The 54,490-nt window shown below is 70.0% G+C and carries 56 protein-coding genes and 1 tRNA gene (1 of these 57 cut by a window edge); 30 read left to right on the top strand and 27 right to left on the bottom strand.

Features of this window, described 5'->3' with window-relative positions:
* On the bottom strand, window positions 1-940 hold the 5' portion of the coding sequence (betA, locus tag ACUN0C_RS16590) for a choline dehydrogenase (protein ID WP_445467513.1). The gene continues 782 nt to the left of window position 1, outside the view; only the first 940 of its 1,722 coding nucleotides appear in the window; the start codon lies at window positions 938-940; its stop codon lies off the left edge, out of view.
* Entirely contained in the window at window positions 937-1,518 is a 582-nt protein-coding gene (gene betI, locus ACUN0C_RS16585; protein ID WP_445467512.1) for a choline-binding transcriptional repressor BetI, read from the bottom strand. The genes betA and betI overlap by 4 nt, the downstream gene beginning before the upstream one ends.
* A 152-nt stretch (window positions 1,519-1,670) precedes the next feature.
* Here betI and ACUN0C_RS16580 point away from each other — a divergent pair, with 152 nt between their 5' ends.
* From ACUN0C_RS16580 to ACUN0C_RS16565, 4 genes are all read left to right on the top strand, one after another.
* Window positions 1,671-2,618, top strand: coding sequence for a choline ABC transporter substrate-binding protein (locus ACUN0C_RS16580; protein WP_445467511.1), 948 nt, complete (start codon window positions 1,671-1,673; stop codon window positions 2,616-2,618).
* Between the two features lie 26 nt (window positions 2,619-2,644).
* Complete coding sequence (choW, locus tag ACUN0C_RS16575; protein WP_445467510.1) at window positions 2,645-3,487, top strand: choline ABC transporter permease subunit; 843 nt, start codon at window positions 2,645-2,647, stop codon at window positions 3,485-3,487.
* Entirely contained in the window at window positions 3,484-4,671 is a 1,188-nt protein-coding gene (choV, locus tag ACUN0C_RS16570; protein WP_445467509.1) for a choline ABC transporter ATP-binding protein, read from the top strand. The genes choW and choV overlap by 4 nt, the downstream gene beginning before the upstream one ends.
* 61 nt (window positions 4,672-4,732) lie before the next feature.
* Window positions 4,733-5,140 (top strand): YbaN family protein, encoded by a 408-nt coding sequence (locus ACUN0C_RS16565; protein ID WP_445467508.1) that lies wholly within the window; start codon window positions 4,733-4,735, stop codon window positions 5,138-5,140.
* A 3-nt stretch (window positions 5,141-5,143) separates the two neighbouring features.
* Here ACUN0C_RS16565 and ACUN0C_RS16560 read toward each other — a convergent pair whose 3' ends face one another.
* The gene (locus ACUN0C_RS16560) at window positions 5,144-5,767 is read right to left on the bottom strand and encodes a LysE family translocator (RefSeq protein WP_445467507.1); all 624 of its coding nucleotides are present in this window, start codon (window positions 5,765-5,767) and stop codon (window positions 5,144-5,146) included.
* Between the two features lie 176 nt (window positions 5,768-5,943).
* On the opposite strand from ACUN0C_RS16560, the gene ykgO reads away from it, so the two are divergent.
* Both ykgO and ACUN0C_RS16550 read left to right on the top strand, forming a co-directional pair.
* A complete protein-coding gene (gene ykgO, locus ACUN0C_RS16555) occupies window positions 5,944-6,069 on the top strand; it encodes a type B 50S ribosomal protein L36 (protein WP_445467506.1) in 126 nt (41 codons plus the stop codon).
* 59 nt (window positions 6,070-6,128) lie between these two features.
* Window positions 6,129-6,713, top strand: coding sequence for a tetratricopeptide repeat protein (locus tag ACUN0C_RS16550; protein ID WP_445467505.1), 585 nt, complete (start codon window positions 6,129-6,131; stop codon window positions 6,711-6,713).
* 184 nt (window positions 6,714-6,897) lie between these two features.
* Here ACUN0C_RS16550 and ACUN0C_RS16545 read toward each other — a convergent pair whose 3' ends face one another.
* The 5 genes from ACUN0C_RS16545 to ACUN0C_RS16525 all read right to left on the bottom strand — a co-directional run bounded on the left by ACUN0C_RS16545 (window position 6,898) and on the right by ACUN0C_RS16525 (window position 12,447).
* Window positions 6,898-8,043: an alpha/beta hydrolase family protein gene (locus ACUN0C_RS16545; RefSeq protein WP_445467529.1), complete on the bottom strand. Its 1,146-nt coding sequence runs from the start codon at window positions 8,041-8,043 to the stop codon at window positions 6,898-6,900.
* 251 nt (window positions 8,044-8,294) lie between these two features.
* Window positions 8,295-9,731, bottom strand: a complete 1,437-nt coding sequence (pyk, locus tag ACUN0C_RS16540; protein ID WP_445467504.1) for a pyruvate kinase — start codon at window positions 9,729-9,731, stop codon at window positions 8,295-8,297.
* Window positions 9,728-10,174 carry a DUF1036 domain-containing protein gene (locus tag ACUN0C_RS16535; RefSeq protein WP_445467503.1) on the bottom strand — a complete coding sequence of 149 codons (447 nt, stop codon included), beginning with the start codon at window positions 10,172-10,174 and terminating at the stop codon, window positions 9,728-9,730. Before ACUN0C_RS16535 ends, pyk begins: the two co-directional genes overlap by 4 nt.
* A gap of 48 nt (window positions 10,175-10,222) precedes the next feature.
* A complete protein-coding gene (locus ACUN0C_RS16530; protein WP_445467502.1) occupies window positions 10,223-11,524 on the bottom strand; it encodes a glycerate kinase type-2 family protein in 1,302 nt (433 codons plus the stop codon).
* Window positions 11,525-11,535: 11 nt separating this feature from the next.
* The gene (locus ACUN0C_RS16525) at window positions 11,536-12,447 is read right to left on the bottom strand and encodes a DMT family transporter (RefSeq protein ID WP_445467501.1); all 912 of its coding nucleotides are present in this window, start codon (window positions 12,445-12,447) and stop codon (window positions 11,536-11,538) included.
* Window positions 12,448-12,541: 94 nt separating this feature from the next.
* Here ACUN0C_RS16525 and ACUN0C_RS16520 point away from each other — a divergent pair, with 94 nt between their 5' ends.
* From ACUN0C_RS16520 to ACUN0C_RS16480, 9 genes are all read left to right on the top strand, one after another.
* Window positions 12,542-13,387 carry an N-formylglutamate amidohydrolase gene (locus ACUN0C_RS16520; protein ID WP_445467500.1) on the top strand — a complete coding sequence of 282 codons (846 nt, stop codon included), beginning with the start codon at window positions 12,542-12,544 and terminating at the stop codon, window positions 13,385-13,387.
* On the top strand, window positions 13,371-13,679 hold the full coding sequence (locus ACUN0C_RS16515) for a DUF1244 domain-containing protein (protein WP_445467499.1): 309 nt from the start codon (window positions 13,371-13,373) through the stop codon (window positions 13,677-13,679). Before ACUN0C_RS16520 ends, ACUN0C_RS16515 begins: the two co-directional genes overlap by 17 nt.
* 118 nt (window positions 13,680-13,797) lie before the next feature.
* Window positions 13,798-14,079, top strand: coding sequence for a DUF2312 domain-containing protein (locus ACUN0C_RS16510; protein ID WP_445467498.1), 282 nt, complete (start codon window positions 13,798-13,800; stop codon window positions 14,077-14,079).
* A 157-nt stretch (window positions 14,080-14,236) separates the two neighbouring features.
* Window positions 14,237-15,499 carry an alpha/beta hydrolase family protein gene (locus ACUN0C_RS16505; RefSeq protein ID WP_445467497.1) on the top strand — a complete coding sequence of 421 codons (1,263 nt, stop codon included), beginning with the start codon at window positions 14,237-14,239 and terminating at the stop codon, window positions 15,497-15,499.
* 138 nt (window positions 15,500-15,637) lie between these two features.
* A complete protein-coding gene (locus ACUN0C_RS16500) occupies window positions 15,638-16,177 on the top strand; it encodes a cytochrome b (protein ID WP_445467496.1) in 540 nt (179 codons plus the stop codon).
* A complete protein-coding gene (locus ACUN0C_RS16495) occupies window positions 16,174-17,160 on the top strand; it encodes a zinc-dependent alcohol dehydrogenase (RefSeq protein ID WP_445467495.1) in 987 nt (328 codons plus the stop codon). The genes ACUN0C_RS16500 and ACUN0C_RS16495 overlap by 4 nt, the downstream gene beginning before the upstream one ends.
* A 19-nt stretch (window positions 17,161-17,179) precedes the next feature.
* Window positions 17,180-17,578, top strand: a complete 399-nt coding sequence (locus ACUN0C_RS16490; RefSeq protein WP_445467494.1) for a 6-pyruvoyl trahydropterin synthase family protein — start codon at window positions 17,180-17,182, stop codon at window positions 17,576-17,578.
* Window positions 17,575-18,624, top strand: coding sequence for a glycosyltransferase family 4 protein (locus tag ACUN0C_RS16485; RefSeq protein WP_445467493.1), 1,050 nt, complete (start codon window positions 17,575-17,577; stop codon window positions 18,622-18,624). Before ACUN0C_RS16490 ends, ACUN0C_RS16485 begins: the two co-directional genes overlap by 4 nt.
* Window positions 18,621-19,412 carry a hypothetical protein gene (locus ACUN0C_RS16480; RefSeq protein WP_445467492.1) on the top strand — a complete coding sequence of 264 codons (792 nt, stop codon included), beginning with the start codon at window positions 18,621-18,623 and terminating at the stop codon, window positions 19,410-19,412. The genes ACUN0C_RS16485 and ACUN0C_RS16480 overlap by 4 nt, the downstream gene beginning before the upstream one ends.
* Here the strand turns inward: ACUN0C_RS16480 and ACUN0C_RS16475 are convergent.
* Entirely contained in the window at window positions 19,353-20,216 is an 864-nt protein-coding gene (locus tag ACUN0C_RS16475) for a RibD family protein (RefSeq protein WP_445467491.1), read from the bottom strand. The genes ACUN0C_RS16480 and ACUN0C_RS16475 overlap by 60 nt on opposite strands.
* Window positions 20,217-20,313: 97 nt before the next feature.
* On the opposite strand from ACUN0C_RS16475, the gene ribA reads away from it, so the two are divergent.
* The gene (gene ribA, locus ACUN0C_RS16470) at window positions 20,314-21,435 is read left to right on the top strand and encodes a GTP cyclohydrolase II RibA (RefSeq protein WP_445467490.1); all 1,122 of its coding nucleotides are present in this window, start codon (window positions 20,314-20,316) and stop codon (window positions 21,433-21,435) included.
* Here ribA and ACUN0C_RS16465 read toward each other — a convergent pair.
* From ACUN0C_RS16465 to ACUN0C_RS16440, 6 genes are all read right to left on the bottom strand, one after another.
* Entirely contained in the window at window positions 21,387-23,051 is a 1,665-nt protein-coding gene (locus tag ACUN0C_RS16465) for a sulfatase (RefSeq protein WP_445467489.1), read from the bottom strand. The genes ribA and ACUN0C_RS16465 overlap by 49 nt on opposite strands.
* 79 nt (window positions 23,052-23,130) lie before the next feature.
* Window positions 23,131-23,883 carry an FkbM family methyltransferase gene (locus ACUN0C_RS16460; protein ID WP_445467488.1) on the bottom strand — a complete coding sequence of 251 codons (753 nt, stop codon included), beginning with the start codon at window positions 23,881-23,883 and terminating at the stop codon, window positions 23,131-23,133.
* Window positions 23,884-23,915: 32 nt separating this feature from the next.
* Entirely contained in the window at window positions 23,916-24,698 is a 783-nt protein-coding gene (locus ACUN0C_RS16455) for a CDP-alcohol phosphatidyltransferase family protein (protein ID WP_445467487.1), read from the bottom strand.
* A 138-nt stretch (window positions 24,699-24,836) separates the two neighbouring features.
* Window positions 24,837-26,723 carry a DUF882 domain-containing protein gene (locus tag ACUN0C_RS16450; RefSeq protein WP_445467486.1) on the bottom strand — a complete coding sequence of 629 codons (1,887 nt, stop codon included), beginning with the start codon at window positions 26,721-26,723 and terminating at the stop codon, window positions 24,837-24,839.
* Window positions 26,724-26,841: 118 nt separating this feature from the next.
* A complete protein-coding gene (locus ACUN0C_RS16445) occupies window positions 26,842-28,506 on the bottom strand; it encodes a L,D-transpeptidase family protein (protein WP_445467485.1) in 1,665 nt (554 codons plus the stop codon).
* Between the two features lie 7 nt (window positions 28,507-28,513).
* Complete coding sequence (locus ACUN0C_RS16440) at window positions 28,514-30,082, bottom strand: sigma-54-dependent transcriptional regulator (RefSeq protein WP_445467484.1); 1,569 nt, start codon at window positions 30,080-30,082, stop codon at window positions 28,514-28,516.
* A 179-nt stretch (window positions 30,083-30,261) separates the two neighbouring features.
* Here ACUN0C_RS16440 and ACUN0C_RS16435 point away from each other — a divergent pair, with 179 nt between their 5' ends.
* From ACUN0C_RS16435 to ACUN0C_RS16425, 3 genes are all read left to right on the top strand, one after another.
* Complete coding sequence (locus ACUN0C_RS16435) at window positions 30,262-32,088, top strand: M3 family oligoendopeptidase (RefSeq protein ID WP_445467483.1); 1,827 nt, start codon at window positions 30,262-30,264, stop codon at window positions 32,086-32,088.
* Between the two features lie 130 nt (window positions 32,089-32,218).
* Window positions 32,219-33,865 (top strand): pilus assembly protein TadG-related protein, encoded by a 1,647-nt coding sequence (locus ACUN0C_RS16430; protein ID WP_445467482.1) that lies wholly within the window; start codon window positions 32,219-32,221, stop codon window positions 33,863-33,865.
* A gap of 287 nt (window positions 33,866-34,152) precedes the next feature.
* Window positions 34,153-34,443 carry a hypothetical protein gene (locus ACUN0C_RS16425; protein ID WP_445467481.1) on the top strand — a complete coding sequence of 97 codons (291 nt, stop codon included), beginning with the start codon at window positions 34,153-34,155 and terminating at the stop codon, window positions 34,441-34,443.
* Between the two features lie 37 nt (window positions 34,444-34,480).
* On the opposite strand, the gene argB is transcribed toward ACUN0C_RS16425, so the two are convergent.
* Window positions 34,481-35,386, bottom strand: a complete 906-nt coding sequence (gene argB, locus ACUN0C_RS16420; RefSeq protein WP_445467480.1) for an acetylglutamate kinase — start codon at window positions 35,384-35,386, stop codon at window positions 34,481-34,483.
* An 83-nt stretch (window positions 35,387-35,469) separates the two neighbouring features.
* Complete coding sequence (locus ACUN0C_RS16415) at window positions 35,470-35,835, bottom strand: winged helix-turn-helix transcriptional regulator (protein WP_445467479.1); 366 nt, start codon at window positions 35,833-35,835, stop codon at window positions 35,470-35,472.
* A 95-nt stretch (window positions 35,836-35,930) separates the two neighbouring features.
* Here ACUN0C_RS16415 and ACUN0C_RS16410 point away from each other — a divergent pair, with 95 nt between their 5' ends.
* Window positions 35,931-36,506 carry an NADPH-dependent FMN reductase gene (locus tag ACUN0C_RS16410; RefSeq protein WP_445467478.1) on the top strand — a complete coding sequence of 192 codons (576 nt, stop codon included), beginning with the start codon at window positions 35,931-35,933 and terminating at the stop codon, window positions 36,504-36,506.
* Between the two features lie 340 nt (window positions 36,507-36,846).
* On the top strand, window positions 36,847-37,146 hold the full coding sequence (locus tag ACUN0C_RS16405) for a GIY-YIG nuclease family protein (protein ID WP_445467477.1): 300 nt from the start codon (window positions 36,847-36,849) through the stop codon (window positions 37,144-37,146).
* Window positions 37,147-37,361: 215 nt separating this feature from the next.
* Here ACUN0C_RS16405 and ACUN0C_RS16400 read toward each other — a convergent pair whose 3' ends face one another.
* The 7 genes from ACUN0C_RS16400 to ACUN0C_RS16370 form a co-directional block, all read right to left on the bottom strand.
* Window positions 37,362-37,838 (bottom strand): GNAT family N-acetyltransferase, encoded by a 477-nt coding sequence (locus ACUN0C_RS16400; RefSeq protein WP_445467476.1) that lies wholly within the window; start codon window positions 37,836-37,838, stop codon window positions 37,362-37,364.
* The gene (yihA, locus tag ACUN0C_RS16395; RefSeq protein ID WP_445467475.1) at window positions 37,835-38,494 is read right to left on the bottom strand and encodes a ribosome biogenesis GTP-binding protein YihA/YsxC; all 660 of its coding nucleotides are present in this window, start codon (window positions 38,492-38,494) and stop codon (window positions 37,835-37,837) included. Before yihA ends, ACUN0C_RS16400 begins: the two co-directional genes overlap by 4 nt.
* A gap of 29 nt (window positions 38,495-38,523) precedes the next feature.
* A complete protein-coding gene (locus tag ACUN0C_RS16390) occupies window positions 38,524-39,189 on the bottom strand; it encodes a CatB-related O-acetyltransferase (protein ID WP_445467474.1) in 666 nt (221 codons plus the stop codon).
* Between the two features lie 143 nt (window positions 39,190-39,332).
* On the bottom strand, window positions 39,333-41,201 hold the full coding sequence (yidC, locus tag ACUN0C_RS16385) for a membrane protein insertase YidC (protein WP_445467473.1): 1,869 nt from the start codon (window positions 41,199-41,201) through the stop codon (window positions 39,333-39,335).
* A complete protein-coding gene (gene rnpA, locus ACUN0C_RS16380) occupies window positions 41,198-41,563 on the bottom strand; it encodes a ribonuclease P protein component (protein WP_445467472.1) in 366 nt (121 codons plus the stop codon). Before rnpA ends, yidC begins: the two co-directional genes overlap by 4 nt.
* 15 nt (window positions 41,564-41,578) lie before the next feature.
* Window positions 41,579-41,713, bottom strand: coding sequence for a 50S ribosomal protein L34 (rpmH, locus tag ACUN0C_RS16375; protein ID WP_445467471.1), 135 nt, complete (start codon window positions 41,711-41,713; stop codon window positions 41,579-41,581).
* A gap of 303 nt (window positions 41,714-42,016) precedes the next feature.
* On the bottom strand, window positions 42,017-42,226 hold the full coding sequence (locus ACUN0C_RS16370) for a hypothetical protein (RefSeq protein ID WP_445467470.1): 210 nt from the start codon (window positions 42,224-42,226) through the stop codon (window positions 42,017-42,019).
* A gap of 264 nt (window positions 42,227-42,490) precedes the next feature.
* On the opposite strand from ACUN0C_RS16370, the gene ACUN0C_RS16365 reads away from it, so the two are divergent.
* The gene (locus ACUN0C_RS16365; protein WP_445467469.1) at window positions 42,491-43,411 is read left to right on the top strand and encodes a LysR family transcriptional regulator; all 921 of its coding nucleotides are present in this window, start codon (window positions 42,491-42,493) and stop codon (window positions 43,409-43,411) included.
* On the opposite strand, the gene ACUN0C_RS16360 is transcribed toward ACUN0C_RS16365, so the two are convergent.
* The 3 genes from ACUN0C_RS16360 to ACUN0C_RS16350 all read right to left on the bottom strand — a co-directional run bounded on the left by ACUN0C_RS16360 (window position 43,408) and on the right by ACUN0C_RS16350 (window position 46,804).
* Window positions 43,408-45,573 carry a histidine kinase dimerization/phosphoacceptor domain -containing protein gene (locus tag ACUN0C_RS16360; protein ID WP_445467468.1) on the bottom strand — a complete coding sequence of 722 codons (2,166 nt, stop codon included), beginning with the start codon at window positions 45,571-45,573 and terminating at the stop codon, window positions 43,408-43,410. The two genes, ACUN0C_RS16365 and ACUN0C_RS16360, sit on opposite strands and share 4 nt — an antisense overlap.
* Window positions 45,570-46,157, bottom strand: coding sequence for a biliverdin-producing heme oxygenase (locus ACUN0C_RS16355; protein ID WP_445467467.1), 588 nt, complete (start codon window positions 46,155-46,157; stop codon window positions 45,570-45,572). Before ACUN0C_RS16355 ends, ACUN0C_RS16360 begins: the two co-directional genes overlap by 4 nt.
* A 113-nt stretch (window positions 46,158-46,270) precedes the next feature.
* Window positions 46,271-46,804, bottom strand: a complete 534-nt coding sequence (locus ACUN0C_RS16350) for an ankyrin repeat domain-containing protein (RefSeq protein ID WP_445467466.1) — start codon at window positions 46,802-46,804, stop codon at window positions 46,271-46,273.
* Window positions 46,805-46,964: 160 nt separating this feature from the next.
* On the opposite strand from ACUN0C_RS16350, the gene ACUN0C_RS16345 reads away from it, so the two are divergent.
* The 8 genes from ACUN0C_RS16345 to ACUN0C_RS16310 form a co-directional block, all read left to right on the top strand.
* A complete protein-coding gene (locus tag ACUN0C_RS16345; protein ID WP_445467465.1) occupies window positions 46,965-48,113 on the top strand; it encodes an alpha/beta hydrolase family protein in 1,149 nt (382 codons plus the stop codon).
* Between the two features lie 106 nt (window positions 48,114-48,219).
* Window positions 48,220-48,873 carry a DUF6064 family protein gene (locus ACUN0C_RS16340; RefSeq protein ID WP_445467464.1) on the top strand — a complete coding sequence of 218 codons (654 nt, stop codon included), beginning with the start codon at window positions 48,220-48,222 and terminating at the stop codon, window positions 48,871-48,873.
* Window positions 48,874-49,199: 326 nt separating this feature from the next.
* Window positions 49,200-49,385: a hypothetical protein gene (locus ACUN0C_RS16335; protein WP_445467463.1), complete on the top strand. Its 186-nt coding sequence runs from the start codon at window positions 49,200-49,202 to the stop codon at window positions 49,383-49,385.
* Between the two features lie 147 nt (window positions 49,386-49,532).
* Window positions 49,533-50,276 carry a TVP38/TMEM64 family protein gene (locus ACUN0C_RS16330; protein WP_445467462.1) on the top strand — a complete coding sequence of 248 codons (744 nt, stop codon included), beginning with the start codon at window positions 49,533-49,535 and terminating at the stop codon, window positions 50,274-50,276.
* Complete coding sequence (locus ACUN0C_RS16325) at window positions 50,269-51,717, top strand: dihydrolipoyl dehydrogenase family protein (protein WP_445467461.1); 1,449 nt, start codon at window positions 50,269-50,271, stop codon at window positions 51,715-51,717. The genes ACUN0C_RS16330 and ACUN0C_RS16325 overlap by 8 nt, the downstream gene beginning before the upstream one ends.
* A 43-nt stretch (window positions 51,718-51,760) precedes the next feature.
* Entirely contained in the window at window positions 51,761-53,290 is a 1,530-nt protein-coding gene (locus ACUN0C_RS16320) for a sensor histidine kinase (protein ID WP_445467460.1), read from the top strand.
* A 235-nt stretch (window positions 53,291-53,525) separates the two neighbouring features.
* A tRNA-Arg gene (locus tag ACUN0C_RS16315) sits at window positions 53,526-53,602 on the top strand.
* Window positions 53,603-53,680: 78 nt separating this feature from the next.
* The coding region (locus tag ACUN0C_RS16310) for a tyrosine-type recombinase/integrase (RefSeq protein WP_445467459.1) at window positions 53,681-54,490 on the top strand (810 nt) is incomplete at its 3' end.

Raw genomic sequence — 54,490 nt, 5'->3', positions numbered from 1 at the left:
GATGGGCGTTGAGGGTGATCGGCTGGCTGCAATGCTGCTGGACATATACCTCAAGATGATCCTGCAGATTGCCGCCGACGCCGGGCCGGTCAACCAGCACGTCGATGCCGGCGGCGCGCAGGTGCCCGGCCGGGCCGATGCCCGACAGCATCAGGATCTTGGGCGAATTGATTGCGGAGGCGGCGAGGATCACCTCCTTGCGGGCGCGGACGGACTGCAGGCGGCCGCAGCGGCGGACGGAGACGCCCGTGGCGCGCCGCCCCTCGAACGTCACCCGCTCGACATGGGCACCGGTCACGATCGCGACGTTGGGGCGGCGGAGCGCGGGCCGGAGATACGCATTGGCGGCCGACCAGCGGCGACCCTGCCACACGGTCATCTCCATCGGGCCGAAGCCCTCCTGGCGGTGGCCGTTGTAATCCTCCGTCGCGCCGTACCCGGCCTCGACCCCTGCCTGGACGAAGGCGCTGTAGAGCGGATTGAGGCCGCCGCCGCGGGTGACGTGCAGCGGGCCTTCGCGGCCGCGCCAGCCGTCCTCGCCGCCGTGGCTCGTCTCCATCCGCTTGAAGTAGGGCAGGACGTCGCGATAGGCCCAGCCTTTCGCGCCGGCCTCTTCCCAGCGCGCGAAATCGAGCGCGTGGCCGCGCACGAAGACCATGCCGTTCACCGAGGACGAGCCGCCGATCACCTTGCCGCGCGGGCAGACGAGGCGGCGCCCCCCGAGATGGGGCTCGGGTTCGGTGCGGAAGCCCCAATCGTAGCGCCGCGTGTTCATCGGGATCGAGAAGGCGGCCGGCATCTGGATGAAGGGGCCTGCGTCGGTCCCGCCATACTCCAGCACGAGCACGCTGTGCTGGCCGTCTTCGGAGAGGCGATGGGCGAGGGCGCAGCCGGCGGAGCCAGCCCCGACGATGACGTAATCGGCCTCCGGCGCGCTCATGCCCGCCTCAAGGCCCGCCAGACGGCGGACTCGACCAGCGCGACGGCACCCTCGTGATCCGGACCCGCCTCGGCGAGCGACCGCCTGATCCAGAGCCCGTCGATCAGGGCAGCGGCCATTTCGGCGATCCCGACGGCGTGCTCGCGCGTCGTCAGCTCCCGCAGCGCGTGCAGGAGATTGCTCTCGAGGCGCTTGGTGTAGACCCTCAGGAGCCGTCTCGCCTCGGGATCCGTCTGCGCCTGGACGTAGAAGGCGAGCCAGGCGGAGATCACCGCGGGCCGGAACTGGCACGGCGCGAAGTTGCCCCGCACGATGGCCGAGATCCGCTCTTCCGGAGACCGGGCCCCCGACAGGCGGGCCTGGATCTCCTCGCCGAGCTCGGAGAGGAGATGGCGCATGGTCGCGAGGAGGAGGTCGTCCTTGCCGCCGAAATAGTGATGGGCGAGCGCCGCCGACACGCCGGCGCGCCGGGCGATCTCGCCCATCGTGACCTGGGCCATGCCCCGCTCGTGGATCGTGTCGATCGCCGCCGATATCAGCGCCTTGCGGCGGATCGGCTCCATGCCTGTGCGCGGCAAGACAAGCTCCTGCAGATGCGAACGCGACCGGACGCGCCACATGCAGCGACCCTAGCTTTTCTTGATTGATCGATCAATCAAGGCTTCCTTGCCTCCCGCGGCAAAGGATGGTTCGATGCGGCGCTTCGAACGTGTTCTTCCGGGAGGGATCCATGGCACGCCGCAACTGCGCGCTCGCAGGCGCTCTGCTCGTGCTCGGCCTTTCGGCGGCACCCGCGCTCGCCCAGGACCCGGACAGTTGCCGGACCGTGCGCTTCTCGGACGTCGGCTGGACGGACATCACGGCGACGACGGGTGTCGCCTCCGTGGTGCTGGAAGCGCTCGGATACAGTGCGGACGTGAAGGTGCTGTCGGTGCCGGTGACGTACGCTTCCCTCAAGAACAACGACATCGACGTCTTCCTCGGAAACTGGATGCCGACGATGGAGGCCGACATCGCCCCATACCGCGATGACGGGTCGGTGGAGACGCTGGGCGCGAATCTCGAGGGGGCGAAGTACACGCTGGCCGTCCCGCGCTACACGTTCGAGGCGGGCCTGAAGAGCTTCGAGGACATCGCGAAGTTCAAGGACGACCTGCAGGGCAAGATATACGGCATCGAGCCGGGCAATGACGGCAACCGGCTGATCCTCGACATGATCGAGAAGGACCAGTTCGGGTTGAACGGGTTCGAGCTGGTGGAATCCTCCGAGCAGGGCATGCTCGCGCAGGTGAAGCGCGCCGTGCAGCGCAAGCAGCCGATCGTTTTTCTCGGCTGGGCGCCGCACCCGATGAACGCCTCCCTGGAGCTCGAGTATCTCGCCGGCGGCGACGACGTGTTCGGCCCGGATTACGGCGGCGCGACGGTCTACACCAACGTCCGCAAGGGCTTCGTGAACGAGTGCCCGAACGTCGGCCGCCTGCTCGACCAGCTGAGCTTCACGCTGCCGATGGAGAACGAGATCATGGGCGCCATCCTCGACGACGGGAAGGACGCCGAGATCGCCGCGAAGGAATGGCTGGCTGCGCATCCGGACGTCCTCGCGCCCTGGCTGGAGGGGGTGAAGACCATCGACGGGAAGGATGGCCTGGAGGCGGTGAGGGCCAGCCTCGGCTCATGATCCGGAGCCGGTGAGCGCAGGGCGGCATGGACTGGCTGACCGGCCATAAAGTTCCGATCGGCCGGTGGGCGCAGTCCGGAGTGGATTGGCTGACCGCCAACGGCGCCGCCTTCTTCGACGCGGTCGCGGACGTGCTGCGGACCATGATCGACGCCATCCTGTGGCTGCTGAAGACGCCGCATCCCTTCGTGATCGTCGGCCTCGCCGTCGCGCTCGCCTTCGCCCTTCGCCGCTCGCTCGGCTTTCCCGTCTTCGTCGGGGCCGGCCTGCTCCTCATCATCAACCAGGGCTACTGGAAGGAGACGACGGAGACGCTGGCGCTCGTCCTCTCCTCCGCAATCATCTGCATGGCGGTCGGGGTGCCGATCGGGATCCTGGCCGCGCGCCGGCCGTGGCTGATGACCGCGATCCGGCCCGTGCTCGATCTGATGCAGACGATCCCGACCTTCGTCTATCTCATCCCGGCGCTCATCCTCTTCGGCCTCGGCATGGTGCCGGGCCTCATCGCGACGGTGATCTTCGCGCTGCCCGCGCCGATCCGCCTGACGCAGCTCGGCGTGAGCTCCACCCCGAGGCATCTCGTCGAGGCCGCGGACGCGTTCGGCGCCACGTCCTGGCAGCGGCTCTGGAAGGTGGAGCTGCCCTGGGCCATGCCGCAGATCATGGCGGGGCTCACGCAGACGATCATGCTGTCGCTCTCCATGGTAGTCATCGCGGCGCTGGTCGGCGCCGACGGGCTCGGCGTCCCGACGCTGCGCGCCCTCAACCAGGTGAACATCGCCCGCGGCTTCGAGGTGGGCGTCGCGATCGTGCTGATCGCCATCATCCTCGACCGCTTCTTCAGGCGATCGGGCGAGGCGTCGCGATGAACGGGGACGCGCGACAGCCGCTCGTCTCGTTCCGCGCGGTCGACATCGTGTTCGGCGACGAGCCGCAGCGCGCGCTGCCGCTCATCGACGCCGGGCGGACGCGGAGCGAGATCCATGCGCAGACCGGTCAGATCGTCGGGGTGAAGCAGGCGAGCCTCGACGTGTTCGAGGGCGAGATCGTCGTCCTGATGGGACTGTCGGGATCCGGAAAGTCGACGCTGGTGCGGGCGGTGAACGGCCTCAACGCCGTCACCCGCGGGCAGGTCCTCGTCCGCGACGGCGCGGAGACCGTCGACGTCCACGGCTGCGGCGCGCGGCGCCTGCGCGCACTCAGGCGGCGGCGGATCGCCATGGTGTTCCAGCAATTCGCGCTGCTGCCGTGGCGCTCGGTTTCGGACAACGTGGCGCTCGGTCTCGAGCTCGACGGTATGGCGCGCTCGAGGCGCGGCGAACGGGTGGCGCGGCAGCTCGACCTGGTCGGCCTTTCCGGCTGGGGCGACAAGAAGGTCAACGAGCTCTCCGGCGGCATGCAGCAGCGCGTCGGCCTCGCCCGGGCGTTTGCGACCGAGGCACCGCTCCTCCTGATGGACGAGCCGTTCTCGGCGCTCGACCCGCTCATCCGCGTGCGCCTGCAGGACGAACTGCTCGCGCTTCAGCGCCAGCTCGACCGCACGATGATCTTCGTGAGCCACGACCTGGACGAAGCGTTGAAGATCGGGACCCGGATCGCGATCATGGAGGGCGGATCGATCGTGCAGGTGGGAAGCCCGCAGGAGATCGTGCTGCGGCCCTCCTGCGACTACGTCCGCGAGTTCGTCGCGCACATGAACCCGCTGAACGTGCTCCGCGCCCGCGAGGTCATGACGCCGCTCGCCAGCCCGCCGGCGGAGGTGGACGGGCGCGTGCGGGTGAGCGAGGAACTGGCCGCGAGCCGACAGGGGCAGGCATGGCGCGACGGCGAAGAGGCCGTCTGCATTCCGCTCGACCGGATCGGATCGGCCCCGCCGGGCGCATTCGTCAGCGTCGGGTGCGCGACGCCGCTCCGTGCCCTCATCGAGGCCCGCCTGAAGCATGCCGGTCCGTTCCTCGTCGAGGAGGACGGCCGCATCACCGGACGCATCAGCGACGAGGACCTGTTCGGCTGCCTGACCGGGCGTGAGACGCGCAAGGGTGCGATCATCTGAACCGGGCCGTTCGGCCCGAACCATGCTATTGTCGAATGCACCATTCAACTTCAGCAGGAGCATGGGCGGCCGCGCCCCGGACGACGTGAAGAAGCCGATCCTCGCCTCAGTCGGCATCGCAGCCAGCGCGCTCGGCATTCTCGGTGTCTGGCTGCCCGGCCTGCCGACGACGCCCTTCGTGCTGGTCGCACTCTGGGCGTTCTCGCGCTCCAGCCCGCGCCTTCACGCCTGGCTGACCCGCATGCCGCTCCTCAGCGCCGCGCTCGCCGAGGCCCATCGCTTCGAGCAGGAAAGGACCATGCGCCGAGGCGTCAAGCTGATCGCGCTTTCCTCCGCCTGGGGCTCGTTCGCCCTGGTCCTCGCGCTCACCGGCGGGTCGAGCCCTATCCTGCTCGGGGCAGTCGGGCTGGCCGCGATCTCGTGCTCGGTCTTCCTCTGGTACGTTCCGACCAGCAAGGAACAGGCGTGATGCTCAGCTCCGGCCGGCGGTGGCGATCATGCCGCCGATGCCGACGAAGGTCGCGCCCGTCACCCGGTTGAACCAGCGCCCGTGGCGGCCGAGCCAGGGCGCGACGCGGACGGCCATGCCGGCGAGCACCAGCTCGTAGGCGAATTCCACCGCCGCGAACGTGCCGGCAAAGATCGCGAGCTGGGTGAAATAGCCGAGGCCGGGCTGCATGAACTGGGGCAGGAAGGCCGCGAAGAAGATCAGCGCCTTGGGGTTCGAGACGGCCACCAGGAAGCCCTGCGTGAAGAGGCGGTGCCCGCGCCGCTCCCGTCCGGCGTCGCCCGCTCCTGCATCCACGGCCGGCGGCGGCGCCCGCCACGTCCGCACGCCGAGATAGACGAGATAGCCGGCACCGACCCACTTCGCGACGGTGAAGGCCTGCTCGGACGCCGCGAGGATCGCGCCGAGCCCGGCGAGGGAGGCGGCGATCAGGAGCGAGAAGCCGGCGACGCCGCCGAGCACCGTCCAGACCGTCCGGCGGAAGCCGTAGCGGATGCCGTGGGTGAGCGAGAGAAGCCCGTTCGGGCCGGGCGTGAGCGAGAGCCCGACCGCGGCCACGAAGTAGACCAGCCAATGCTCGACGCTCATGGTCGCCCCACCTGCACCCCCGCCATCGGTAATCCGGCCGGCGGCAAACCGCCAGAGCTTCCCCGACGAATGCCTGGATGCGGCAGCCCGGCCATTGACAAGCTCCCTCCCGGCCCCCTATTTCCCGCTCGAACCATTCAGGGCGTGCGGATTGCCGTACGCGGGACGACGGACCGATGAAGATCAAGAACTCTCTGCGCGCCCTCAAGGGCCGCCACCGCGACAACCAGCTCGTGCGCCGCAAGGGCCGCATCTACGTCATCAACAAGACGCAGAAGCGGTACAAGGCCCGCCAGGGCTGAGCCCGGGCTTCCATCACTGGCTTTGACGGCATGGCCGGAGGACGCTAGGTTCTCCGGCCATGCTTCGTCTTGTCCTGTTGCTCGCCCTCGCCCTCGCCATTGCGCCGCCCGCCTCGGCGCAGGACAGGCCGCGGGCCGAGCCGTCCTTGCGCGAGCGCATCTCCCAGATGTCGCTCGACGATCTCTATGACCGCCTCGCCGTTAGCCCGGAGCAACGCTCCGCGAAGGCGCTCGAGCACGAGATCGTGAAGCGCCTCCACGAATCCGGCAGCCCGACGATCGACCTCCTGTTCGGGCGCGCGCTGCAGGCGATCAAGGACAAGGACGAAGCGCTTGCGCTCGACCTGCTCGACCATGTGGTGACCCTGCGGCCGAACTTTCCGGAAGGCTGGAACAAGCGCGCCACTGTCCACTTCGCGCGCAAGCAGTTCGGCATGGCGATGGCCGATCTCGAACGCGTGCTCGCCCTGGAGCCCCGGCATTTCGGCGCGCTCGCCGGGCTCGGCATCATCCTGCGCGAGTTCGACCGCAAGGAAGCGGCGCTGACCGTGTTCGACCGGGCGCTGGCCATCCATCCCCAGATGGAGGAGGCGAAGAAGGTCCGCGACGAGCTCAAGCAGGAGGTCGACGGCCGCTCGCTCTGAGCGTAGCGGCCGCAGTCCCGTCAGAGCGGGGGGACCCGCTCCAGCCGGGGATCAGACTGCACCGCCGCGAGGAGAAGCGCGACGCTGCCATTTCCGAGAAACCGCCCGGCGGCGGCGGGCGGGTGCCGGCTCCTGCATCCTTCCGCACGGTCGTCGCGCGACCGAACCCGGCTTCATGGAGCGGTCAGGGACCGTCGAACCAGGTCTTCCATTGCGGCACCGCCGTCGCGAAGGTTCCCCGGTGGGTGGTCTCCCCGGTCGACACGGCCTCCACCTGCGGGTTCCCGTTGCCCATTGCCTGCTGGTAGGTCATGGCGAGCCGGCCCAGGCCGGTGCTGATCGCCTCGTCGCTCTCGCCGTAATAGTTGCGAACCGGCGACTTGATCACCCAGCGGTAGGCGTGGGCTTCGGCGACCAGCTTCCCGTACGCCGATGCGGCGAAGAACTGCGGATCGAAATAGTCCGGGCGGACCAGCTTGCGCAGATCCGTCGGGACATCTGCCGGATCGATCGGCTGCCGCTCATAGGCCTTCTTGGAGACGTCGTACTCCTCGTCGGTGATCAAGGAGCGCGCGAGGCCCGGCACGCCGTAATAGTTCTCGAAGGCGAAGGACGACAGGATGAACAGGGTCGGGACCCAGGTCGCGTCATTCTTGCGGGGGAAGTTCAGGAAGCCGTTCAGTGCCATGGAGACGTCGACCGGGGCGCTTGCCGTCGCGGCCTTCTCCACCGCCACGCCAGCGCTCTCGAGCTTCTCCAGGAAGGCCATCGTGACGAAGCCGCCTTGCGACCAGCCGGCCAGAAACAGCTTGGTGCTCTCGATCTTCAGATGGTCGAGCACCGCGCGGCTCGCCATCAGCATGTCGTAGGTCGCCTGCTGATGGCTGGCCTTCACCATGTAGCCTTCGGGTTCCTCCGAAAGGCCGAGGCCGAAATAGTCGGCGCCGATGAGGAGGTAACCCTGGCCCGCGAACTGCGCGATCATGAGCGCCGTCTCCGGCGACTGCTCCGGGAACGAGGGAACCTGCTGTTTCCCGTACACCGTCCCGTGCTGGTATGAGACCGTGGGGAAACTCGTCTCCTCCGTGTCCGGGACAGCGATCAGTCCGGTCGCGACGGTCGGCTTGTTGCCGCGCTCCGGTATCACCGAGGAATAGGTGACGCGATAGAGGCGGACGGCATTGCGCGCCGGGCTGTAGGTGACGGGAATGCCGGAGAAGGCAGGGGTATCGGTTTCCAGGACCTTGTTCAGGCGATCGACGTCCCAGCGCTCCAGGAACTCGTACTTCACGCCGGAGACGACCTGAACGGGGCCGGTGTCCTCAGCCATCGACGGTGCAGACGCCGCCCCGACACCGACGAGCAACACGAGAACTGAAAGCGTGCGAACAACGATCGGCATGTTTCCTCCCCCAAACAAGCGTGAATGTCCGCCGCCCGGCCGCATCCCGGACGAAGTGGCGGATGTCGGCGGGACTGTGCCGATCGCCCGTAAAAATTGCGTTCCAGGAGCGTGAGGTTCGCGGAGCGCGCGACCCCCCGGGCGGACCGTCGACGGTCGCCCCGGCTCGGCCCGACCTGTCAGATCCCCGACAGACCGTCGGAGCCCACGAAGGCGAGGCGCAGGAGGTTCGTCGCGCCGGGCGTTCCGAACGGCACGCCGGCCGTGATGATGATGCGCTGGCCGGGAGTGGCGAAGCCTTCCTCGACAGCGATCCGCGAGGCCCGGTCGACCATCTCGTCGACGTCATGCACGTCGGCGCTGACGACGCAATGGAGGCCCCAGGTGAGCGCAAGTCGGCGGGCCGTCTGCGGCACGGGCGAGAGCGCGATCACCGGCACGTGGGGCCGCTCGCGCGCGGCGCGAAGGCCGGTGGAGCCCGACGAGGTGAAGCAGACGATCGCCGCCAGATGCAGCGTCTCCGCGATCTGCCGCGCCGCCGCGGTGATCGTGTCGGCGCCGGTCGATTCGGGCTCGTTGCGCTGCGAATGGATGATCTGCTGATAGAGCTGGTCCTGCTCGATCTGCTCGGCGATGCGGCTCATGGTTTCGACCGCGAGGACCGGATACTCGCCGGCGGCCGATTCCGCCGAGAGCATGACCGCGTCGGCGCCCTCGAAGACCGCAGTCGCCACGTCGGACACCTCGGCGCGGGTCGGCACCGGTGCGGTGATCATGCTCTCCAGCATCTGGGTCGCGACGACCACCGGCTTGCCGGCGCGCCGCGCGGCGCGGGTGATGCGCTTCTGCGCGCCCGGCACCAGCTCGATCGGCATCTCAACGCCGAGATCGCCGCGCGCGATCATGATCGAATCGGAGATCTCGATGATCTCCTCGATCCGCTCCACGGCCTGCGGCTTCTCGATCTTGGACATGATCCCGACCTTGCCGCGCGCGATCTTGCGCGCCTCGGCAACGTCCTCCGGCCGCTGGATGAAGGAGAGGGCGATCCAGTCGATCTCCTCGCGGAGAGCGGCCTCGAGATCCTTGCGGTCCTTCTCGGTCAACGCGCCGACGCGCAGCACGGTGTTGGGCAGGCTGACGCCCTTCCGGTTGGAGAGGCGGCGGCCGGCCAGCACGGTCGTCTCCGCGCGGTCCGGCTCGGCCTTCGTGACCTCGAGGCGGACCTTGCCGTCGTCGAGCAGGATGTGGTGCCCCGCCTCGAGCGCCTCCAGAATCTCGGGATGGGGCAGGTAGACCCGATCGGGTCCGCCAGGCGCGGGATCGCTGTCGAGCACGAAGCTCTGCCCCGGCGCGATTTCGACCGAGCCCGATTCGAAGCTGCCGAGCCGGAGCTTCGGCCCCTGCAGGTCCACCAGGATGCCGATCGGCCTGCCGTAGCGGAGCTCCACCTCGCGGATCGTGCGCACGAGCGCCCGCATGCCCTCATGCGTGGCGTGGCTCATGTTGATCCGGAAGACGTCGACGCCGGCGCGGAAGAGCTCGTCGATCTTTTCGGGGCTGCTCGACGCTGGGCCGAGCGTGGCGACGATCTTCGCCTTGCGGTTTCGCCTCATCGGCCCCCGACGCCTCCGCGCGCGGTCGGTTCGGTGAGTTGCACCGTCCAGTTGGTCTGGTCGCCGGTGTCGACCTCGAAGAACCCCGTGCGCTGGAAGCCGCGGGCAACGCAATCGTTCACGCCCTCGATCGTGAACTCCTTGTCACGCGTGCACATGAAGGCCGCGCCGCCCCATTCCCCGCCGTGATCGTAGTCAACCGCGTAGATGTAATAGTAGCGGGAGGACAGATCCCCGCCGAGCAGCGTCTCGCAGCTCTTGGCCTGAATGTTCCACCAGCCTTCGGTGGTCCACTGCTTCTCGTTCACGTAGCCAATGGCAACGCCGACGCGGCTCGGCGTCTTGTTGCAGAGCCTGAGATCCGCCAGAGCGCCGGAAGGGGAGAAAAGGTAGGGGACCACGCTGGTCAGGAGGGCTGCGATAGCGCTTGTACGGACAAGCATCATGGCTCCGCCCATGCCGTCTTTTTCGTGTCTGGAACCCCGCCGCGCTTATGGCCCCGGCTCGCCGGCATTGTCAACGACGACGCAGCGGAAGTCGTTGACATTGGTGCCGGTCGGCCCGGTCGCGACGAGGTCTTCGAGCCGTTCGAAGAACGTCGTGGCATCGTTGTTCTCCAGGAAATGGGCAGGGTTGAGGCCGTGGCTGCGGGCGCGCGCCGCGGTGCCGGAATCGAACAGGGCTCCGGCCGGGTCGCCGGGGTCGCCGCCGCCGCCGTCCGTGCCGTCGGTGTCGGCCGCCAGCCCGGCGATGCGATTCGTGCCTTCGAGCGCCTGGGCGAACGCCAAAGCGTATTCCTGATTCGGCCCGCCGCGGCCCTCGCCCCTGACCGTGACGGTGAGCTCTCCGCCCGACAGGAGGACGCAGCGCCGGTTCGCGTCGCGGAAGGACAGTGCGAGCGTCGCATGCTCGGCGGCCACAATGCGCGCCTCGCCTTCGAGCGCGTCGCCCATGGCGACGACCTCGTAGCCGGCCTGCTCCGCGACGGCCGCGGCCGCGGCGAGCGAATCGGCGGGACGCGCGACGATCCGGTACTCGGCGAGCGCGAAGGCCGGATCGTCCGGGGACGGCGTCTCGCCCGCCTCCGAGCGGATCACGGCCCTCACCGGGGCCGGCACCGGGATCGCCCACTTCTCCAGAATGGCGAGCGCGTCCTCCGCACTGGTCCGGTCGGGGACCGTGGGGCCGGAGGCGATGAAGCTCGGGTCGTCGCCGGGGACGTCGGAAATGACGAGGGACAGAGAGCGGGCCGGCGCCAAAGCGGCCGCGAGCCGGCCGCCCTTGATCCGCGAGAGGTGCTTGCGGACCGTATTGATGTCGCCGATCGGCGCGCCCGATTTCAGGAGCGCCCGCGTGAGCGCCTGCTTGTCCTCGATCGAGAGGCCCGGCGCCGGCGCCGTCCAGTTGGCCGACCCGCCGCCGGAGATGAGGACGAGGGCAAGATCTTCGGCCGTCGCCGAGCGGGCGAGCGCGAGGGTCTCCGCCGTCGCCCGCAGGCCTGCGTCGTCCGGCACGGGGTGCCCCGCCTCGACGCAGCGGATGCGGCGCAGCGGACGGCCATAGCCGTGGCGCGTGACGCAGATGCCGACGAGGCGCTCCGGCGCGATGCGGCCGGCGTCGAGGTAGTGGCGCTCGACCGCCTCCGCCATGGTGGCGCCGGCCTTGCCGCAGGCGAGCACCAGGAGCCGGCCTGCGCCGGGCGGCTCCGGCAGGTGCGGCGGCAGGCAGACGGAGGGCTGGGCTCGGGAGACGGCGGCGTCGAACATCGCCAGCCGAAGGGCACGCAGGTCCATCGAGGCTCCTTTCATTTGGCCCGCCGCATCCGCGCGAAGGCGATGCCGGCGAAGATCGCGGCGGCGCCGGCGAACTGATACGCGCCGACCGCCTCCGACAGGATGGCCCAGCCGAAGAAGGCGCCGGCGACCGCCTCCAGGAAGATGACGAGCGAGGAGAACGCGGCGGGGAGGTGCCCGAGCGCATAGGCGAGCAGGCCCTGGCCGCCGGCATGGCTGACCAGGGCGAGCGCGACGAGCGCACCGATCCCGCCCATTGTCGCCGGCCATAGCTGCGGTTCCACGGCCACGGCCTGGACGCCCAGCGCGGCGGCGGTCACGAGCGACGACCCGAAGAACGCGCGCCCGGAGCCGTAGGCGCGCCGCGCCAGCCGCATCGCGATGAAGTACGCCCCGAAGAAGACCGAGGTGATGACGCCGTAGATGTCGCCGAGCACCTGCTCGGGACGGAACGCCAGCGAGTTCCCGATGAGGGCCGCGGCGCCGACCAGGCAGAGGGCGAGCCCGACGAGGACGCGCCGCTCGACCCGCTCGCCCAGAAACAGTCCGGAGCCGAGCACGACCCAGACCGGCGCGAGCACCGCCAGGAAGGTGGCGTTGGCGACGGTCGTGTTCATGATCGACAGGTGCCAGAAGGTCAGGTCGCCGGCGAACAGCAAGCCCGCGGCGATCACAGACACGACGCCCGCCCACGTGGCCGGCGTGGCTGCGCGCGGTACGCCGCGACCCTCCAGGCGCATCCAGATCCAGAGCGCGGGAAGCGCCAGCGCGACGCGCCAGAATGCGCTCGCAAACGGCCCCACTTCGGCGAAACGCACGAAGATCGGCGATATGCCCATGCCGATCGCGCCCGCGACCAGCGCCATGAAGGCGAGCGGGGCGTCGTCTCGTGCGGCCAGAGACTGTCCGGCGGGTGCGACCATGGCGGGTTTATGAGGTCTTTCGAGCGGCGGCGACAGCCCCTATCATGCCCATCTTCCCACCGCGAGGCATTTCCGCATTTTGAGAATGTTTTCCATGGAGACTGCTGCCTGCGCGGGAACACCGGCCGAAGCCGTCGAGCATCTGGACGGCGACGTGGACGCAGGCCTGCTGGTTCTGTGCGACCATGCCTCGAACGCCGTGCCGGAGCGGTATCGGGACCTCGGCCTGCCGCGGAGCGAGCTCGAGCGCCACATCGGCTACGATATCGGGGCGGCGGCGCTCACGCGCGAGCTCGCCGCCCGCTTTCGCGCGCCGGCGCTGCTCACGCGCGTGTCGCGGCTCCTCATTGATCCCAACCGGGGCGAGGACGACCCCACCCTTATCATGCGGCTCTCAGACGGCGCCGTTGTGCCCGGCAATGCGCATGTGGACGCCGGCGAGCGGGAGCGTCGGCTCGATCTCTATCATCGGCCCTACCACCGGGCGATCGAGGTCCAGCTCGACAGGATGATCGCAGCCGGCCGGCCGCCGGCGATCCTCTCGGTCCATTCCTACACGCCGATCTGGAAGGGCTTCGCCCGGCCGTGGCACGCCGGGGTGCTCTGGGACCGCGACATGCGCCTGGCGCGTCCGCTCATCGACATGCTGCGCGAGGACCAGGGCCTCCGCGTCGGCAGCAACGAGCCGTATTCGGGCGCGCTGAAAAACGACACCATGTATCGGCATGGGACCGGGCGCGGGCTCGCGCATGCATTGCTCGAGGTCCGCAACGACCTGATCGCCACGCCGGCCGGCGTACTGGAATGGGCGGACAGGCTGGAGCCGATCCTGCGCCGGGTCCTCGCGACGGAGGGCGTACACGAGATCCGCCATGCCGGCTCCAACGCCGACGGCGGGCCGACACGGACAGAAGGAGATGACGATGCCGCAACCCGATGACCCGGTTCGAACCGAGCTGGAGGCGGCCGCCTTCCGCAGGCTCGTCCAGCACCTGCGCGAGCGCGCCGACGTGCAGAACATCGACCTCATGAACCTCGCCGGCTTCTGCCGGAACTGCCTGTCGAACTGGTATCTCGACGCCGCGAAAGAGCGCGGGCTGCCGATGACGAAGGAGGAGAGCCGCGAGATCGTCTACGGAATGCCGTACGAGATCTGGAAGGAGAAGAACCAGGCGGCCGCGTCGGCCGACAGCCTCGCCGCCTTCGAAGTCAACCGTCCGCGGCACGACTGACACAGCTTTCTTGCAAAGATGAGGATGGCGGAAAGGTCCCGTTGACGACGCGGCCGGCTTTCGGCACGCGGGTGGTTCAAGGCCATGCGCGGGCGAACCGCGCCGAGAGGATGATGGCATGGACTCACTGAACCCGAATGAATCCGCAGCCAACCAGCTCCGCTCCTTCGTAGAGCGCATCGAGCGGCTCTCCGAGGAGCTGAAGGGCATCCAGGACGACATCAAGGACGTCTATGCCGAGGCCAAGGGCAACGGCTTCGACACCAAGGCGCTCAGGAAGATCATCGCGCTGCGCAAGAAGGATGCGGCCGAGCGCGAGGAGGAGGAGGCGATCCTCGAACTCTACATGCAGGCGCTCGGCATGATACCCGGCAGCGGCGTGCGCGAGGCTGCCGAATAGCGGGCGACCCCCGAGGCGCGATCCGCCTGCCGAACCGGGGCGTTCCGCGCACCGGCCTCCCGTTTCTCCCGTTCCGGTGCCGGATCCGGGCTTGCGCTTGCCGGCCCGGCGGCGGCAGGGATATCCGGACAAGGGGACAGAAACCGGGAGGGAAGCAGTGAACGACATCGCGCAGGGTGGGCGTGCCGGGCTGAAGGCCGCGCCGTCGAGGCCGCACACGCGACGCTGGGCGGCGCAGCGCTGGCTCGTCGACAACGTCATCGAGGCGAACGGGATCGACTGGGACCAGCCGCGCTCGACCTATCTCAATGCGCCCTGCGGGATGGAGGCCGCGCCGGACTTCGCGACGATCCGGCAGCAGGTGAAGAAGTACGCCGACTGCGCGCCGGCCTTCGAGGCGATGGCGAAGAAGCGGGAGGCGAAGGCCGTCGCGGCCGAGGAAGCCCGGCAGACGGTCACAGCCCGCAACAACTATTTCATCGCGGCGGTCCACTGGGGCGCTGCGCAGTGGCCGCTCGAAGAGAACAACGCCACGAACCTTCGCTACAACGAGCGCAAGCGGGCCTGCTACACGGCCTATGCCAGGCTCGCGGACCATCATGTCGAGGCGGTCTCCATCCCGCTCGGCGACAAGCAGCTGCCGGCCTGGCTGCACCTGCCGCCGGGCCACCGCGAGGGACGCCTGCCGCTGGTGGTGGCGATCCCCGGCATGGATTCCTTCAAGGAAGGCATCGTCCAGCTCTACGGCGACCCGATGCTGCAGCGGGGCATGGCGGTGCTCGCGCTCGACGGGCCGGGGCAATACGAGAGCCCCGTCCTCGGCATCCATGTGAGCCTCGAGAACTGGCGCGCCACGGGACCGGCCGTGTTCGACTGGCTGTCGGCCCGGCCGGAGATCGATCCCGAGCGGGTGGGGATCACGGGACGGAGCTTCGGATCGTTCTTCGGGACGATCCTCGCCGCCTCGCACCCCGGGTTCCGCTCCTGTGCGGTGAGCGCGACGTGCCACGAGCCGGGCTTCCACACGATCTTCGAGGAGGCTTCGCCCACCTTCAAGATGCGCTTCATGTACATGGCAGGCTTCACCGACGAGGACGCCTTCGACGATTTCATCAGGACGCTCACCTGGGAGCACGACGTCGGCCGGGTGGCCTGCCCCTATCTGTGCCTTGCCGGGGAGGCGGACGAGCTCAGCCCTTTCGAGCACACAGAGCGCCTCTTCGAACGTCTTTCCGGGCCGAAGCAGCTCGTCGTCTACGAGGGCTCGCGCCATTCGATCCGGGGACCCGCCGCCAATAACGGCCCCCACCCGCAGACGCTGATGGCGGACTGGACCGAGGCGCGGCTGCGCGGCGAGCCGATGCCGAGCGAGCGCTGGTTCGTCGAATCGAGCGGGAAAATCACGAAGACGCCATTCTGACACGGCTGCCCCGGCACCCTTGCGTGCGGCGCCGGGAGCGTCCTCGCGCGCATTGCCCTTGACGGGCGCACGGCGCAGGGGGAACCCTGAGCGCGCCCGGCGCCAGCGAACGTCCCGAGCCGGGCAGGGAGGCGCCCGATGAGCCGGACCGCCGTGCCGGAGGTCACGCCCCGCTATTCCGCTGCGGCGCGCGCGCTGCACTGGACGATCGCGCTCCTCGTGCTCGTCGTGCTGCCGTTCGGCGCCGTCATCAAGTTCGTGAAGGAGGACGTGAAGCTCACCTTCTACATGATCCACGAATCGCTGGGCTTCCTGGTGATCTGGCTGATGCTGGCGCGCTGGGCGGTGCGCCTCGTGCACCGGCCGCCGCCGCCGCTGCCGATGCCCGCCTGGGAACACCGGCTCGCGACCACCGTTCACTGGTCGCTCTATGTCGTGCTTCTCCTCATGCCGATCACCGGATTCCTCGCCACCAACGCGCACGGCTTCCCGCTCGAATGGTTCTGGCTGGTGCCGATCCCGAGCCCGATCGGGAAGTCGCCGGAGATCGCGCCGTACTTCTCGGTCGTGCACGCCGTGCTCGGCTACATGATCCTGGCGCTTGTGGCGTTGCATCTCGGCGGCGTGCTGAAGCATCACGTGCTTCGCCGCGACGCCACGCTCCACAGGATGCTGTGACGGGCGCCCGAACGCGTGGGCGCGACGCGACCGCGCTCTGGGTGGTCGGGCCGGAGCGGGCGGAGCTTCGCGGCGAGGCGCTGAGGCCGCCGGGCGAAGGCGAACTCCTCGTGGAGACGCTCGTCTCCGCGATCAGCCGCGGGACGGAGCGGCTCGTCTACGAGGGCAGGGTGCCCGAGACGGAGCGGGACCGGATGCGCTGCCCGTTCCAGGGCGGCACGTTCCCGTTTCCGGTGAAGTACGGCTATGCCGCCGTCGGCCGCGTCGTAGACGGCGCGGCGGACCTCCGCGACCGCACCGTCTTCGCGCTCCATCCGCACCAGGATCGCTTCGTGATCCCGGCGGAGGCCGCGATCGCCGTCCCGGCCGATGTGCCGGTCGAGCGCGCGGTGCTCGGCGCGAACATGGAGACCGCGCTCAATATCGTGTGGGATGCCGGGATCGCACCGGGAGACCGGGTCGCCATCATCGGCGGCGGGCTCGTCGGCCTGCTGACGGCGCGGCTCTCCGCCCGCATCCCTGGAACCGACGTGACGGTGGCGGACGTCGACGCCGCGCGGGCGGGGCCGGCGCGGACGCTCGGGGCGGGCTTCGCCGCGCCAGCCGAGCTCGGCGACGATTTCGACGTGGTCGTCCATGCCAGCGCGAGCGAGGCCGGGCTCCGCAGCGCGCTCGGCGCGGCCGGCTTCGAGGCGCGTGTGGTCGAGGCGAGCTGGTTCGGCGACGCGGCCCCGGCGCTGCCGCTCGGCCAGGCCTTCCATGCGCGGCGGCTCTCGCTCGTCACGTCGCAGGTCGGCTCCGTTCCGCCGGCGCGGCGGGCGCGCTGGACGAACCGGCGCCGGCTGGAAACGGCCATGCGGCTCCTTGCGGACGAGGCGCTCGACGTGCTCGTCAGCGGCGAGACGCGCTTCGCCGACCTGCCGTCCGACTATGGCGGCATCCTGGCCGCGCCGGACACGCTGCTCCACCGCATCCGCTACTGACATCCGCCGAGGAACCGCCATGTTCGCCGTCGAAGTCCGCGACCACGTGATGATCGCCCACAGCCTGCCGCGGCCGGTCTTCGGGCCCGCGCAGGCGATGCACGGCGCGACCTTCGTGGTGGACGCCGCCTTCTTCACCGCCGAGCTCGACGAGGATGGGCTCGCCGTCGACATCGGCCTCGCCACCAAGGCGCTCGCCGACGCGCTGGCGCCGCTGCGCTACCGCAATCTCGACGCGGAGCCCACCTTCGCCGGCAAGGTGACGACGACCGAGGTGCTGGCGAAGCACGTGTTCGACCGGCTGGCGCAGGCGATCCGGGCGGGCGATCTCGGCGCGGGCGGCGGGCGGATCCGGCGGCTCAGGGTGACGCTCCACGAGAGCCATGTCGCGCGCGGCTGGTACGAGGCCGATCTTTGAGCGGAGGCCGGGTCATCTTCGCCGTTCCCGGGGACATCGCGCAGCTGACCGGAGGCTACGGCTACGACAGGAGGCTGCTGGCCGAATTGCGCCTGATCGGTCTGCCGGTCGATCATCTCCGGCTGCCGGCCGGCTATCCGCGGCCGAGCCAAGCGGACGAGGCGGAGGCGCGTGGCGCGCTCGCGAACCGGCCGGACGGCTCGGTCGTGCTTGTCGACGGCCTCGCCTTCGGCGCCATGGACCACATCGCCGTGGCCGAAGGCGAGCGGCTGGCGCTCGTCGCGCTGGTCCATCATCCGCTCGCATTGGAGACCGGTCTCGGCGCCGGGGAACAGGAGCGGTTCGCCGCGTCGGAGCGCCGGGCGCTGGCCGCCGCCCGGCGGGTGATCGCCACGTCCCGGACGACGGCGGAGCTTCTGGTCTCCGGCTACGCGGTGCCGGCCGGCAAGATCGCCGTCGCGCCGCCCGGAACCGATCCCGGCCCTCGGGCGGAGGGCGGGAACGAGCCGCCGGTGCTCATCGCCGTCGGATCGCTCATTCCGCGCAAGGGGCACGACGTCCTCCTCGACGCCCTGGCGCGGATCGCCGACCTTCACTGGACCTGCAGGATCGTCGGGAGCCCGGAAGCCGATCCCGACTGGGCGGGCGGCCTCGTCCGCCGGTCCGAACGGCTCGGCCTGTCCGGCCGCGTCGCGTTCCTGGGCGTCGAGGACGACCCCCGCCAGCGCATGGCGGAGGCCGATCTCTTCGTGCTGCCGAGCCGCTACGAGGGCTACGGCATGGTCTTCGCCGAGGCGCTGTCGCAGGGCCTGCCGGTGATCGGCTGCCAGGCCGGCGCGGTTCCGGAGGTCGTGCCGGAAGGCGCCGGCATCCTCGTTCCCGTCGACGACGTCGACGCGCTCGCCGCCGCGATGCGGCGCCTCATCGCCGATCCGGTCGAGCGGCGTGCCCATGCGGCGCGGGCGTGTTCGGCCGGAGCAAGGCTTCCCACCTGGACGGAGACGGCGGCGATCGTCGGCCAGGTGCTGCGGTCGATGCTGCAATGAGCGGGTTCTCGAGGCAGTGGCTCGATCTCCGCGAGCCGGCGGATCGCGCCGCGCGCGACGAGGGCCTGCTTCGGGCGGCGGCCGCGCTGGTTGCGCGCGCGGACGATGCGGTGGTCCTCGATCTCGGCAGCGGGACGGGCGCCACCGCGCGCGCCCTCGGCCCCTATTGCGGCGCCGGCATCACCTGGCGCTTCGTCGACCACGACCCGGATCTCCTGCGGGAGGCGGGGCGGCGGACGCCGGGCGCCGCGACGTTCGCGCGTGATCTCGCCCGCCTCGCCCCCGATGGCGGCGCCGGCCTCCCGCTCGACGGCGTCGCGCTCGTGACGGCCTCGGCGCTGTTCGACCTCGTGTCGGACGCGTGGGTGGAGGCTCTCGTCTCCATCCTCGCAGCGCATCGGCTGCCGCTCTATGCCGCGCTCACCTACACCGGCGCGATGGCCTTAGACCCCGGCCATCCCCTTGACGAGCGGGTCGGCACGGCCTTCAACGCCGATCAGCGGGAGGACAAGGGGTTCGGCCCGGCCCTCGGTCCGGAAGCGGCCGACGTGCTCGCCCGCGCCCTCCGCCGCTCCGGGTATTCCGTCCGGGTGGCTGCGAGCCCCTGGATCCTGGGGGCGGGCGACCTCGCGCTTACGACGGACCTCCTGCGCGGCGTCGCGGGTGCGGCGCGCAGTCACCTCGATGCCGCCGGCGACGCCGAGCTGTGGCTTTCGGCGCGCCTCGCCTCAGCGCCGCACGGCACGATCCGCATCGGGCACCAGGACCTTCTCGCCGTTCCGCGCTAGCGGTCGGCCGCGGCGGTCGTCGGCGCATCGCGCGAAGGTGCAGTCGAACAGGATGTCGCTGCCGAGCGCATAGACGGTCGCCTCCGGCGTTATCGCGTCCGCGAGCGCATTGATCGGCGCGCGGGCAAGGCCGGACGGGCCGGAGCCGATGATCTTCGCGGAGACTGCCACGTGGAGGCGGTCGACGAGGCCCGCGTCGATGAAGGCGGCGATCGTCCGCGCCCCGCCCTCGATCAGGATCCGGCCGAGCCCGCGCCCGCGAAGCGCTTCCAGGATCTCGCCCGGATCGATCCTGCCGCTGCCGTTGGGACGAAGCCTGACGACCTCGACGCCCTCCGGTCGCGCGGCGTCGACGGTCTGGATCGCAATCCGGCGCGGGCCGGGTGCCCAGATCCGGGCATCGCCCGGGACACGCCCGCTCGGGTCGAGAACGACGCGGCTCGGATCGGGGCCCGCGGCGAGCCGCACGGTCAGCCGCGGATCGTCCGAGAGCACCGTGTCGGCGCCGACGATCACCGCATCGGCGAGCGCCCGCAGCCGGTGCAGATGGGCGAGGCCGTCGGGGCCGGAGACGTCGCGGCAATCGCCCGACGGCGTTCCGATCCGGCCGTCGAGCGACTGCCCGACCTGGGCCAGAACGAAGGGCGTTCCGGCCGGCCCGGCCAGCGGGCCGTACAAGGCTGCGGCCATGCGTTCGCCGACGGTCCAGGATGCCGGCGGCTCGTCCGGATTGCGCCCGCGCCGGTCCAGGAGCCAGGCCCAGACCCTCGTCGTGACGGCGACGGGCTCTCTCGCAAGATGCATGCGCGGTCAGCTTCCTCGCGGAATTGAGACTTGTCAAAGCGCCTCTTCCCGCAAATGTAGCGCAGGAGCGAAACGGCACGAGTGCAGGTGAGCGCACATGACGAGTTGCGAGGGGTTTGGCGACCGCCCCGAAGTCCGGGTGGAGCGCGCCGTTGCCGAGCTGAGGGCCGGGCGCCCCGTCCTCCTCACCGGCGAATCCGGCCCGCTTGCGATCCTCCCGCTCGATTCGACGACGCCGGCGTCCTATGAGCGCTTCGCGCGCCTGGCGGGTGACGCGCATGCCGTCCACCTGACGCCGGCGCGCGCCAACCTGCTCGGGCTGGCGCGCCCGGAAGGCGCGCTCGTGCCGCTTGCGGGGCTCGATCGCGAGGCGGCCGTCCTCATTGGCTACGGCCTGGTAGCCGACGTGCCGCGCGAGCCGCTCGAACGGGCGCGAGAGGCCAGCGCGACGAGCGCGGCGGCGAGCGAGCTCGCCCGCCTCGCGCTCCTCCTGCCGGCCGTGATCGTCGCGCCGGTTGAAACGCGGGCCGCGGTCGGAAGCGGGATGCTGACGCTCGGCAACGGCGACCTGGAGGCCGCACGCGCCGGCGCAGGCCGGCTCTTCGAAGAGGTGAGCCGCGCCCGGGTTCCGCTCGCGGCGGCAGGCGATACGACCTTCGTTGTGTTCCGCGGCGGACTTGCCCAGCGCGACCAGCTCGCGGTGATCGTGGGCGATCCCGACCTTGCCGGGACGGTGCCTGTGCGGCTTCACTCCTCCTGCATCACCGGCGACCTGTTCGGGTCCCTCAAATGCGATTGCGGCGATCAACTCCGGGAGGGGCTCCGGGCACTCGCCGAGCGCGGCGGCGGCGTCCTCCTCTATCTCGACCAGGAAGGCCGCGGCACCGGCATTGCCGCCAAGATGCACGCCTATTTCCACCAGGACCTCGGCCTCGACACGATCGACGCCGACGCCATGCTCGGCTTCGAAGCTGATGCGCGCCGCTACGAGGCCGCGGTGGCGATGCTCCGGGGCCTCGGCGTCGAACGCGTCGACCTCCTCACGAACAACCCCGCCAAAGTCGCCTTCCTGCGCGACGCCGGCATCGAGGTGGTCAGCCGCACGCCGATCCTCGGCGCCGTGACCGCCGAGAACCGCGGCTACCTCCGGACCAAGTCGGAGCGCGCGGGTCACCTCATCGCGCTCGGGGACGACCCGGACCTTGCGGCGGCGGAATAATCGGCGGGACCCGCCGAGCCCGGCGATCCCTCGGGTGTGAAGGTCTCGAGGATTCGGCCGCGCATCGCCTCCATCGGGAGGGTCGCGGCGTCGCTTGCCGGGATGAGCCCCGGCGCGAAGCCCCAGGCTTCCGCAGCGCGCACGATCTCGGGATCCTTCGCGATGACATGGACGGGCACGTCCCGCCCGGCATCCCTGCCGGTGACGAGCGGCGCGGGCTGGTGATCCCCGAGCACGATCAGGACGAGGTTCGGATCGCCGTGGCGGGCCACGAAGCTCGCGAGCGTATCGAGCACGTACCGGATGGAAAGGCGGTACTGCGCGCGAACGCGCTCGGGATCGCGCCAGACGACCTCTGGCGGGTCGCCCGAGCCGGCCCAGCGATTGAACACGCTGCCGTCGCCGACCGCCTCCCAGTCGATGACGGGCGGGATGGGCGTCCACGGCGCGTGGCTCGAGATGAGGGCGAGGACCGCCATCAGCGGCTTATGGCCGGGGCCGGCCAGTTCACGTTCCTGGAACGCCTTCAGCGTGTACTGGTCCGGCATCGTGACCCAGTTGAACGGCTCGCCTGCGTAGCCGAGCCCGTGGGCGTCGTAGATCGCGTCGTAGCCGAAGAAGGCCGCCTCGGGCCACGCCATGCGGATGGCCGGGACCGCGGCCGCCGTACGCCAGCCCGCCCGGCGGAAGTCCGAGACGAGCGTCGCGCGCGCGCTCGTCACCAAATGCAGGTAGCGGCGCTGGTTGTCGATCCTGAGGCCGGACAGGAACGTGCCATGGGCGAGCCAGGACTGGCCGCCGACGGTCGGCGAAGCGAGCCAGCCGGACGCCGACGCGAAACCGGCGCGCGCCATCGTGTCCTCGGCCGATGCGAGGGTGGCGCGCACGGGCGCAGCATGATCGCTGCCCTCGAGCGCGCTGCGGCCATAGGATTCCACGAACACGAACAGCACGTCCTTGCCGTCGAGCCTGCCGAGGAGCCCTGCGTCGGGGACGTCGCCGAAGGGTTCGTCGGCCGCTTCGGCGCGGAACGCCGCGAGGTCGTGCAGGCTCGCCCAAGCGGTTGCGGCGTGGCGGGCGACAAGGCGGCTGGCGTCCGCCGATGAGAACGGTGCGAACGCTGTCACGGCGAGCACGGCCACGGCGAACGGCGCGACCACGCGGCGTGACCCGGAGAGGTCTGCATTCAGCCGGCCCGCCGCGACGACCAGGAGGGCGCCGCCGATCGCGGCGAGGAGGACGGAGCCAGCAAGGACGACGGCCGCGGCAGGCACTCCGATCGCGCCCGATGCGAGATTCCACGCCGCCGGCAGGAGATGGACATCGAAGACCGGCTCGAAGGGGCGGCCATAGGCAGCGTGGCTCGCCATGTCTGCAAGCTTGATGAGCACCATTGCAGTCAGCGCCAGCCCGGCCACGCGCGCCGCGACGCGTCCCCCGCGCCCCGGCAGGATGGCAAGCAGCAGCACGAGCAGCGGGAACTCCAGGGGGAAAGCCGTCGTACCGGGCTCCAGGAGGCGCGCGGCGTCGTTGGGCAGACCAAGGGCGGCAAGGACGGCAAGGGCCGCCGCGAGCGTGAGGGCCGCACCGCGCAGGCGCGCCGGACCGTTGGTCATGCCGGCCCCTCCCGATGCCTTGCCGGGATGAGCCACGACGATCTCCGCGCCGACGGCGCCGCCCAAGGGGCACGAGCCCTCATTGGACGAGCCGCGCATAGAGATCGCCCGAACGGCCGGAGCGGCACAAAGCCGGCATGCGTGCCGCGGCCTCGGCCGGATCGACCCAATCCGGCCAGACGAAGCGGTGGTCCTCGCCGACGACGGCGTTCAGCCGGTAGGCGCCGAGGCTCCCCAGACGATCGAGGCAGGCCGCCGTGACCTCGGGCGCGGCGGGAAGATATTCGAAGGCGAGGAGCGGTACGGGCGCGGAGAGCGCGCCGAGAATGTCCGCCTCGAGCCCTTCCACGTCGATCTTCACGAAGGCCGGGCGCCCATAGGTTGCGACGAGCCGGTCGAGCGTGGTCATCGGGACCGTGACGCTGCGATCCCAGCGGACCTTCTCGAAGCCGGCCGTCGTCCCGACAGCGTCCGGGAAGGCGGGATCGGCCGTGGAGACGGTCGGGTGGCGCCGGGAGATCAGCAAGGTCGCTTCGCCCTCGCAGCCACCAACCGCGTGCTCGACGAGGACGATCCGATTGCCCGGCAAGGTGCGCCGCAGGCATCCAGCGAGGAGCGGCTGGGGCTCGACGGCAATGACGGTCGCCCCGACCGCGTGAAGCGCGCGCGTCCGGTTGCCGACATGCGCGCCGATGTCGAAGACGAGGTCACCCGGCCGAACGAGCCCGGCATAGAACGCGCGCAGCCGGCGGTTCCTGCCGGGAACGCCGTAATAGAGGGCGAGCGAGCGCAGCAGGCCGGCGAAAGCCATCGCGTCGAAGCCTGCGGCCACGCCCGGGGCCCGTGCATGACGGTGCAGCGGGCTCACCCGGCCTCGCGGGGTACGGCCCGCCCGTGCCGCCATCCCCAGCCGACGTCGATGGCGAACGACCAGGCGAGAAGCAAGAGCCCGATACCCGCGATCACGGCCGCCGCGCCGGCGGGAACTGCGGGGGCAAGAACGGCGAGAAGGACGAAGAACTGCAGCACGCACACCGCCTTTCGCCGGAACGACGGCGGCAGGGGGCGCGCGATCCATGGGCGCACCGCGCCCGCAGCGACGAAGGCATACCGCATCAGGCCGATGGCGAGGACCCAGGGGCCGACTTTCTCCGTCTCCGCCGCCCATCCGGTGAGGACGAGCACGAGAAAGGCATCCACTTCCATGTCGAAGCGCGCGCCGAACGCGCTGGCGAGGCCGAAGCGGCGCGCGATCGGACCGTCGATGGCGTCGAGCGAGAAGGCAATGGCGGCGAGGGCGAAGACCGTCCAAAGCGTGGACGGGGGGATGCTCCCTTTGCCGAATGCATGGTCGGAAAGCGCGCCGGCGAGGAACAGGGCGACGGCCGCCCGCACCAGAGTGATCGCGTTCGGGGTGCCGAAGGTCTGATGCCGATGGTGCTCCGGCAGTCGCGGCGCCATGAGCGCGGCGAGCAGGGCGAAGCCCACGACCGGGGTGAGGAAGAATGCCGGCCCGCTCCGCTGCGAGAGGCCGACCACGATCACCGCGGTGCCGAGTGCGGCGCCGACTGCGACCAGCGCCGGCACGGTTCCGGTGGGGAGGCCGCGGCGCGGCAGATGCTGGTAGGGGCTGTCGACGCTCGACATGGCTGCGCCGAAAGGAGGAATGGCGTTGCGGGGACTATTACCCCTGTGGCCCAGCAAGCGCCAGCGGCACACGCAAACGTGCGCCGCGGTGACAGCGAGCACCGGCCGGATGCACGGCCGGTGCTCGAACGCCCTGCGTCAGCGCAGGCTGGCGAAGTGGGCGGTCGACGAGGCGGAGCCCGATTCCGACGTGTCGAGGCTCGCGCCGGAGAAGCGGTCGGTGCGCAGGGATCCCGCCGATGCGCCTCCGAGGACGCCCGAAGCCGACGCGGGGACCGCGAAGAGGCCGGAGCGGGCGACGGGCTTCGGCATGGCGAACTGGGCGAATGCCCTGGTGCGCGTGGTCGCGCTCGCCATCAGGCTGCGCACCGCGCTCACATGCTCGGGCGCGGCGTCGGCCGCAGGGGAGCGGACCGGCGCAGGATCGGCCAGATGCGCGACCGTCTGCGCACGACCCGCGTTGGTCGGCTCGGCGGCGACCGTCACTGCAAGGACGGGCGAGACGGCCCCGGTGGTGCTCGGTTCTTTCAGAGCCGGGCGCATACGCGGGGTGGGATGGGCCACCTGATCCGCCTCCAGCTCCACCGCCGCGGCGTAAGCGAGCTGATAGCCGGGGTGGGCGACCGGCATCTGGAAGGGTGAGCGGCCACCGAGCGCGCTCGCGGCGGCGACGGCGGAGCTCGCCTCGATCACGGGCCTGTCCGGCGCACCGGTGCGGAGTCCCTGGGCCGCCTTCAGGACTGCGTCCAGTGCGGCGCTGTCGTCAGCACTTGGAAGGGACGCCACTTCGAAGCGCTCGGAGGCAGGTACCGCGTTCCCGATCAGGGCCGCCACCTGGTTCGCCTCCGCCGCCGGGATAGGCGCGGGCTGGCCGGCGCTCACGCCGGGCCGGCCCTTCGGGGTGGGAGCGTAGGCAAGGACGGCGGCTGCATCCGGCGCCTCTGCCGGCGCGGCTGCTGCGAGCGCGGCGGGTTGCTGCGGGAGATCCGCCGGAACCGGTGCCGCCGCCGGGGTGAGCGAGGCGAGCACGATGTCGCGCGTCTTGACCGGCACGGCCTTCGGCAGCGGTGCGGTCGCGGCTTCGGCGACCGCAACTTGCGGCACCTGCGCCGTCGGCTGCTGCACGCGGGCTGCGGCCGGCGCCTGCTGCCGGGCGGGCGCCGATGCGACCAGGACTCTTGGCTCCTCGGACGGAGCCGTGCGGACCGGCACGCCGCGGCTCGGCTGCCGGGAGATCTCGGTGTCCTCCTCCTCGTCGGCGCCGCCGCTGAACACGCGTCCGAGCCAGCCGGCGAGCGTACCGCCTGAGGAGCCGCCGCTCGCCTTGGCATCGAGATAGGCGAGGGCGGTCGACTTCGACTTGCCGTACTTGGCGAGCGCCCGCTCGAAGCCGGGCAGCGGCTTGCCGTCGCTCGGGATGTACATCGTCTCGCCGGTCGGGAAGAGGGCGAGGAGCTGCTGCCGCGTCATGCGCGGCCAATGCCGGACGCTGCCGGTGTCGAGATGGACGAACTTGGATGCGGAGGTGGGGTAGTAGCCGACGCCGCCGACCTGCATGCGCAGCGCGAGTTCCCGGATCTTCGAGGAGGGCACGCCGGGAATGAAGAAGTCCATCGCCCGGCCCTGGGTGTGCTGGCTGTTCTTGGCAACGCCCCGGCTGCGCGAGCGCAGCATGCTGTTGGTGGCGGGGGAGCGGTAGGCGGAGACGACGTGGATGTACTGGTTCGTGCCGAGGCGCTGGTAGACCGACCAGATCAGGTCGAAGAGCTGCGGATCCATCCGCGTCGGCTCGCCGCGGCGCCAGTCGCGCAGGAAGCGGTTCAGCCGCTCGAGCTCGGCACGGTCGTAACGGCCGTTTCGCTTGAACGTGAATTCGCCCTTCTCGCCCGTGTGGGTATAGTAGAGCTTGATCGTGCGATCTCCCTCCCGGGCAGCCGCGTAGCCGGAGAGGCTGGCGAGGATCAGCACGCAGAGTGTGCCGACCGCGATGCGGGCGCGCAGGCCCGCCGATGGTCTAGAGGCCATGTGTTCCAACCGCGGAATGCCCTTGTTTTGGGATCGCCCCGTTCCCCCCGGTAAGGTGACTTCCCCTGCGTCGCTTACGCACCCTAAGTGTCAGCTCGTGGCGGAAATTGGACGAAGATCACCATTCCGTCGAATTTCCCAGTGCCTTCTGCATCCTCGCGTCGATTCCGTACAGATCGCTGTAGCGATGTAACACGCCCTCGCCGTCCACGGCCATTGTGAAGTAGGCGAGATGCACCGGAATCGACCGGGAAAGATTGATGCGCCGCTCGGGTCCGCCGTAGAGCTTCTGCAGCCGGTCCGAGTTCCATTCCGCCTCGTCGACCAGGACGGCGTCGGCGAAGGCGAGCGGGTTGTCGACGCGCACGCAGCCATGGCTGAAGGCGCGGGCGTCGCGCTCGAACAGCTTCTTCAGCGGCGTGTCGTGCAGGTAGACCGCGTGCTCGTTCGGGAACATGAACTTGATCCGGCCGAGCGCGTTCGCTTCGCCCGGCGGCTGCCGGACCCGGAGGCTGCGCACGTCGATGGCAGTCCAATCGATCGTGTCCGGCCTGACGACGCGCATCTGGCCGCCGGCGCGGGCCAGCACCTGATAGCCGCGCCGCGAGAAGTAGCCGCCGGGATCGGCCTGGATGTCCGGCAGCATCTCCTTGCTGAGGATGGAGGTCGGAACGTTCCAGTACGGGTTGACCACCAGATGGTCGATGGCGTTGGAGAAGAGCGGAGTCTGGTTCGTCGGGGTGCCGACGACGACGCGGGTGCGGAACGCGGTCTCCCCGTCTTTGCGGACGCGCGCGACGAATTCGGGCACGTTCACGAAGACGTGGAAGCTGCCGAGGTCGCGCGGCATCCAGCGCCAGCGCTCCATGTTGACGATGAGCGCACCGATCTCGGCATCGCGGCTGACCGAATTGAGCCTTGCGAGGGTCGCGGCGCCGACCACGCCGTCGGCGTTGAGGCCGTGCCGCGCCTGAAACGTCTTCACCGCCGCGAGTAGGGCGTCGTCGAAAACGGCTTCGTCCGACGGTTGGGCGCCCGGCAAAGCCAGCCGCGCGCGCAGCAGCGCCACGCGCTCCCCGCGGCCGCCGAGCTTCAAGGCCGGCCCGGGCGGGATCTCGACGGTCTCCGCCTCTGCCGGGGCCGCGCGCAACCGCGCGAGTTCCGCCTTGAGCGCCCTGTATTCCGGATGCGGCGGCTCCAATGCCTCGACCGCCAGGGCGGCATCGTCCGCCGCCACGAGCCGCGCCAGCGCAGCCGCGAGGTCGGGCCGCTCGGGCTTCTGGCTCAAGCCCTCGCCGAGGCTCGACGGAACGAGCTGACCGGCGGCGAGATGCGCGACGAAGCGGGCGGCGGCCAGGGTGATCGCGATGTCGGCCTGGGCGGCGACCTGCGGATCCTTCAGCGCGAAGAAGTGGACCGGCGGCGTCGCGTAGGCGCTCGGGTCGAGGCCGTCTTCGGCCGCCCGGGACATCCGGGCGACCAGCGCCTTCGCGTTCCGCGTCGCCTTGCGGTCCACGATCCAGGCGGGCTCGAAGCGCCTGGCCTTGTAGAACGCGCGCACGTTCGCGAGGATTTCGCGCTCGATGCGGTCGCGCGGTTCCGTGCGGCCTTCGAGCAGCGACCAGACCAGTTCGGCCTGCTCCGACATCGCAGTCCCGTCGAGGACCGGCGCCTCGGCCGGCGCATTCGGAACGGCGAGAGCAACGTCCGTCGGCTTGGCGAAGCCAGCGCTGGTCAACGCCAGGAGGGCGGCGCTTGCGGCCAAGAGGGCAGACTGTCTCATTGCCATCCTACTGCTCGACCACTGCGAGCTCGGGGGCGGTTCGCCCATCCGGCGCCACAGAAGCCTCGGTGTCGATCCCGTAGTCCTTCAACTTCCGATAGAGCGTCGAGCGGCCGATGCCGAGCCGGCGCGCGACTTCGCTCATGCGTCCGCGATAATGACCGAGCGCGAAACGGATCACCTCCTCCTCCAGCGCATCGAAGCGGCGGATCTCGCCGCGCTCGTCCAGGAGCCGGGCAAGACCATAACGCTGTGCCGGACCGGCGTCAGCCTGGACGAGCGCCGGCCGGAGGCCGCGATGCGAATGGGGCCCGTGCTGTCGCCTCTCGGCAACAGAGGCGGACGAAGCGCTGGAAAAGGCGGGCGGCCGCGGGGCGACTTCGTCGTGCGCGCTGCTGCCTTGATGCTCCGCGACCTGCGGAAAGTCGTCCGGGCGGAGCATGCCGCCTTCGCTGAGCAGGACGGCGCGGAACACGGCGTTCTGCAACTGGCGGATGTTGCCCGGCCAATCGTAGGCGACGAGCGCGTCCATCGTCTCGTCGGCGAAGCCGGCGATCCCGCGCTTGCCCTCCTCGGCTGCGAAGCGGGCGAGGAAATCCTCGGCGAGCGCGGGAATGTCCTCGCGCCGCTCCCGAAGCGGCGGAAGCCTGATCGGCAGGATGTTCAGGCGGTAGAAGAGGTCTTCCCGGAACGCGCCATGCGAAACGAGATCGAGCAGGCGCCGGCTGGTGGCCGCGATGAGGCGGACATCCACCTTCAACGGCCCGGGACCGTCGATCTCGCCGTCCTGCAACAGGCGGAGCAGTCGCGCCTGTCCTTCGGTGCCGAGATCGGCGACCTCTTCGAGGAAGAGCGTGCCGCCCTGCGCTTCCCTGAACTTTCCGAGCCTGCGCTCCGGCATCCCGGCCGGTGCGCTCGTTTCCCCGTCGAAGAGCATGCTCTCCAGGAGAGCTTCCGAGACGCCGCCGCAGCTCACGCGGACGAAGGGCCGCGAGCGGCGGTTGGAACTGCCCTGGATCGCCCGCGCAAGCGTCTCCTTCCCGACGCCTGCCTCGCCTTCGATGAGCACCGGGATCGAGGAGCGGGCGGCGCGTTCGCCGAGATCGACAATGCGCTCCATAGCGGGCGCGCGGCAGATCAGGTCGCACAAGGTGAGGGTGCCGGTGCGCGTACAGCGCGTGCGGGCGAGTTCGTCGGTGAGCGCGGCCAGCCGCAGGGCGTTCGCGAGCGAGGTGCGCACGCGGGCCGGGGAGGACGGCTTGACGAGGACGTCGAACGCGCCGGCGCGCATGGCGGCGAGCGCCGATTCGCCGCCCGGCTGATCGGCCCGCACGATCACGGCCGGATTGGCAGGGCTCGCCCCGAGCCTCGGCAGGATGCCGAATCCATCGGGCTCTAGCGCCGAAGGGCTCAGCACGACCACCGAAACGGCCGGTGCGTCGGGGCGCCGGACGCGGGCGAGCGCCGCCTCGCCGGAACTCGCGGTCTCGACCCGGGAGCCCAGCATGCGCGCCGTCTCCTCGATCAGCCGACATTCGGCCGGATCGTCGTCGAGAACCAGGATGCGGCTAGGCATTGGACCGGGTGCCGATCTTCTTGAGGCGTGGCGGATTCGGCGTTGTCATGGCCGTGCACTGTGGTGCGGCTTGGTTAAGGGTGTCTTACCGCCCGGTCCAAAGTGGCCCGGGGCGGTTGCGGCGGAACGGCTGGCGGGCGATGTATGGCCCTTTGCACGGCACGGCGAAGGGCGTTCACATGGCGGCAACGGACAGCGCGGCGCAGGCGAGGGAAAGCCAGGAACTCGGCGACCTCCCGGTCTGGAACCTGACCGATCTCTATCCGGGGATGGATTCGCCCGAGGTCGCCGCCGATCTCGAGAAGGCGGACCAGGACGCCTCCGCCTTCGCCGCCGACTACAAGGGAAAGCTGAGCGAGCTCGCGACCGGTGCCGACGGCGGCAAGGCGCTCGCTTGCGCAATCCGGCGCTACGAGGCCGTGGAGGAGGTCATCGGCAAGCTCATGAGCTATGCGAGCCTCACCTATGCGGGCGACACCAGCGATCCGGCCAGGGCCAAGTTCTACGGCGACTTGCAGGACAAGCTGAACACCGTCGGCACCCGCCTCCTGTTCTTCGAGCTGGAGCTCAACCGGCTGGACGATGCCGTGGTGGAAAGGGCTATGGGGGAGCCCGAGCTCGCCCGCTACCGCCCCTGGATAGAGGACATCCGGCTGGAGCGCCCGTACCAGCTGTCCGACGAGATCGAGCGCCTGTTCCACGAAAAGTCGGTGACCGGCCGCGGCGCCTGGAACAGGCTGTTCGATGAGACGATGGCGGCGCTGCGGTTCCAGGTCGGCGGGGAATCGCTGACCCTCGAGCGCACCCTCAACATGCTCGTCGACCGGGACGAGGCGAAGCGGAAGAGCGCCGCGGATGCGCTCGCCGAGACGTTCCGCGCCAATCTCAGGCTGTTCACGCTGATCACGAACGTGCTGGCGAAGGACAAGTCGATCTCAGACGGCTGGCGCGGCTTCACGGACGTCGCCGCCGCGCGCCATCTTGCCAACAGGGTCGAGCCGGAAGTGGTGGACGCGCTCGTGTCGGCCGTGCAGGGGGCCTATCCGCGGCTCTCGCACAGGTACTACGCGATCAAGGCGCGGTGGCTCGGCAAGGACAAGCTCGAGCACTGGGACCGCAACGCACCCTTGCCCGAAACGCTCGAGCGCCGGGTGCCATGGGGCGAGGCACGCGAAACCGTGCTGTCGGCCTATGGCGGCTTCGCGCCGGAAATGGCCGAGATCGCCGCCCGCTTCTTCGACGGAAGCTGGATCGACGCGCCGACGCGGCCGGGCAAGGCGCCGGGCGCCTTCGCGCATTCGACGGTGCCTTCGGTGCACCCTTACGTGCTGCTCAACTACCAGGGCAAGACGCGGGACGTCATGACGCTCGCGCACGAGCTCGGCCACGGCGTCCACCAGGTGCTCGCCGCGAACCAGGGGCTGCTGATGGCGCAGACGCCGCTCACCCTGGCAGAGACGGCCAGCGTCTTCGGCGAGATGCTGACCTTCCGCTCGATGCTCTCGAAGGCCGCTTCCGACCGCGAGCGCAAGATCATGCTCGCCGGCAAGGTCGAGGACATGCTGAACACGGTCGTGCGGCAGATCGCGTTCTACACGTTCGAGCGCCGCGTCCACCTGGAGCGCCGCGAGGGCGAGCTCACCGCCGAACGGCTCGGCGAGATCTGGCTGGAGATCCAGGGCGAGAGCCTCGGGCCGGCCATCCGGCTGGGAGACGGTTACGAGACGTTCTGGACCTACATCCCGCACTTCGTCCATTCGCCGTTCTACGTCTACGCCTACGCCTTCGGCGATTGCCTGGTGAACTCCCTGTTCGCGGTCTACCAGCGCGCCGAGCCCGGGTTCCAGGACAAGTACTTCGCCTTGCTGAAGGCAGGCGGGACGAAGCGGCACAAGGAGCTGCTCGCGCCCTTCGGGCTCGATGCCTCCGACCCCGGCTTCTGGACGATGGGGCTGTCGGTGATCGAGGGCTTCATCGACGAGCTGGAGGCGCTCGACCGCAGGTGACGGGCGCCAGCCGCCGCGCCGCGATCCGTTTACCCTGAACGCGACTTCGCAGCGGCCCGGCCGGGCGTTTCCCTGCCGGCAACCTTTCCCGCCTAGACGTGCAGGACCAGTCAGGCCAGCAGGCGATCTCATGTTCAGCTCGGCGCGCCGCCGCTTCGGTGCCTACGGCCGCTCCTCGGACGGCAACGTCGCGATCATCTTCGCCCTCAGCATGATCCCGATCCTGCTCTTGATGGGGGGCGGCATCGATCTCGCGCGCCATTCCGACTATCACGGCCGGCTTGCCAACGCGACGGACGCGGCTGCGCTCGCTTTGGCACGCCATGGCGCCGGCCTCAGCGACGCCGAGATGGCCGATTTCATCCGCGACCGCATATCCGCCATGGATGTCGGGGCCGATCCGGACCGGCTGGTCATCAAGGGCTATTCGGTCGTCCGAACGAAGAACGGCTACGTGGTCGACGTGGATGCCGAGGTGAAGACGACCTTCCTGGCGATCGCCTCCCTGACCGGCTACGACCTCTCCAGCCTGAATGCCGGCGTCCATGTCGAGGTGGTTTCCTCCTCCAATCGCGTCGAGCTCGCCCTGGTGCTCGACAACACCGGGTCGATGGATCAGCGCGACACCGGCAGGGGCACGCGCATGGACGGCGTCAAGGCGGCGGCGAAGAGCCTCGTCGAGACGCTGATGAAGCCGGGCCTCGAGGACCCGGAGTTCATCAAGATCGCCCTCGTGCCGTTCGAGGGCTCGGTCAACATCCAGAACGCCGCCTTCAAGTGGGACTGGATCGACAAGGGATCGTACGAGACGGCGACCGGCCGCTGGTACGGCCGCGCCAAGTACAACGGCATCAATTTCGACAAGACGAACAACAAGGCCATCAGCCATTTCTGGCTGCACGAACAATTGCGGAAGGCGATCGGCGTGGACTGGGCGGGCTGCGTGGAAGCGCGCGCGGAGCCGCACGACCTGCTCGACACCCCGCCCAGCCAGGGCAACCCGGACACGCTCTTCGTGCAGTCGTTCTGGCCGGACGAGCCGGACGGCGGGGGCACGTCCGGAGGCGTGCAGCAGCACGACGGCTACTGGAACAACTATCTCAAGGACCAGAGCACCGCGACCAGCGACCTGGCGCGGCAGAAGAGCCTCGCCAAGTACCAGACGGTGTCGGCCTGGCGGAAGGCCACGGTTCGGCCGATCATGTCGGGACCGAACCGCGGCTGTCCGCAGCCGATCGTGCCTCTGACCACGGACAAGGCCGGGCTGCTCGCCGCCATCAACACCATGGTGCCGACGCCGGCGATGGGTACGTTCATCCCGACGGGACTGGTCTGGGGCTGGCACGTCGTGTCGCCCGGCGAGCCGTTCACCGAAGGGGTCGCGCAGGGCCAGAAGCACTTCGAGGACACCGTGAAGGCCGTCGTGCTCCTGACCGACGGCGAGAACTCCTCGACCGCCGACGGCCGCACCATCAACCAGTCGACCTACAGCGCGTACAATTATGTCTCGAACGGCAGGCTCGGCAGCTACCGCAACGCCAATGCGACGCTGGACACGAAGACGGCGACGCTCTGCGGCAACGTGAAGGCCGACGGGGTGCGCGTCTACACGATCACCTTCGGCAACATCGCGGAAGCGACGAAGACCCTGATGCGCAATTGCGCCTCGGTCGACAAGGGCCAGCAGCTCTACTACCACGCGCCGAGCGACGCCGACCTCGCCGATGCCTTTGCCGCAATCGGCGACGACCTCGCGGAGATCCGGATCGCGCGATAGGGCGTTCGGTCACGCGAAGGGCCGGAGCCGAGATTGCCCCACCTCGGCGCGTGCCGGTCACGAATCCGTGAGGTCGGCCGGGGCGGCGAACCAATGCAACCCCGACAGGGTTCATCAATGCGGCCGCCGACCCGAAGCGCCTCGGACGAACGACCGAGCAGGGGGAGGTGAGAGAGACCTGCAGAAGCCCGATCGGGCTTCGTGCAACGCGTCATCGGCGGCCCGGAAGCCCGTCCCGCGGCGACACCGTCGGGACGATCCGTGTCTCTCGCACCTCTGGAGCGCCCATGATCGCTCGCGCCCTGATTGCCGCCACCCTGCTGACAATCCCGCATGCGCCCATCGCCGCGCACGACTGGTACCCGAAATCGTGTTGCGGCGGCGAGGATTGCGAACCCGTCGCCAAGGAGACGATCGCGCTGACGAGCGGTGGCTGGCTCGTCAAGAACACCGGAGAGGTGATCCCGTTCTCCACCGCCAAGGCGAGCCCGGACGGGCAATATCACCGCTGCCGCATGCGGGTCTCGCAGCCGAACAGCAGCACGCGCTGCCTGTTCGTGCCCGACATGGGATACTGAGCGGGCCCCGGACCGCGGCCTCGGCGCCGGGCCTGCCTCAGGGCTTCATCAGCGTGCCGGCGCCGTGCTCGGTGAAGAGCTCGAGCAGCACGACGTGCGGCGTCTTGCCGTTGAGGATGACGACGCCCTCCACGCCGCGCTCGATCGCCTCGATGCAGGTTTCGACCTTCGGGATCATGCCGCCGGAGATGGTGCCGTCGGCGATCAGCGCGTGCGCCTCCGCGACGGTCAACTCGTCGATGAGCTGACCCGACTTGTCGAGCACGCCCGGCACGTCGGTCAGGAACAGGAGGCGCTTCGCGGTGAGCGCCCCGGCGATCGCGCCGGCGAAGGTGTCGGCGTTGATGTTGTAGGTCTCGCCGTCGCGGCCCGGCGCGACCGGCGCGATGACCGGAATCATCTCGGAGCGCGCGAGGAGATCGAGGAGCGTGCGGTCGACCTCGACCGGCTCGCCGACGAAGCCGAGATCGAGCACCTTCTCGATGTTGGAATCGGGGTCGAAAACGGTCTTCCGCGCCTTCTCGGCGAAGACCATGTTGCCGTCCTTGCCGCACAGCCCGATCGCCCACTCGCCCTCGGCGTTGATGAGCGCCACGATCTCCTTGTTGATGGAGCCGGCGAGGACCATCTCGACGATCTCGACGGTGCGCCGGTCGGTGACGCGCAGGCCGCCCTTGAACTCGCTCTTGATGCCCATCTTCTCCAGCATCTGGCCGATCTGCGGCCCGCCGCCATGGACCACGATCGGGTTCACGCCGGATTGCTTGAGGAGCGCGATGTCGCGGGCGAAGGCCTGGCCGAGTGCGGCGTTGCCCATGGCGTGGCCGCCGTACTTCACGACGATGGTCTTGTTCTCGTAGCGCTGCATGTAGGGAAGCGCCTCGGCGAGGAGCCGGGCCTGGTCCGCGCTCATGGCCTGCGCACTCGTCATCGTCTCGTTCATCGCGTTCCTCCGGGGCGGGGCCTCTTAGCCGCTCCGCGTGACGATGAGAAGGCGCTGCAGCGGCTCACGCGTCCGCGCGGGTGTCACCCGCGGGCGTCATAAGTCGCGCGCGCCTGCTTGACGCGGTCGTGGTTCTCGATCGCCCACGATCCGAGCGCCTGGAGAGGCACCAGGAGTTCCCGACCGAGATCGGTGAGTTCGTACTCCACCTTGGGCGGGATCGTGGGAAAGACCGTGCGGCGGACGTAGCCGTCGCGCTCGAGGCCGCGCAGGGTCGCCGTCAGCATCTTCTGGGAGATGCCGTCCACGGCGCGCTTGATCTCCATGAAGCGCCGCGTGCCGCCGCCCAGCAGCATGACGATGTGCACGGTCCACTTGTCGCCGACGAGGGAGATGACCTCGTTCGCCTGCTGGCAGCGACCGGGAACGTGATCTTCCCCCGGTTTCATGAAGGTTCCTCCCTAACGAAAAAGTGCCGTCTTGTGCCGGCAGCGACAGTCTCCAATTTAGTGTCAGTCACTTTTCCATACCAGAGGTGCCAAACATGAAGACCGTCGCCGTCCTCGTCGGCTCGCTTCGCGCGGGCTCGATCAACCGCAAGTTCGCGGAGAGCCTTGGCCGGCTCGCCGCAGAGAGGCTGGAATGCCGCTTCGTCGAGATCGGCGGCCTGCCGCTCTACAATGACGACCTGTGGCAGGATCCGCCGGAGAGCGTCGCGCGCATGAAGCGCGAGGTGGAGGACGCGGACGCGGTCCTCTTCGTCACGCCCGAATACAATCGCTCCTTCTCGCCCGCGATCAAGAACGCCATCGACTGGGGCACGCGGCCGTGGGGGCAGAACTCCTGGAAGGGCAAGCCAGCGGCCGTCATCGGCACCTCGCCCGGCGCGATCGGCACCGCGGCCGGACAGAACGCGCTCAAGCACGTGCTGGTCGTGGTCGACACCGTGCTGATGGGGCAGCCCGAGGTCTACTTGGCCTACAAGCCGGAGCTCTTCGACGAAGAGAACAACGTCGTGGACCAGACGCTGAAGGAATTCCTCACGAAGTGGATCGACCGTTTCGCGGATTGGATCGACATGGCGACATGGCGCGGCGTCTATCGCGAGGCAGCCGAATAAGGTGGCTCGACGCGCGCAGCGAAAGCCCTCCGCAGATGGAGACCTTCGAGACTGAGTGGTCGAAGCTTTCGGTGGAGGTGGTCGATCCGAGGGTGGAGAAGCGTGGTTCGAGGCGCGCTACGCGCGCACCTCACCATGAGGGCGGGGAAGCTTGGTTCGAGGCGCGTGCTGCGCGCGCGCAGCTCACCATGAGGGTGGAGCGATGCGGGCCTTTGATCCGCCCTCATGGTGAGGTGCGGAGCGAAGCGGAGCCTCGAACCAGGAGGGCGGCCCCGGAGCCTTGCGGCGCTTTCACCGCGCGGGCATCCTCTCCGTTCGTGCGGGAGCTGGGCCCGGGGCGATGGAGGTCACCGTCTACATCCTGCGCTGCTCGGACGGCAGCTACTACACCGGCCTGACGCGCCAGGATCCGGAGGCACGGCTCTGGGAGCACAACAACGAGCCGATCGACAGCTACACCGCCCGCCGGCGGCCGTGCACGCTCCTCTTCTGCGAGTCCTATGACCGCCTCGCCGAGGCGATCGCGCGCGAGCGGCAGATCAAGGGCTGGTCGCGGCGCAAGAAGGAAGCCCTGATCCGCGGCGACTACGAGGCGCTGCCCGCGCTTTCGTCGCGGCGTGCGGGGCGGGCCGGGGACTGAATCACGTCTTAAGCGGAACCGGGGCCACCCTCGTGGTTCGAGGCGCGCTACGCGCGCACCTCACCATGAGGGTGGAGAAGCGTGGTTCGAGGCGTGTGCTTTGCACGCGCGCCTCGCCGTGAGGGGAGCGGATGCGGGCCTTTGATCCGGCCTCATGGTGAGGTGCGGAGCGAAGCGGAGCCTCGAACCAGGAGGGCGGCCCGTGCGCTTGGCGATCAGAGAGACAGCTTCATGCCCTCGTGGCTCGCGACGAAGCCGAGGCTCTCGTAGAAGCGGCGCGCGTCGGGGCGGGCCTTGTCGGTGGTGAGCTGGACCAGGCCGCAGCCGCGGCGGCGGCATTCGCCGATCGCCCATTCGAACATGGCCCGCCCGAGGCCGGCGCCGCGCCGCGAGGGATGGATGCGCACGCTCTCGATCTGGCCGCGCCACATGCCGAGGCGCGACAGGCCGGGCACGAAGCTGAGCTGCAGTGTGCCGACGATCTCCTCGCCGTCGGCGGCGACGACAAGGCACTGGTTCGGGTCGGCCTCGATCGCGGCGAAGCCGTCGAGGTAGCGCCGGTCCAGCGGCAGGCGCGGGTCCTCGCGGGTGGCGCCGAGCGCATCGTCGGCGAGCATCGCCACGATCGCCGGAAGGTCCTCCGCGGCCGCGCGGCGGAAGCGGATCCGGCCGGAGGCGGCGGGGGCAGTCATTGCGCGAAGCCGGCGATCGCGGCCCTCACCGCGTCGAGCCCCGCGCCCTTCTCGCTGGAGGTGGCGAGGATCTCCGGGTGCGCGGCGGGCCGCTTGCGGATCGCCGCCCCGGTCGCGGCGAGCACCTTCTCGAGGTCGGCCGCCTTGATCTTGTCGCCCTTCGTCAGGACCACCTGGTAGGGCACGGCCGCACGGTCGAGCTCGTTCATGACCGTCTCGTCGGACGCCTTCAGGCCGTGCCGGGAATCGACGAGAACGAAGACGCGCTTCAGGCTGACGCGCCCGCGCAGATAGTCGTGGATGAGCGCGTTCCAGGTGTCGACCGTCTTCTTCGGCGCCTTGGCGTAGCCGTAGCCGGGCATGTCGACGATCGCGACGGGGGGCAGGGCGTCCGGATCGGTGTTCGGCGGGTCCGGCACGAAGAAGATGAGCGCCTGGGTGCGGCCCGGCGTGTTGGAGGTGCGGGCGAGCCCCGACTGCCCGGTCAGCGCGTTGATGAGGCTCGACTTGCCCACGTTCGAGCGGCCCGCGAAGGCGACCTCGGGCGGCCCGCCGGGCGGGAGCGCGCGCATCGAAGGAGCCTCGGTGACGAAGCGCCAGGGATGGCGGAAGAGGGTCAGGTCTGGCGCGGCTTCTGCCGTCGTCTCGTCGGTCATCGCGGTTCGCCTGTCGTTCGGCTCGAGCTTTAAGCCGGGCCGGCCGCGCTGTCAGCCCGGGCGGCGCGCTCGAGCGCGCCGATGTCGCCCGCCCGCAGCAGCGACAGGTTTCGCGTGATCCGCTCGGCGTCCCAGTCCCACCAGCGGAGCGCAAGAAGCCGGGCGACCGTGTCCTCGTCGAACCGGCGCCGGACAACGCGCCCGGGGTTGCCGACCACCACGGTATAGGGGGAGACCTCGCCGGACACGACCGCGCGCGCCCCGATCACGGCGCCGTCGCCGATCCTCGCGCCGGGCAGGATCATCGCCTCGCGGCCGATCCAGACGTCGTTTCCGACGACGGTGTCGCCGCGGAAGCCGGCGCGGAGGTCGTCCGGGTCGAAACCCTGCTCCCAGCCGCGGCCGAAGATCTGGAAGGGGTAAGTGGTGAGGCCGGTCAGGGCATGGTTGGCGCCGTTCATCACGAAGCGCACGCCGGTGGCGATCGCGCAGAAGCGGCCGATCACCAGCCGGTCGCCCATGAAGTCGTAGTGATAGAGGACGCACGTCTCGGCGAAGCGCTCCGGCGCGTCCGGATCGTCGTAATAGGTGTAGTCGCCGACCTCGATGTTCGGCCGGTCGACGATCGGCTTCAGGTAGGTGACGCGGGGGTGACCCGGCATCGGATGCGGGTCAAGCGGCGAGGGGCCGTGCATGAGATGATCTCCTGACGAATGGGCGCATCGGGCGGCAAGGCCCCGCAGGACTGCGCTCGCCGTCCCGCACTCGGGCCATCGTCAGTCGATCATCGGCCTTCTCCTTATCGGCCGGACAGCCATGTGCCTGACCGCGGCCCGGCTCACTCGGCCGGCGAGTCCTTCGGCTTGCGCACGAAGAGGCCCTTGAGATTGTCCCAGAGCTCGATCCGCACGCCGTTCCGCTTCATGATGTAGCCCTGCTGAATGACCGAAAGGGTGTTGTTCCACGCCCAGTAGATCACCAGGCCGGCCGGGAAGGTCGCCAGCATGAAGGTGAAGATGAACGGCATCCAGTTGAAGATCATCGCCTGGGTCTTGTCCGGCGGCGTCGGGTTCATCCGCATCTGGATGAACATCGTCACGCCCATGATGATGGGCCAGATGCCGAGGTGGAGGAACTGCGGCGGGTCCCAGGGGATAAGGCCGAACAGGTTGAAGAGGTTCGTGGGATCGGGCGCCGACAGGTCGTGAATCCACCCGAAGAACGGCGCGTGCCGCATCTCGATGGTGACGAACAGGACCTTGTAGAGCGCGAAGAAGACCGGGATCTGGATCAGGATCGGCCAGCAGCCGGCGACCGGATTGACCTTCTCCTTCTTGTAGAGCTCCATCATGGCCTGCTGCATGGCCATGCGGTCGTCCTTGTAGCGCTCCTGGATCTTCTGCATCTCTGGCTGCAGCTTCTTCATCACGCTCATCGACTTGTACGAGCGGTTGGCGAGCGGCAGGAAGATGAGCTTCACGATCACGGTGACGGCGAGGATGGCGAGGCCGAAATTGCCGAGCATCCGGAACAGCCAGTCGATCGCGACGAACATCGGCTTGGTCAGGAAGTAGAACCAGCCCCAATCGATCAGGAGCTCGAAGCGCTCGACGCCGAGCTGCGCCTCGTAGCGGTCGATCAGGTCGACCTGCTTGGCGCCGGCGAAGAGCAGCGTCTCGCTCGAGGCGGAGCCGCCCGCCGGCACGGCGACCGGATCGGCAAGGAAATCCGCCTGGTAGGTCGGCTGGGCGCCCGTCCCGGCGCGCAGGAAACGGCCCTGGAACTGCCCGTCGCCGCGGGGCACGAGCGTCGTCGCCCAGTACTTGTCGGTGATGCCGAGCCAGCCGTCGCTGGTCTGGATGGGCGTGATCGTGCCTTCGTCGTCGAGGTCGTCGTAATCGACCTCCTGCAGGCCCTTATCGCCGAAGACGCCGATCAGGCCCTCGTGGAGGATATAGAAGCCCGCGGTCGCCGGCTTGCCCGTGCGGTTCACGAGCCCGTAGGGATAGAGCGTGACGTCGGCGCCGCTGGCGTTCTCGACGCTCTGGCGCACCGTGAACATGTAGTCCTGGTCGACGCTGAAGGTGCGGCGGAACACGAGGCCCGCGCCGTTGTCCCAGGTGAGGGTGACATCCTCGCCCGGCGCAATGGCGGTCCTGTCGGCCTGCCACACGGAGTCCGCGGTCGGAACGGCCGGCCCGCCCTGCGCCGTCACCCAGCCGAACTCCGCGTAATAGGGGTGTTCGGTGCCGACGGGGGAGAGCAGCTCCACGTTCGGGCTGTTGCGGTCGACCGTCACGCGGTACTTCTTGAGGAGAAGGTCGTCGAGCCGGCCGCCGACCAGATTGATGGAGCCGGCGAGGGACGGGGTGTCGATCCTCACGCGCTGGCCGGAGGCGATCGCCTGGTCGCGCGTGATGATACCGCCTGGCGCGCCGGGAGACGCGGGCGACGGCTGGGCGGTGGGCGCGGGAACCGGTGCCGCGCCCGGCGCGGGCGTTGCGGGCGTTGCGGGCGCGCCGGGCGCCTGCCCGGGCGCAGCGGTCTGCGGGACGATTCCGGGCGCGGGCTCCACGGCCTGCTGCTGCTCGGCGATCTGCCGCTGCCGCTCCGCCTCCATCTTCGGCCCGGTCACGAAGTATTGCCAGGCGAGCAGGACGGCGATCGAAAGCGCGATCGCGACGAGCGTGTTGCGGTTGTTGGTCATCGGATCGGTCTCCGCCCGTCCTTGCTGCCTCGCGCCGGGGCGGTCGCCTCCCGGAGCGCGCTGTCGAGATCCGCCCTCAGGGCGGCGAACTCCGCGTCGAGCGCCGCGCGGCGGCCGACGAGGACGTGATCGAAGCCTCGGCCGACCGTTTCCGGATCGACGAGCCGCACGGCCTCCTTCAGGCGCCGGCGGATGCGGTTGCGCTCGACGGCTTTCCTGGCGGTCCGCTTCGTCACCGTGAAGCCGAACCGCACCGGAAGGTCGTCGCCGCGCGCGCGTGTCTCCATAACGAAAGCGCGCCGCGCGGTCCTGCGACCTTTCGCGGCGGCCAGGAAATCACGCCTCTTCTTCAGGCGCTCCATGGCGCCCGGCCCGGATCACGCCGACAGGCGCTTCCGACCCTTGGCGCGCCGGCGCGCGAGCACCTTGCGGCCGTTCATGGTGGCCATGCGGGCGCGGAAGCCGTGGCGGCGCTTGCGGACGAGCCGGCTCGGTTGATAGGTTCGCTTCATCTCATTTGCCGCCCGTGGACGGCCCTTCGCTCGGGGACGCAGCCGGTTCCGTCATTCCGACGGCCGCCGCATCGATGTTCGGGGATGGCCGGAGCCGGGCTCGATGCCGCGCCCCGATCGACCGAGCGCGATATAGGGTGAAAGGACCGGGGAAGTCAACGCGGCGCGTCGATCCGAGCGCGGCGGTCGCCGTTCAAACGGCTGGCCGGGATGCCGAGTGCCATCAGCCGACGCAGCGGGCGCAGGAGGCGATCGGGACGCCTGCTGCAGGGCGGGCGGAACGGCCGGGCGGCCGGGGCGAGCCTAGCGCGGTTCGACCGGCCAGGAGAACCGGCCGCGCAGGCCGAGGCGGGCAAGGTCGGCGTCGGCCGGCCGGCGATGGCCGTCGACGGCCCTCGCGATCGATGCGGCCGCCCAGACGGTCCTGATGGCGCGCACGATCAAGGCTTCGGCATCGGACACCGCGCCAGGTGCGGCCGGCGTGCCGTTTGCAGTCGAGAGACGGACCGACATGGTATTCTCCTTCGGCCAGCGCAGAGTCCGCGCCGGGCACAAGGTGGTCTGGAGCGTTTCTCTCCCGGAAGGGCGGTCGCGGATCGATCTGGTGCTCGCGCGATAATCCTCCGCGGCGAAAGCATTGCGCCGCGAACGAAGGGCCGGTGCGTGTCGATTTGTCGAGAAGGGCGTGCGACCGCCTTCCTTGCCCCTGAGATACGCTTTCGGACTTCTGTCGTCCAATATATAGACGAACCGAAATCCATACCTTAAAGGTATGGCATGGTCGATCTGCGCCACCTTTCCTATCTGATCGCGCTTGCCGAGGAGGGGACGGTGACGGCGGCCGCCGAGCGGCTCGGCATCCAGCAGCCGCCGCTGACGCGTCAGCTTCGCGCGCTCGAGGACAGGGTCGGCGTGCCGCTCATCCACCGCCTTCCGCGCGGGGTCGAGCTGACGGAGGCCGGGAAGCTGCTGGTGGAAGAGGGCCGCGTGCTGACCGCGCGCCTCGAGCAGGCGCTCCAGGCGGCCCGCCGCACCGCCCGCGGCGAGCAGGGCCGCATCGCCGTCGGCTTCACGAGCTCGGCCGGGTTCCACCCGCTTGTCCCCAACGTCATCCGCGCCTTCCGCGACAAGTGGCCCGGGGTCGCCCTCGCGCTGGAGGAATGGGGCACCGTCGACCTCGTCGAGGCGATCCGCCACGAGCGTCTCGACATCGCCTTCGTGCGCATGCCGGGGACCACTGCCGCAGGCCTCGTGCTCGAGGACGTCCTGGACGAGCCGATGCTGATTGCGGTCCCGGCCGGTCACCGGCTCGCGCGGGACATCCCCGAGGTGGGCATTCCGCTCGCCGCGCTCGCCGACGAGACCTTCATCATGTACCGCCGCTCCGCCGGACCGGGCCTGCATGACGCCGTGATCGCCGCCTGCGTGGCGGCCGGGTTCAGCCCGCGGGTCGGGCAGGAGACACCGCGAACGGTCTCCACGCTCAGCCTCGTGGCCGCAGGGCTCGGAATCTCGGTGGTGCCGGCCTCGATGCGCCGGATGGATGCCGGCAACGTCCTCTACATCTCGATCGCGAGCCCGGGCCTGTACGCCCCGATCCAGCTCGCATCCCGGCGCGGGGAGCCCTCGCGCGCCGTGCGCAATTTCCGCGAGATCGTCCGCCGCATGGCGCAGTCCGCAGCGGCGGGCGCGGCCTAGTTTCTCTCGCCCGCCTTGTCCGACCGGGCTGCGGTCGGTGCGGCGAGGGTGACGCGGAGGCCGGGCCTGTTGTCCTCGCTGGTCAGCTCGCCGCCGAGCTGCTGGACGAGCGCCTCCATCATGCGCGTGCCGAAGCCCTGGCGCACGGAGGTCTTGCCGCGACCGTGGTCGGCGACCGTCAGGCGGAAGCGATGCCGGTCCTCGGACAGGGCGACGGCGACCGGACCCGGGCCGCCGTCATAGGCGTACTTGTTGACGTTGATGAGGAGTTCCGTGAGCACCAGCCCCGCCGCGATGGCGCGCTCGGCCGGCATCATGACGGGGGCGAGGTCCAGGGTCAGCTGCGTCGCCCATTCCGGGCCGAGCGTGTCGGCGACCTCGGCGCAGAGCTCCTCGAAATAGCGCGCCGCGTCCACGGTCTCGATCTGGTCGGCGCGGTACAGGCGGCGGTGCACGAGGGCGACGGCGTTGACCCGCCGCCGGGCCTCCGCGAGCGCCCTTTGGAGCGAGGGGTCGTCCGCGGTGCGGCCCTGCAGGGCCAGGAAGCCGGCGACCAGCTGCAGGCTGTTCTGCACCCTGTGGTTCACCTCGCCGATCAGGAACTGCTTTTCCTGGATCAGGAGGTCCTTCTCCCTGAGCGTCTCGATCAGCTGCTGGTTCAGCTCCTGCAGGCGCCGGTTCCGCCTGACCTCCAGGAGCGAGAGACGGAGCCTAACGGCGGCCTCGCGCTCGTGGACCGTCCAGCTGCGGGCGTGGCCGCGCACCGTCTCGGTCCATGCCTCGAACGAGGCGCGCGGCGTCAGCATGCGGTGCGGACCGGCCTCCGCCTGCTTGTGCGGGTTGCCGGCCCAGTTCACGACCTCCACCTCCTCGGCGCGGAACCAGAGCACGATCCACGGCTCCTCCAGGTCCAGCGCGACCGACAGCACACCGCTCGTGGACACGAAGGCGGAGCCCGGCTCGTAGAGCTCGGACAGCCGGTCGGTGGCGAAGACGCCGTCGGCGCTGCGCTCGGCGCACCAGGCCGCAAGCGGCCGGATCTGCTCCAGCGGCGGGCAGGCGCCCCGGGAGATCAGCTCCCCGCCCCGCACGACCGCGACGCCGTCGCCTCCGAGCATCCGGCGCACGTCGTCGAGATGATGCGCGATGGCCGATTCGATCGCGCCCTGGCGGGAGAGGAGATGGACGATGTCCTGCTCGAAGCTCTTGAGCCGGAAGCGCTCGCGATAGGCCTCCGCCTCCTCCTTCGCCTTGATCTGCCTGGCGAGCGCGGCGGCAAGTGCCCGGCAGCCGGCGCGCACCTCGTAGCGGATCGGCTTCGGCGTCTCGTTGTGGCAGGCGACGAGGCCCCACAGGGTGCCGTCCTTCACGACGGACACCGATGCGGAGGCGCCGACCTCCATGTTCTTCAGGTATTGCAGGTGGACCGGCGCGATGCTGCGGAGCATGCAGTCGGTCATGTCGAGGGGCTCGGCCTCCGTCCAGCCCGGGCGAAGCGGCGCCTGGCTGTAAGCCACGTCGGGAATCACCCGGACCAGGCTGCGCAGATAGAGCGCGCGCGCCTGGAGCGGAATGTCGGACGCGGGAAACCGGTGGTTCAGGAAGGAATGCTGCCCCGCGCTCCGGTCCTCCGCGACGACGGCGCCGGCCCCGTCATCGAGGAACCGGTAGATCATCACGCGGTCGTAGCCGGTGAGCCGGCGGAACTCGACCGCTGCGGCTTCGCAGAGCCTGGCGATGGACGGCGCGCGCTCGAAGGTCGCTGCTGCCCGCTCCAGCCGCTCCAGCAGCTGGGCCGGATGGGGCCGGTCTGCGAGAGCGGGCTCGATCTCGATGAGGAGACGGCCGCTGCTCGCATGCGCGGTGACGTGCCAGGCTCCGCCGGACCCGTCGTCGATCTCGCCCAGGAGCCGAGACCTGTCACCGGAAGCCGCGAACGCGCGCGCACTTTGTGCCACCGCCTGGCCGAGCAGCCGCTCGACGGGCGCGCCGTGCCAGCCCGTGCAGCCGAGCCGGCCCTCGATGTCTCCGGCGGCATGGGTGACCGTCAGGTCTCCCGCGTTCGCCACCAGCAGCACGCCGTGCGGCTGGATCGCGCCCGGAACGTGGATCGGCTCGCGATCGCAGGCGGTGAGGTCGAGGTCCTGGACCTGCTCGTTCACGCGGCCAGCGCCTCGTCGCAGAGGCAATAGCGGGCATAGGCGAAACCCTTCAGCCCTCCCGCGACCGCAGCCTCGACGCGGCCGTCGTCGCCGGACGTCTCGCGATCGAGCACAGCGAGAAAGCGCCGCCACATCTCGCCCGTGGCCGGGCCGTAGGGGTCGAGGAAACCGAGCATCCCGGTCTCGTGACCGCCCTTGGCGAGCGTCTTCAGAATTACGCGCCCGCCGAGCGACGAGCCTTCGAGCACATAGAGGAAGCCGAGCGCCTCGGCCGTGCTGCCGATCGCCGGCACGGGCCCGGAGGGCTCGGCCGGCGATCGGACGCCGAGTTGCCCGAGCGCCGCCTCCAGAAGCCCGGCCCGGCGGCGCAGGCGGAAGTCCAGCCCGGGGATGTCTGCCACAAGCGGGGCGAGGGCGCACTCCGCCGGCGCGTGCAGATCGTAGTAGCGCCCGATCATGGACCGCTGCCCGTTCGGGGTGGCGAGGCGCCGCATGACCTGGAGATCGTCCTCCAGGCGCCGATGGTCGTGCCGGGTGGCGGCCCGCAGCCGCTCGATGGCCCGTGCGGGCGTGGGTGAAGTCATTGGAACCTTTATGCGCGCAATCCGCCGATCCTCACGATTTCCAGCTCGGGAGCAAGTCGCCGGCGCCCACCACGCGCGTTCGGGGCGTCGCGCGCCTGGTGCCGGGCGCGCCGTCAGCTGCGGTCCGCAACCCTGTCGAGCTGCTCCGCGGTCTCCGTCGCCCCCATGATGCGCGCCAGGTCGGCCGCCGAGCGTCCCTCCGCGTCGCGAGCGTCCGCCGCAGCGCCCGCGTGCAGCAGCAGGTCGACGATCCCGGTGCGATTGAACATGGCGGCCGTCATGAGCGCGGTGCGGCCGCCGGGGCTCGCGCCGTTCGCGTCGGCGCCGAGCGAAAGCAGCAGGCGGACCATCTCGGCATCGCCCTGGTAGGCCGCCGCGGCGAGCGGCGTCTGGCCGCGATCGTTCGCCCGCTCGGGATCGGCGCCGCTCTCCATGAGCAGGCGCGCCATGGTGTGGTGGCCGTGATAGGCGGCCAGCATCAGCAGCGTGTCCCCCTTGTCGTTGGTCAGGTCGGGTGGAAGACCGTCCCGGAGCAGGGGCGCCATGGCTTCCGCATCTCCAGTCCTCGCCGCCTGGAAGACGCGCTGCGCGAAGGCGAGCGTCTCGGCGTCGAGGTTCGGGGCGGAGGAGTTCGGGTCGGACGGCATGCGGCGGGCTCTCCTGCGCTTGAGGCGACTTCGGCAATCCTGCGGCCCCGGTCAAGCCGCCGGGCCGATTTCCGAGGCCGGTGCGCTTGACGCCGCCGCGACGCCGTCGGATCGTCATACCGGATGCCGCGCCGGAGAGCGCGGGCCGGGGAGGGAACCGATGAACGTCCACGCCGAGAAGCCTGCCGTCATTTCCCGGGAGGACCCGTTCAAGGTCGAGCCTGCGGGCTTCTACCGGCGCTGGCTGTCGATGCTCGACGACCTCGACGAGCTTCGCTCGATCGTCGCCCGGCTCGAGGCGACCACCGAGGAGCATTGGGTGCCGCTCTGGCGCGAGGCGGGAGCGCGGCACGAGGATGCAGGCGACCGGCTGGAGATCGCCGGCGACCATGCCGGCGCACGGAAGGAGTACCTCGAGGCCAAGACCTATTACGCGATCGCGCGCTTTCCGGCCGAGATCAGTCCGCTCAAGGCCGAGGTGAGCGCCGACTGCGCGCGCGCCTACCGGAAGGCCTGCCTGCATCTCGATCCGCCGCTTCAGGTCGTAGAGGTGGAATGCGAAGGCAAGGCGATCCGCGCCCACTTCCGCGCCCCCCGCGCGGACGGTCCGGTCCCGGCCGTGCTCATCATGTGCGGCTCGGACGTCTTCAAGGAGGACCGCGGCTGGGCGGCGGAGATGGCGCTCGAGAACGGCCTCGCCTCGCTCGTCATGGATGCGCCGGGCACCGGCGAGAACCCGTTTCCATGGGAGCCGGAATCGGTGAAGGCCTGGATGGCCGCGATCGACTTCCTGGCCGCGCGCGAGGAAGTGGATGCGGGCCGGATCGGCGCTTTCGGCATCAGCCGCGGCGGCTATTCGGTCATGCAGCTCGCCGGCACCTATCCGGAGATGGTGCGCGCGGTGGTGGCCGTCGCCGGCCATCCGTTCGGCTACCGCCTCACGGAGGAGGAGATCGCGGAGGTCGTCGAGGCGCGCAACCGGCGGCGGGACTTCGTGTTCGGGCCGGCCGGCGGCCCGCCCTTCTTTCCGGAATGGTCGGCGGAGGCCGAGGAGGCGCTCATGCGGAAATGGTCGCTCGCCGAGCTCGGCATCCTCGACAGGATCACGCAGCCGCTCCTGATGATCAACGGCAAGCACGACCACCTCGCGCCGATCGGCAACATCTACTTCATGCTGGAGCACGGTCCGGTGACCGGGCGCGAGGCGCGCGTCTATCCCGACGGCGGGCATTGCGCCTTCAAGTATTACCGCGAATGGGCGCCGGCCTCGTTCCGCTGGCTGCAGGAGAAGCTCTCGGGCGCCCGCTGAGGGACGCCGCTCGGGAGGCGGATTCCTTCGCCGGCGTTGTGACCTGCATCAAAGCCCGCCTGCCGCGGGCGTGCATGGATGCGTCCGTACTCGCATCGGGCGCGCCATGCTTCCCTTCACCCGCGACGAATTCCTCGCCGTATTCGCGGCGTTCAACGAGGTCTTCTGGCCGGCGGAGATCGCCGCCTACGCGCTCGCGCCGCTCCTGGTCGCGCTGATGCTCTGGCCGAGCGCCGCCCGCAGCCGCGTGCTCCTCGCTCTCCTCGCGGCCGCGTGGATCTTCACGGGCCTCGCCTTCTTCGGCTTCTTCTTCGCTGCAACCAACCCGGCCGCATACCTGTTCGCCGCGCTGTTCGTCGTCCAGGGCATCGTGATGCTCGCCTGCGCGTGGCGGCGGGGCGGCGCTCCGCTCTTTGCCCCCCGCATGGGCTTGTCCGGCGTGCTCGGCGCGAGCCTCCTCGCCTATGCGGGCTTCCTCTACCCCCTTCTCGGCCGGCTGCTCGGCCCGGGCTATCCCGCGGTGCCGGCCTTCGGGATCACGCCGTGCCCGCTCGTCCTCTTCACGCTGGGGCTCTTTCTCCTGACGGCTTCGCGAGTGCCCGCTGCGCTGCTCGTCGTGCCGTTGCTGTGGACGATCGTGGGCGGCTCCGCAGCCCTGCTGCTCACGATGCCGCAGGACTGGGTCCTGCTTCTTTCGGGTGCGGCCGCGGCCGCCGTGCTCTGGACCCGCGACCGGCGCGAAACGGCCGCCCCGGTCTGAAGCCCGTTCCGCCGGCCGTCACGCGCGAGCGGCGCCAGTAGGGCCACCCCGGGGCGCCCGCCTTGATCAATCGCAAGGCCGGACGTCGGCTACTCGCGATACTCGGCTCATCCGGCCGGTGGCAAAGCCCCCCTTCGCCCCCGCCGGCGGCGCCCCGGCGACGAGCCGGGGCGCCACCCGCATTTCGGACGGCATCGGCGGCGCAAACGGCACGGGCACGACGCCCTTCGCCTGCTTGGGCCGAAATTGCAGATCGGTCGTCCGCACCGGATCCGGCGGCCTCCCGCGGCTTGAGGCCGCGGCGCCGGCACACTAGCCTCCGCAGAATGAACCCCCTGCTCCTGTTGAGGATGGCCTATTGGATCCGCCGCCGGCCGTCGCGCCGCTGGCTGATCGCGGCGGGAACGGCCATTGCGGCCGCCGTTGCGATCGTCGCGATCGAGCATCTCGTCGGCTGGCCGGAGGCCCTGAAACTGGAGCCCACGTCGCGGCGCGGGCAGCCTCTGCGCTGAGAGACGGGCCCGCATGGCCGACGGCCGGGACGACACCGGCACGTGACGCCGCATTCCTCGGCCATCAATTCGCGTTGAGAGCGGTTCCGGAACCGCTCGGAACCGCTAAATGGATGCCTGGCCGGTCTCGGCCGTATGGGAGCGGGGATGCGTTCACGGTCGGAGGGGAGGGCAGGCTCCGGCGCGCGCGCAATCCGCGGGTGGCTGCACGTCCTGCCGGCCGCAGCGATTCTCGGCGCGCTCGCCATCGCATATGCCTTCGGGCTCCACCAGCATCTTCGCCTGGACGCGCTTGCGGCCCGGGCCCGCGATCTCGACGCGCTCGTCGATCGACACCTGCTGGCGGCGCCGATCGTCTACGTGATCGTCTATACGGCGACCGTCGCGGTCTCGATTCCCGGAGCGTCCATCCTGACCATCCTGGGCGGCTTCCTGTTCGGCTGGTGGTTCGGAGGCATTCTCGCCGTCGTCGCGGCGACGGCGGGCGCGACTCTGGTCTTCCTCGCCGCCCGGACCTCGATCGGCGACCGTCTGGCGGCGCGGGGCGGACCCCGCCTCAAGCGGCTCAGCGACGGGTTTGCCGAGAATGCCTTCTCCTATCTGCTGTTCCTGCGCTTCGCGCCGGTCTTCCCGTTCTGGCTCGTCAATCTCGCGCCCGCCCTGATGGGCATGCGCCTCCTGCCCTATGTGGTCGGGACCGCGATCGGGATCGTGCCGGCGACGTTCGCCTACGCCTATGCCGGGGAGGGGCTGGAGGCGCTCGTCGACCGGAACGGCCCGCTTCTCCCGCCCAAGCTGATCCTGGCCTTCGCCGTGCTCGCGGTCGTGGCTCTCCTGCCCGTCATCGTGCGGCGGATTCGCGGCAATGCCGCCGGCCGGGGCAATGCCTGAGACGCTCACGCCCGACATCTGCGTCGTCGGCGCGGGCTCCGCGGGGCTTAGCGTGGCGGCCGGCGCGGCCGCGTTCGGCGAAGACGTCGTCCTCGTCGAGAAGGGACGGATGGGCGGCGACTGCCTGAACACCGGCTGCGTTCCGTCCAAGGCGTTGATCGCCGCGGCCGCGCGCGTCAAGGCCGGCCGGGAGGCGGCGCGTTTCCTGGTCCCTCCCGCGTCTCCGCGGGGGATCGCGGGCGAGCCGGCCGTCGACATGGCCGCGGTGATGGGACATGTGCGATCTGCGATCGAGGCAATCGCGCCGCACGATTCGGTCGAGCGCTTCACGCGCCTCGGCGTCCGCGTCGTTCCGGCCGAAGCCCGCTTCGCCGACGCGGCGACGCTCATCGCGGGCGACCTCACGATCCGCCCCAGACGTTTCGTGCTCGCGACGGGCAGCCGGCCCTTCGTGCCGCCGGTCCCGGGCCTCGCCGATGTCGCCCATCTCACCAACGAGACCCTGTTCGACCTGACCGAGCTGCCGCGCCATCTGCTCGTCCTCGGCGGCGGGCCGGTCGGCCTGGAAATGGCGCAGGCGTTCCGGAGGCTCGGCTCGGACGTGACGGTCGTCGAGGCCGGCCAGCCGCTTGCGCACGACGACCCGGAACTGGTCGCGATCGTGCTCGACCGCCTTCGCCGGGAAGGCGTCCGCATCCTCGACGGCAGCCGGGTGGCGGCGGTCACGCCGGGCGCCTCCGGCGGCATCCGGCTCGACGTCCAGACGGGTGGCGGGATCCTCCGGATCGCCGGCACGCACCTTCTCGTCGCGGCGGGGAGGCGGCCCGACCTGGACGGCCTGAACCTCGAGGCGGCCGGCATCGGCTTCACGGAGCGGGGGATCACGGTGGACGACCGGCTGCGCACCTCCAACCCGCGCGTCTACGCGATCGGCGACGTGAACGGGGGACCGCAGTTCACGCACTGGGCGGCCTATCAGGCCGACCGGGTGCTGCGCAGCATCCTCTTCCGCTTCGGCGGCCGGGCGAACCCGGATCTGCTGCCCTGGGTCACGTTCACCGACCCGGAACTCGCAAGCGTCGGCCTTGGCGAGGACGAGGCGCGCCGCCGCCACGGCGAGATCCGCGTGTTGCGCTCGCCTTTCGCCGACAACGATCGCGCCCAGACGGACGGGGACACGACTGGGTTCGCGAAGGTGATCACGACGAGGCGCGGCCGGGTGCTCGGCGCGGCAATGGTCGGCGCCGATGCCGGCGAGATGGCGGCCCTGTGGGCGGTCGCAATCGCCAACCGGCTTTCGGCGAGTGCGCTGGCTGCATCGGTGCTGCCTTATCCGACGCGATCCGACGTGGCCCGGCGCGCGGCCGTCTCGTTCTATGCCCCGCTCGCAGGCAGCCGCTGGACGCGCCGTGCGATCCGCTTGCTCAAGGCGTTCGGCTGATGTCTACTCGCAGCCGTTCCCGGCACGCGGACGAAGATCGGCCATGACGGCGCGAGATCCGGAAGAGACCCGCCAAGCCGCGCCCGGACAGGCCGGCGGCGCCGCCGAGACGCGCCCGCTGTCGGGGCCCCGGTCGCGCCCGACCGGGTTCTTCAGCCTCAGCAATAAGCTGCTCGTCCTGACCATCCTCTTCGTGATGGTCGCCGAGATCCTGATCTATATCCCTTCGATCGCCAATTACCGGAATTCCTGGCTGGCCGAGAAGCTCGACACCGCCAGCCTGATCGCAATGATCGCCACGTCGCCCGCGGAGCCGTGGTTGAGGATCGGGCTGGAGAAGGAGATGCTCGCCGCCGTCGGGCTCGAGGCGATTGCCGTCCGCACCCATGGCGAACGCTGGCTGATCTCGGCAAGCGACGCCATGCCGTCCGAGGTGACGGCCGAGCACGATCTGACGGAACTCATGCCGCTCGACAGCGTGCGGGCGGCCTTCGGTACGCTGCTGTCGCGGGGCGACGGCATGATCCTCGTCCAGGGGCCGCCGCCCGCCGGCACGGAACGCTTCGAGGTCGTGCTGAGGGAAGCCTCGCTCCGGGCGGCGCTCGCCGGCTATTCGCGCAACATCCTGCTCCTGTCGCTGGCGATCTCGATCATCACCGCGGCCCTCGTCTATCTCGCGCTGAAGACGATCATCGTGCGGCCGATCGAGCGGCTGACGGGGAGCATGCTCGTCTTCTCGGCCGCGCCCGACGACGCGGCGAGCCTCATCGTTCCGTCCGGGCGGAGCGACGAGATCGGGATTGCCGAGGAGCGCCTGGCCGAGATGCAGCGCGCGCTGAGGGACACGCTCAACCAGCAGCGTCACCTCGCCGATCTCGGCCTCGCCGTCTCCAAGATCAACCACGATCTGCGGAACATCCTGGCTTCGGCGCAACTCTTTTCCGACCGGCTGACGGCCGCCGACGATCCGCTGGTCAAGCGCTTCGCGCCGAAGATCGTCGCGGCGCTCGACCGGGCGATCGGCTACACGCGGTCGGTGCTCGCCTACGGGCAGGCGCGCGAGGCGCCGCCGGAGCGCCAGCTCGTCTCGCTCTGCCGGCTCGCCGAGGACGTCGCGGACGTGCTCGCGCTGCCGGGCCATGCGAAGATCACCTGGGAGAACCGGCTCCGGCCCGACGTCGCCGTCGATGCCGATCCCGACCAGCTGTTCCGGGTCGTCCTCAATCTCTGCCGGAACGCGCTCGATGCGCTCGACGGACGGGACAATTCCTCCGTCATCCGCAGGATCTGGATCGAGGGCGAGCGCCAGGGCGGCGTCGTCACGTTCCGCATCTGCGACACCGGCCCGGGCGTGCCCGCCAAGGCCCGGGCTGCGCTGTTCCGGGCCTTCCAGGGCTCCGCGCGGCCGGGCGGGACGGGGCTGGGCCTGGCGATCGCCGCCGAGATCGTGCGCGCCCATGGCGGCGAGATTTCGCTCGTGGAGAAGGGCGGCGCCGGCGCCGTGTTCGAGATCGTCATCCCGGACCGCCCGGTCGACCTGCGGGCGCGGCTCGAAGCGCGCCAGCGGTCCTGACCGGCGGCGCCCGGCCGCGGCACGAGGCCGCGCCGGCCGCGCGACGCTCGGCTCCGGACGAGGGGCGGGCATGGAGGCCGTCGGCGGCAGGACACCGGCCGAATGTTCCGCCGGCCGGGCCTGTCGGCGACGCCGACCGGCAGGGCCTGAGCCCGGATGACCGCACCCCGACAGGCGCTTGCAATCCGGGGGGCGACCGATTAGTTGTCAGCCACATCGCGGCTCAGGCCGCCGGGCGCCCGTAGCTCAGCTGGATAGAGCACCAGACTACGAATCTGGGGGTCAGAGGTTCGAATCCTTTCGGGCGCGCCAACAAGTCCAAGGACTTAGCGGCTCAGGAAAATCGCTTCGCAGTCTCTTGTCACACTGGTGTCACAGTGGACGTGAGAAATGGCGAGCTTTCGCAAGCGATCCGGGAAGTGGCAGGCGCAGATCCGTCGCCAGGGTGCCGCACCGGTCTCACAAAGCTTTTCGACCAAGCGTGAAGCCGAAGCCTGGGCCAGATCGGTCGAGGCCCGACTGCAGGATGGCAACCCGCTGGTGCCGGCGCAGTCGATTGCACCAGCTCTCGGTGAGCTGCTCGACAGGTATCTCGCCGAGGTCAGCCCCCGGAAGCGCAGCTTCTCCGTCGAACGGTACCGCATCGGGCTGATCCGCCGGCACGCCATCGCGCGCCTTCCTTGCAGCAAGCTGACCCCGGAGCTGATCGCAAGCTTCCGCGATGAGCGGCTCGAGAATGTATCTGGCGAGACCGTGCGCCAGGACCTCGTCCTGATCCGGCAGGTGATCGAGACCGCCCGGCGGGAATGGGGCGTGTCGCTGCACGCCAACCCCGTCGATCCCGTACGCAAACCGCAGCCTGCCACGGCACGGACGCGCCGCCTCACGCCGGAGGACGCCTGCCGGCTACGTGCTGCTCTGGCAAAGTCCCGCACACCGCTCTTCACGGAGCTCGTCGAATTTGCCGTGGCGACGGGGATGAGGCGGGGCGAGATCCTCCGCATGTGCTGGCGCGACATCGATCGCGAGCGGAACGTTCTCCTGATCCCGCTGACCAAGAATGGCCGCGCGCGGATCATTCCCCTTTCGGACCGCGCGCTGAAGGTCCTGGAGCAAGTCAGGACCCGGAGCCTCGATCAGGAGCGGGTATTTCCGCTGACGGCCAATGCTGTAAGGCTCGCCTGGCGCCGCCTCGTCAAG

This window comes from Faunimonas sp. B44, assembly GCF_052655945.1.
This window is presented reverse-complemented; position numbering and strand designations above follow the sequence as displayed.

Coding starts and splice junctions, on each gene's coding strand:
- ACUN0C_RS16580 (WP_445467511.1), top strand. CDS start 1,671: ATGGCACGCCGCAACTGCGCGCTCGCAGGCGCTCTGCTCGTGCTCGGC.
- choW (WP_445467510.1), top strand. CDS start 2,645: ATGGACTGGCTGACCGGCCATAAAGTTCCGATCGGCCGGTGGGCGCAG.
- choV (WP_445467509.1), top strand. CDS start 3,484: ATGAACGGGGACGCGCGACAGCCGCTCGTCTCGTTCCGCGCGGTCGAC.
- ACUN0C_RS16565 (WP_445467508.1), top strand. CDS start 4,733: ATGGGCGGCCGCGCCCCGGACGACGTGAAGAAGCCGATCCTCGCCTCA.
- ACUN0C_RS16560 (WP_445467507.1), bottom strand. CDS start 5,767: ATGAGCGTCGAGCATTGGCTGGTCTACTTCGTGGCCGCGGTCGGGCTC.
- ykgO (WP_445467506.1), top strand. CDS start 5,944: ATGAAGATCAAGAACTCTCTGCGCGCCCTCAAGGGCCGCCACCGCGAC.
- ACUN0C_RS16550 (WP_445467505.1), top strand. CDS start 6,129: ATGCTTCGTCTTGTCCTGTTGCTCGCCCTCGCCCTCGCCATTGCGCCG.
- ACUN0C_RS16545 (WP_445467529.1), bottom strand. CDS start 8,043: ATGGCTGAGGACACCGGCCCCGTTCAGGTCGTCTCCGGCGTGAAGTAC.
- pyk (WP_445467504.1), bottom strand. CDS start 9,731: ATGAGGCGAAACCGCAAGGCGAAGATCGTCGCCACGCTCGGCCCAGCG.
- ACUN0C_RS16535 (WP_445467503.1), bottom strand. CDS start 10,174: ATGCTTGTCCGTACAAGCGCTATCGCAGCCCTCCTGACCAGCGTGGTC.
- ACUN0C_RS16530 (WP_445467502.1), bottom strand. CDS start 11,524: ATGGACCTGCGTGCCCTTCGGCTGGCGATGTTCGACGCCGCCGTCTCC.
- ACUN0C_RS16525 (WP_445467501.1), bottom strand. CDS start 12,447: ATGGTCGCACCCGCCGGACAGTCTCTGGCCGCACGAGACGACGCCCCG.
- ACUN0C_RS16520 (WP_445467500.1), top strand. CDS start 12,542: ATGGAGACTGCTGCCTGCGCGGGAACACCGGCCGAAGCCGTCGAGCAT.
- ACUN0C_RS16515 (WP_445467499.1), top strand. CDS start 13,371: ATGCCGCAACCCGATGACCCGGTTCGAACCGAGCTGGAGGCGGCCGCC.
- ACUN0C_RS16510 (WP_445467498.1), top strand. CDS start 13,798: ATGGACTCACTGAACCCGAATGAATCCGCAGCCAACCAGCTCCGCTCC.
- ACUN0C_RS16500 (WP_445467496.1), top strand. CDS start 15,638: ATGAGCCGGACCGCCGTGCCGGAGGTCACGCCCCGCTATTCCGCTGCG.
- ACUN0C_RS16490 (WP_445467494.1), top strand. CDS start 17,180: ATGTTCGCCGTCGAAGTCCGCGACCACGTGATGATCGCCCACAGCCTG.
- ACUN0C_RS16480 (WP_445467492.1), top strand. CDS start 18,621: ATGAGCGGGTTCTCGAGGCAGTGGCTCGATCTCCGCGAGCCGGCGGAT.
- ACUN0C_RS16475 (WP_445467491.1), bottom strand. CDS start 20,216: ATGCATCTTGCGAGAGAGCCCGTCGCCGTCACGACGAGGGTCTGGGCC.
- ribA (WP_445467490.1), top strand. CDS start 20,314: ATGACGAGTTGCGAGGGGTTTGGCGACCGCCCCGAAGTCCGGGTGGAG.
- ACUN0C_RS16465 (WP_445467489.1), bottom strand. CDS start 23,051: ATGACCAACGGTCCGGCGCGCCTGCGCGGTGCGGCCCTCACGCTCGCG.
- ACUN0C_RS16455 (WP_445467487.1), bottom strand. CDS start 24,698: ATGTCGAGCGTCGACAGCCCCTACCAGCATCTGCCGCGCCGCGGCCTC.
- ACUN0C_RS16450 (WP_445467486.1), bottom strand. CDS start 26,723: ATGGCCTCTAGACCATCGGCGGGCCTGCGCGCCCGCATCGCGGTCGGC.
- ACUN0C_RS16445 (WP_445467485.1), bottom strand. CDS start 28,506: ATGAGACAGTCTGCCCTCTTGGCCGCAAGCGCCGCCCTCCTGGCGTTG.
- ACUN0C_RS16440 (WP_445467484.1), bottom strand. CDS start 30,082: ATGCCTAGCCGCATCCTGGTTCTCGACGACGATCCGGCCGAATGTCGG.
- ACUN0C_RS16435 (WP_445467483.1), top strand. CDS start 30,262: ATGGCGGCAACGGACAGCGCGGCGCAGGCGAGGGAAAGCCAGGAACTC.
- ACUN0C_RS16430 (WP_445467482.1), top strand. CDS start 32,219: ATGTTCAGCTCGGCGCGCCGCCGCTTCGGTGCCTACGGCCGCTCCTCG.
- ACUN0C_RS16425 (WP_445467481.1), top strand. CDS start 34,153: ATGATCGCTCGCGCCCTGATTGCCGCCACCCTGCTGACAATCCCGCAT.
- argB (WP_445467480.1), bottom strand. CDS start 35,386: ATGAACGAGACGATGACGAGTGCGCAGGCCATGAGCGCGGACCAGGCC.
- ACUN0C_RS16415 (WP_445467479.1), bottom strand. CDS start 35,835: ATGAAACCGGGGGAAGATCACGTTCCCGGTCGCTGCCAGCAGGCGAAC.
- ACUN0C_RS16410 (WP_445467478.1), top strand. CDS start 35,931: ATGAAGACCGTCGCCGTCCTCGTCGGCTCGCTTCGCGCGGGCTCGATC.
- ACUN0C_RS16405 (WP_445467477.1), top strand. CDS start 36,847: ATGGAGGTCACCGTCTACATCCTGCGCTGCTCGGACGGCAGCTACTAC.
- ACUN0C_RS16400 (WP_445467476.1), bottom strand. CDS start 37,838: ATGACTGCCCCCGCCGCCTCCGGCCGGATCCGCTTCCGCCGCGCGGCC.
- yihA (WP_445467475.1), bottom strand. CDS start 38,494: ATGACCGACGAGACGACGGCAGAAGCCGCGCCAGACCTGACCCTCTTC.
- ACUN0C_RS16390 (WP_445467474.1), bottom strand. CDS start 39,189: ATGCACGGCCCCTCGCCGCTTGACCCGCATCCGATGCCGGGTCACCCC.
- yidC (WP_445467473.1), bottom strand. CDS start 41,201: ATGACCAACAACCGCAACACGCTCGTCGCGATCGCGCTTTCGATCGCC.
- rnpA (WP_445467472.1), bottom strand. CDS start 41,563: ATGGAGCGCCTGAAGAAGAGGCGTGATTTCCTGGCCGCCGCGAAAGGT.
- rpmH (WP_445467471.1), bottom strand. CDS start 41,713: ATGAAGCGAACCTATCAACCGAGCCGGCTCGTCCGCAAGCGCCGCCAC.
- ACUN0C_RS16370 (WP_445467470.1), bottom strand. CDS start 42,226: ATGTCGGTCCGTCTCTCGACTGCAAACGGCACGCCGGCCGCACCTGGC.
- ACUN0C_RS16365 (WP_445467469.1), top strand. CDS start 42,491: ATGGTCGATCTGCGCCACCTTTCCTATCTGATCGCGCTTGCCGAGGAG.
- ACUN0C_RS16355 (WP_445467467.1), bottom strand. CDS start 46,157: ATGACTTCACCCACGCCCGCACGGGCCATCGAGCGGCTGCGGGCCGCC.
- ACUN0C_RS16350 (WP_445467466.1), bottom strand. CDS start 46,804: ATGCCGTCCGACCCGAACTCCTCCGCCCCGAACCTCGACGCCGAGACG.
- ACUN0C_RS16345 (WP_445467465.1), top strand. CDS start 46,965: ATGAACGTCCACGCCGAGAAGCCTGCCGTCATTTCCCGGGAGGACCCG.
- ACUN0C_RS16340 (WP_445467464.1), top strand. CDS start 48,220: ATGCTTCCCTTCACCCGCGACGAATTCCTCGCCGTATTCGCGGCGTTC.
- ACUN0C_RS16335 (WP_445467463.1), top strand. CDS start 49,200: ATGAACCCCCTGCTCCTGTTGAGGATGGCCTATTGGATCCGCCGCCGG.
- ACUN0C_RS16330 (WP_445467462.1), top strand. CDS start 49,533: ATGCGTTCACGGTCGGAGGGGAGGGCAGGCTCCGGCGCGCGCGCAATC.
- ACUN0C_RS16325 (WP_445467461.1), top strand. CDS start 50,269: ATGCCTGAGACGCTCACGCCCGACATCTGCGTCGTCGGCGCGGGCTCC.
- ACUN0C_RS16320 (WP_445467460.1), top strand. CDS start 51,761: ATGACGGCGCGAGATCCGGAAGAGACCCGCCAAGCCGCGCCCGGACAG.